This window comes from Chryseobacterium metallicongregator (assembly GCF_031324065.1).
GTDB classification, from domain to species: domain Bacteria; phylum Bacteroidota; class Bacteroidia; order Flavobacteriales; family Weeksellaceae; genus Chryseobacterium; species Chryseobacterium metallicongregator.
Genome location: NZ_JAVIXS010000009.1, coordinates 173,015 through 230,685, shown reverse-complemented (window position 1 = coordinate 230,685; position 57,671 = coordinate 173,015). Strand labels below are relative to the sequence as shown.

Below are 57,671 nucleotides of genomic sequence, written 5' to 3'. Positions count from 1 at the left end.
TTTTAACTGATGAATGATGTTATCAGACTGAATGATGAAACTGCCTGAAGTTGTCGTCAGGACAGGTGTTTTACTGTCGTTGATAAAGATATCAACTTTATTGAGTTCTTTACTGTTCTTTTCGTCAACTACCTTACCGCTCGCTTTGTTTTGAGCGCATACGGAACCGGTGAGAATCAGAAAGAAAAATAAAAGATAGTGTTTTTGGGAATTATTGTTTAACATCATTCGTTTCTTCAGGCAATTATCATAAACAAAAAGCATGCAGTTTATTTAAAAAATAGGTAAAAAAATAAAATATTTTTATTCTATCCTATAAAACGACAAAAGTAACGAAAATAATATATGTACAGGTTAAAAATTAATCGGAAAGCTTTAATGCTTAAAATATAATAATCAGGGAATTAAAAGAGAGCATAAGCCGCTATCTCTATAGCATATTCAGATGCTGTTTTAAGATTTATAAAATAAAAAAAGACTTACATTTCTGTAAGTCTTTTTTGCTCCTCCTGCTGGGCTCGAACCAGCGACCCTCTGATTAACAGTCAGATGCTCTAACCAACTGAGCTAAGGAGGAATTTCCTTTGTTTTAAGTGGTGCAAATATAATAGGAATATCCGTACCAAGCAAGTTTTATCCTTTATTCTTAATAGTTTTTAACTAAATGTATTGAAATTCAATAAGAAATATTTTCAGAAAATTTCAGGTAAAACTAGATGTCTTCAAATAAATGTTGAAAATAGCGTTCTGGTGATTCCAAAAAATTCTTTGTGAGCTGATAGTGCTCTGTTTCTTTATAGTGTGTTTTTTGAATTTTATTATCAAGCAGATAAATTTCTGCAGTCGGATAACTCATTAAGATCGGAGAATGGCTTGAAATTATAAACTGAGCCTTCCCTGTTTTTTCTAATTTGTGAATAATAGAGAGTAAGGAAAGTTGCCTTTGTGGTGATAAAGCGGCTTCCGGTTCATCAAGAAGATAAATTCCGTGTTGAAAATGGTTATGGAATAATGATAAAAATGCTTCACCATGGGACTGTTGGTGTAAAGATTTCCCTCCATAGGCTTCCAGAACTCTTTGGTCCTCTTCAGCAACTTCATCAATATAGGTCGCAAAGTTGAAAAAACTTTCAGCCCTCATGAAAAAACCTTGAGAAGTTTTATGATGCCAGGAAAGAGTAAGATATTCCGACAGCATCGATTCTGTTTTATGAAAGTTGTAATTATGATTGCGATTTCCTCCGGCAACATTGAAATTACACTTGTCTGCAATGGCTTCAAGCAGAGTGGATTTTCCAATTCCATTTTCGCCAACAAAAAAAGTAACATTGCTTTTTAGCCTTATATCTAGACCCTTGCGCAAAAAAGGCAGGGTGAAGGGGAAGTCTTGTGGACAATTATCTTTTAAATAAATTCTGGATAAATAAGGCATTTTGCTTGATAAAAATTATTACCCTTATCAAGCAAAATATGTGCAAAAAATAGGAACTAGTCTTTATTTCTTCAAATCCTTAAGTATTTCCTGAACAGCTCTTTCCAGTTGTGGATCATTGTTCTGAAGACGGTCCATAAAGGTGTTTTTGACATAAATGTCTGGTTTTACACCTGTTTTTTCAAGATTTTGTCCGTCTAATGTGTAAGTTCCCCATGAAGGAAGTCTATAAGAAGATCCGTCTACCAAGCCTTTTGCTGAAGTGAAAATAATCCATCGATAAGTATCCTGACCGATAATTTTACCCAGCTTTAGAGCTTTGAATCCGGCTGCTGTCATTTCAGCGTCACTTAATGAAGCTTCGTTGATCAGAAGAACAACAGGTTTTCCGGAAGGAGCGAAGTTCGGTTGTGTTGTTATTTTCCCTTCACGGTATTTCCATTGCAGATAAGGTCTCTGAGAAAGGAAATTCAATACTTTGTCATGAACATTTCCACCTGTGTTGTAGCGTAAATCGAGAATAACAGCGTCCTTTCTGTTCTCCTGTTCTACCATATCCAGAAGGAATCGGTCCAGCTCGTCAGTGGACATGTTTTTCATGCAAGAGTAGGCAATACGGTTGTTGCTAAGCTTGTCAACACGCTGATGATTGTTATAGATCCAATCATCGTAAAGCAATCCTTTTAATTCTCCATTAGAAATCGGATGTACTTTGGTTGTTACAATTTTACCATCACGATTAAAGGTAAGAACAAGTTCATCCTGTTTTTTAGGGCTTGTGAAATAGGTTTCGATATTTTCGTTTTGATCAATCTTCTTTCCGTTTACAGAAGTCAGTTGATCACCAGGTTTGATGTCAACTCCTGAACGGTAAGCGGGAGATTTTCTCACAATGCTTTCTACCGTGTAAGGCTGGTCTTTTTTGAAGATAATTCCGGTTTCGTTGGTGAAATAGTTCAGGAATACGGTTTCCTCTTTTCCAGTAGATGAAAATCCGGTATGTGAAGAATTAAGCTCGCCCAGAAGATCATTCAATAAAATTCGCAGATCATTTCTGTTATTTACATACGGAAGGTACTTTGCATACTGCTCCTTTTTGGCTTTCCAGTCGATACCATGGAATTTTTCATCGTAGAAGTTTTCTTCCACACCTGTCCATGCTTCAGCATACATCTGCGTAAATTCTGATGCCAGATCTTTATCAAAGCTATATTGGATATTGATTTTCTCAGGCTTTAATGCAGCTACAGTTGTTTTGTAGATATTACCTTCTATCAGAGCGAATAGGTTTTTCTCATTTTTGGTTAAATAATAAGCTGCTTTATCGAAAACTTTTTCAGATTTGGCGGGCTCAAAATCAGTGAACACCTTTTTATACAATTGTCTTTTTCCATTATCCTGATTAGAATTAAATAATAGAATCTCTTTTTTGTCATCAGCAAAAACGGTCGGATCATCCTGATATCCATATCGGTCGGTAACCAGCTCAATTCTGTCCAGAGTATCTTCAGGATTTACTTTCAGCTCTTTGATTACCGGTTCTTTTTCTTCTTTTTTCTCTTTGTTCTTGTCTTCCCCTTTTTTGTCCTTCTTATCTTTATCCTTTTCTTTATCCGAAGATTTTGTTTCCTTCTTTTCTTCAGTGAAAAGATTGTCGAATTTTTCAGATTTAAAAGGTTCATCAAACCAATCCAGGGCCATGCGGTAAATGTTAGATTTCTGCATGCCTAGAGGGTAAGACGGATTGGTTCTGTCACTCGTGAAATAAATATACTTGCCGTTTGGAGACCATACAGGATCTTCTTCTGAAACTCCAGTGTTGGTAAGGTTTAAAGTCTGTGCTTTTTTAATATTGTAGATGAAGATATCGAGTTCGAAGTTTCTTTTTGCAGAGAATAATACATATTCGTCATTAGGAGAAAAGGAAGGTCTTGAGTTTTGGAAAGCCCATATTTCATCCTTCACAATGGTTGTAGATTTTAAGTTTTTTAAATCCAACAATCTTACTTCATCTCTCCCGCTTAAGTAAACGGCTTTTGAAAGGTCGCTGTTCAGGGTGATGCTGCGGTTATTGCGTAAATCTTCCGTTAATTGTTTTGGCTGACCTTTTCCGTCTGCCTGAATTGTAAACCAGTTTTGATATCCGTTATAAGTCTGATTGTAAAGTAAAGTACGGTTGTCTTTCAGCCATTTTACTTCCATAGCACGTTCTTTACCGTCAGAAACTTGTTGGGCAAACTTTCCTTCAATATCAGAAACGAATATGATACCACGGCTTATGAACGCCATTTTTTTACCGTCCGGAGATACATCATAATAGGAAATATTATTTTCCACATTGAAATTCTGAGCTTTTTCCAGGGTTTTATTAGTATTCAGGCTGATGTTGAGTGGAGTTGTTTTTTTTGAGGTTACATCATAAGTATAAAGCTGATAATCTTTTTCAAAAATAACTTTGGATCCGTCGGCTGAAACAAAAGGTTTTTTAATAGAAGTATCGAATTGGGTTAAAGCAGTTTTTTTACCATTTTCGATTTTATAAAGATTGTATTCGCCATTATTTTCATCAGAAATGAAATAGATAATGCCGTTTTTATCTACACTTGGATTGAAGTCTTTTCCTTCATAATTGGTGTACTGTTTGAAAGAATTGCTTTTTGGATTGTATCCAAGAATATCAGGGTTATTTTCTCCCTTATAACGCTTTCTCTGTACCTGGTGGGCGCTTTCAGATGAGCTTGTGAAAAGATATTCTCCTGCAGGAGTTTCCACAAGTCCATTGGTATAGTTAAAGTAATTATTGAAAAGTTTTTCTGGAGTTTTTCCTTCAATAGTCGTTTTAAAACTTCCGAAATTATTATTTCTGGTGGAAGTAAAATAAATCGTTTTACTGTCCCATGCCCAGCTTTCCATTTCGTCTCTTCCGGTATGGAAAGTCAGCTGCTTGATGGTTCCGCCTCCCGCGGGCATTACATAAACATCATAATTTCCGTATTGGTTAGAACTGAATGCAAGCCATTTTCCATCCGGAGAAAGGCGGGGATTGATTTCTTCCCCATCCAGTGCGGTAATTCTTGAAGCATTTCCTCCATTGGAATCTGCTTTCCAGATATCACCGTCATAAGAGAAGTAAGCTGTTTTTCCATCAGGACTCAATGACGGGCTTGATAAAAAACAAGACTTTTCCTGCGCCGAAATCCCTATAATAGAAAATGCTGTGAATAACGAAATAATAGTTTTCTTCATGGTACAATTGGGTATTTATTCAATACTATATATTGGTTTTTATTATTCTTTGCCGTTTTAGAGCGTATTTGTGAGGATTTTCTTAATACCGATTACCCTAAAAAGAATAGTCGGATGATTGGGGAAATCGTTACATGAAAAATACTTGAAAGGGCAGATGATATTCAATACAATAGGTCAATATTTCATAAAAACTTAAGATAAGTTGCAAATATCTGTCTTTTTATGGTTATTACAGTGCCTGTTCAGATGAAAGCACAAAAAAAGACTTACATTTCTGTAAGTCTTTTTGCTCCTCCTGCTGGGCTCGAACCAGCGACCCTCTGATTAACAGTCAGATGCTCTAACCAACTGAGCTAAGGAGGAATGTCCTTTGTTTTAAGTGGTGCAAATATAGGACGAATATTTATACCCTACAAATATTTTTAAGAAAAATTTTAAAAAAATTATAATTTACCCATAAATACTTTGAAGATGTCGCTTCCAAAGATCAGTAACATCAATCCTAACAGGAAGATAACTCCAATCATCTGTGCGTTTTCCAAAACTTTCTGCGGAACAGGTTTCCCTACAATAATTTCATATAAAGTAAATAAAACGTGTCCACCATCAAGTCCCGGAATAGGAATAAGGTTCAGGAATGCCAACCATACAGAGAACATTGCTGTAAAGCTCCAGAAAGCAACCCAGTTGATCTTAACGCTTCCATCCGCATCTTTATCCACAGGCATATTCTTTACAATAGCAATAGGACCTCCAACGTTCTTATAACCCTGAACTTTAGAGTTGAACATAATTTTAAACTGCTTAACCTGAGTAGTTAATGCTTCAATAGTTCTTGTAAATCCTCTTGGAATAGCTTCTCCGAAAGAATATTTTTTATTCGTTACAATATCTTTTGCAATACTTTTTGTATCAATTGCAATCCCCAGTTTTCCGTTTTTATCTACAGAAACTGCCGGTAATGTCTGTAAAGCTCCATTTCTTTCAACGTCTACAGAAATTGTTTTTCCTTTATTTTCACTTAAAAGAGCACTTACTTCATCAAAGAATGCTGCTTTCTTACCGTTGATTCCTACAATTTTATCACCTTTCGCAAGACCAGATGCCTGAGAAGAAGGAGTTGCTAATGAATCAACAACCATAGAAACTCTTGGAGTGATATATAGTCTGGCTTCTTTCTGTTTAAGAACATCTGCTACACCATCTGCATTCACTGGGAAAGTAACTTCCTGCCCGTTTCTGTTTACGGTAACATGATCTCCTAATAGAATATTGATTGAAGTATTTTCAAGTCTTTCCGCAGGTTTTCCGTCTACGCTGATGATTTTGTCACCATTATGGAATCCCATTTTCTTTCCTGCTGAAGTAGCTTCAATACCGTTGTTGAATTTTGTGATATCCGTATAGGTTTCTCCGTTAAAGAAAGAAAGACAGCTGTAGATTAACCATGCAAGGAAAAAGTTAACTGTAACTCCTCCCAACATAATGATCAGTCTCTGCCAGGCCGGTTTTGATCTGAATTCCCATGGCTCTGCCGGTTTTTTCATTTGGGCAGTATCCATACTTTCGTCCACCATTCCTGCAATCTTCACATACCCTCCGAAAGGAAGCCATCCGATACCATATTTGGTTTGCTCAGGGTGTTTTCTCCAGTCGTTGTCCGGAAGTTTTGATATATCGATAGGAACTTCTTCCTTCTTTCCGTTCACTTCTATTACTTCAGAATCCGGTAAGTTTTTTGATAAAAATTTATACTGCCATTTTCCGTTGATTTTCTTCATGGAGAATATGGAGAAATAAGGATCAAAAAACAGGAAAAACTTCTCTGCTCTGGTTTTGAACCATATTGCCGGTAAAAAATGCCCAAGCTCATGAAGAAGCACAAGTATAGAGATGCTCAGAATGAACTGAAAAAGTTTAATTGCTATTTCCATTAATAATTTTTAGATTTTAATTTGCAAAGGTAACAATTATCAAAACTATGCCAAATAAAAAAGCTCCCCGAAACAAGAAGCTTTGTCATATTTAAAGACGATTTGATGATAAGATTATAAATTGAAAGAAACGCCAAGGCTGCCATTATTACCAACCTCTGCAAAGACTCCGATTTTCTCTGTGAAGAAATAACGGGCTCCAATGTGAGCTCCCACTCCAAAGTCTCTCCCTAGAACTCCAAGGTCTACTCCAGGATAGATGTCCCATTTGGAAGGAAGATTTAACGCTTCCTGCAAGTGAAAGTTCAGTCTTCCGAAAACAAAAACACGATTATCCTTATCGTTGTTTTTATAATTGTCGAAGTAGCCATTGATTCCGGCTCCTACTGAAATAAGTTTGTTGAGTCCATAGTCGTAAGTTCCCGTGATCCCGGTTCCATATCCCCACGCGCTCAGTCCCAGTTGTATTTTCTGATCTCCCTTTCCTGTCCAGGCCTGAGCATTAGCCATAGCGCCAAAAAAGAAGATCGCCACCATAAAAAACAATTTCTTCATAAATTTTTAATTTTAAGGGTAATAATAAAAAATATCTCTATCAAAAATGAAACCGAAAGAATGGCAGTAGTATAAAAATGATTGACTTTAATAAATTATTAAGAAATAGTACCCTGTTTTTGTTTGAAAAACCATCTTTTCAACCATTTAATTCTCCTTTTGTAAAGATAAAAGCTGTATTTTTATACTTCACATTTGAATAATTTAAAAAGAATAAAAGATGAAAGTTGTAGGGCTTAATTTAGATATCATCTGGAAAAATAAGACTGATAATTTTAAACTTATAGAAAACGAACTGCAAAATGTAGAGGCAGATCTGTTTCTTCTTCCTGAAATGTTTTCAACAGGCTTCTGTATGGATGCTTCAGAAGTTTCGGACAGAAATAATGAGTCACTGGAGTTTTTGAAAAAGATCTCGAAAGAGAAAAATGCAGCATTCTGCGGAAGTGCTCCGGTAGAACAGGACGGAAGTTTTTACAACAGGATGTTCTTTGTAAAGCCTTATGGTGAAATCTTTTTTTATGATAAAAGACACCTGTTCTCTTTTTCCGGAGAAGATAAAGTGTACACGCCAGGAAAAGAAAGAGTAATTGTTGAATATAAAGGAATACGTTTCCTGCTTCAGGTATGTTATGATCTGCGGTTTCCTGTATTTGCAAGGAATAATGATGATTATGATGCTATTTTATATGTTGCCAACTGGCCCGAGAAAAGGGTAGGAGCATGGGAACATTTGTTAAAAGCCAGAGCTATTGAAAACTTATCTTTTGTATTTGGTTTAAACAGAATCGGGACCGATGGAAATGATCTGTTTTATCAGGAAAGCTCTCACTGCTTCTTTGGGGATGGAAAAGAAATTTCTCATAAACAGGGAAATCTTGTATCTGCAGAACTATATATGGAAGAATTGAACGATTTTAGAAAGCATTTCCAGTTTTTGAATGATAGAGATTCTTTTTCTATTGAATTTTAGGATTTTACCACAGGTTTCGCAGATCTTCACAGATTTTTAATTTCTATATAAAGAAAAATAAGTATAATTATCTGTGGAAATCTGTGGGAATTATAAAAAGCAAAAACTGTGAAAAATCACAGTTTAAGCATATTCTTGTAAAAGTTGTGTGAGGGTATTCACATCATGAACACCACTTTCCTTCCATAGCATTTCTCCTTTTTTGAAAATGGCCAGTGTAGGGACTCCACGCACGCCATACTGAGCTGCCAGTGCAGGATATTGATCTACATCTACCTTTATAATTCTGGCTCCTTCGCCAATATTTTCCTTTACTGTATTTAATACCGAAGACTGTACTTTACAAGGCTGACACCATGTTGCAAAAAAATCGATAAGTACTGGTCTTTCTGAATCTATTATTTCTTGAAATTTTTGTGACATAATTTTGGTTTTATTAGTTTGCTTCTTTGATTGTTTCATCCTGGATCGCTTTTACATTCTTCCAGGTTGTACCATCATAAGCTTCAACTCCATTTTTCTTCAAAATTTCCATTGCCTGATCTGCCTGGATTCCTTTATTGCAAAACACAACAACTTTCTTACCTTTTAGAGTTTCTATATTGTTTTGAATATCTGCTAATGGAATATTGATAGCATTTTTTGCCGTTCCTGCAGTATATTGCTCTGGAATTCGGACATCTACCAATAGTACATCAGAACTGTTGACTACTTCTTTGATGTTGGCTGTAGGACCTGTAGCTGTAGGCTTTGTTTTACAGGCACTTAATGTAAATGCTAACGCTAAGAATAATCCAAAAAACTGAATTTTCATGATCTTATAGGGTCTTAGATTGACATACAAAATCTGTAGTTGGAAGTTTTTCCGTTTTTTTGATTCCGTTAAATCCTCCTTCTATTTCAGTAAAGTTTCTGATTCCGTGTGAGTTAAGAATGCTTGCTGCAATCATACTTCTATATCCGCCGGCACAGTGAAGGAAGAAGTGTTCAGAGTCATCAATGGTACGTGCCCAGTCGCTGATGGTATCTAATGGTTTGTTGTAAGCGTTGTCAATGTGTTCTGCAGAGTATTCAGTCAGTTTTCTTACATCAATTACAGTAGCGTCTGCTGTAAACTGCTCTGCAAATTCAGATGGAGTAATTCTTTTAACTTCGTCAATTTCCTTACCAGCATTTTTCCATGCTTCAAAACTTCCTTTCAGGTAACCAATCACATTATCAAAGCCTACTCGGCTCAGTCTTGTGATCACTTCCTCTTCAGTCCCTTCATCAGTAACTAATAATAAAGGATGCTTTACATCTACAATAAGGGTTCCTACCCATGGGGCAAAATCTCCTTTCAGTCCTATATTGATAGAGTTTGGAACAAATCCTTTATGGAAGTCCGCAGCTCCTCTTGTATCTAAAATTAAAGCTCCTGTTTCCTCTGCCAGCACTTCGAAATCTTCAGGTGCAACAGGCTGCAATCCTTTGTTCATTACAACGTCAAGACTTTCATAGCCGCCTTTATTTAAAGCTACATTCATTCCGAAATATTTCGGGGGAGCTGTTAAACCATCAAGAACTTCTCTGATGAAAGACTCTTTATCCGGTTGATTAAGTGCATAATTTGTCTTCTTTTGATTTCCTAAAATGTCTACTGTTTCCTTCTGCATATTCTTCCCACAGGCAGATCCTGCTCCATGAGCTGGATAAACTGTGATACTGTCATCCAACGGCATAATTTTGTTCTGAAGACTGTCGTAAAGAATTCCTGCAAGGTCTTCCTGAGTAAGGTTAGTCGCCTTCTGGGCAAGATCTGGTCTTCCCACATCTCCTAAAAACAGGGTGTCGCCTGTGAAAATTGCAGTTTCAACACCATTTTCATCGATTAAAAGGTAAGTACTGCTTTCCATCGTATGTCCAGGAGTGTGCATAACCTTTATTTTCACTTTCCCGATCTCAAAAATCTGATTGTCTTCAGCAATGATGGCATCAAATTCAGGAGCAGCAGTAGGTCCGTATACAATAGGGGCACCTGTTTTTTTGCTTAAATCCAAATGTCCTGATACAAAATCTGCATGGAAGTGAGTTTCAAAAATATATTTTAAAGTGACATTGTCTTTTTCCAGACGATCCAGATAAGGTTTTACTTCTCTTAGAGGATCAATAATGACAGCTTCATTCTCTGATACAATATAATAGGCACCCTGAGCCAGACAGCCCGTATATATTTGTTCAATTTTCATTGGGGTCTTTTTTTAATGAGTTAAAGATACGAAGTATTAGATAAATTCTAAATGAAATGTTAAATCCCATTGATAGTTTCTTTCAATACTTTGTTAAACGTGTGTTTAGTATGTGTTCTTTTTTTAGCAAAAAGAATGCCTTACATAATGTCAATTAGTGAATACTGTTTTATATCATGTTCTTCCCATCGAACAAAATTTTTGAATATCGTGTTTACTCTAGCTTATAATATATTTTGTAAAGGATTTCATTGGTGTTTTCCGTAATGTTTTTATCTGTTTTGAATTGGAGATATTCATCTTTTTTAGCTTCTCCTTCATCATAATGGATCAGCCTGTTGTACCTGTCATAGAGGTAATCTTTAATTTTTCCGTTGTCTGCTAATCTAATAATTTCATCAAAATATTTTTTAGTGTCTTCTTGCATCGGCCAGTCTTTTTCATGGGTTTTATAGAATTCTATCATTTTGTCTATAGCATATACTTCAGACTCGATATTCATATCATTGAAGCCTGTCAGAAGTTCTTTTTTGTCTGCATTTTCTCCCAGCCATTTTATTTTTGCATACGCCGAAGCAATCACAGCATTGGTCATCATAGAATCTCTTTTGAGAACTGGAGATAAGATGATATCCGGAGTATGGCTGGTAGGAAGAGGCTTTTTAGCAGCTATATCCAATACACCAAAATAAGTCTCCGCTTTGGTTTTGAGTTCAGACAGCTGATCATGGGTCATTTCATCACTTGAGCTTCTGATTTTAAAACCCCATCCTCCACATTCATAAATAGAAAGAAGTGATTTCTTATGAGTATATTTTACGCCTTTGAAAAAATCACGCTCACCCATTGCATGATCAAATATGGAATAAATATAATGTACTTTTACCTGATCATTGGATATATTTCCAAACATAGGTTTTAAATCTACACTTTTATTAGAGTTTTGATTAAGAACAGTTTCATATATAGCAAACTCATCTCTCAAAAGCTGGTTGTCTACATATTTTTTAGGATAGATATATAAGGTGAGTACCGTTTTACTTTTTTTACTGTGTTGTTGTATATAACTTACCACAATATGCTTATTTTGTACATCATAAGATGTTATTTCTTCTCTTTGAAAACCAGACCATAAGAGTGGGAAAGTTACTGAGGTGGGAAGGTGTGTGTAATCGCCTTTAATCTGTAAATTGACAGGTTCGTTTCTTTTCTGAGAAAGGAACAAGGTGGAGTAAAAAGCGAAGATAATGAGTAGAGTTTTTTTTAATGAAATCATGTATGGTATATATGTTGTTCTCAAGGCTAAATTAAATAATAAATTTAGAGAACTAAGAATATAATTTAATCAATAATATTATTTTATTTACTCAAATTTTTACAAAAAATTTTATATTTATAAGTTAAAAAAGCGATCAAATGGCAGACAAAACACAATTTATTGAAGAACTTAACACTAGATACACTCCCAAAGGAGAGCATATAATATTAGGAAAAGGAATGTTGGACGGAGAAGTAGTCACAGAAGTGAACGTAACCATTCCCCTGAAAACCATAAACCGTCACGGTCTTATTGCCGGAGCTACGGGAACAGGAAAGACAAAAACATTACAGGTATTTGCAGAACAGCTTTCTCATGCAGGAATTCCCTCTTTGGTTCTTGATATTAAAGGAGATTTCTCCGGGATTGCAGAAGCCGGCCAGATGAATGCTATCATAGAAGAAAGATATGCCAAAACACAGCTTCCCTATAATCCGCAAGGTTTTCCGGTAGAACTCATGAGCATTTCCGGAGGAAAAGGTGTAAAATTGAGAGCTACTGTTACAGAATTCGGACCTGTTTTATTAAGTAAAATCCTTGAATTGAATGATACGCAGCAAAGCATCATGTCTATTGTCTTCAAATATTGTGATGATAAAGGCCTTCCATTGATCGATCTTAACGATTTGAAGAAAGTATTGCAGTATGTGACAGATAACGCACAAGGAAAAGCCGAGCTTGCGGCCAATTACGGATCTATTGCCCCAGCGTCTCTCGGAGCTATTTTAAGATCTATTGTAGCCCTGGAGCAACAGGGAGCAGCAGGATTTTTCGGTGAATTAAGCTTTGATGTTCATGACTTACTGGAAACAAGAGACGGAAAAGGAGTAGTTAATATCTTAAGAGTGGCGGATATCCAGAACAAGCCACAGCTTTTCTCCACGTTTATGCTTTCTCTTTTTGCGGAAATTTATATGACATTTCCGGAAGAAGGAGATAGCGGAAAGCCGAAATTGGTATTATTCATTGATGAAGCCCACCTGATTTTTGATGAAGCTTCGAAAGCGCTTCTTTCACAGATCGAAACAATGGTGAAACTGATCCGTTCCAAAGGAGTTGGGATCTACTTTATTACACAGATTCCCGGTGATGTTCCTGAAAATGTTCTTTCCCAATTAGGATTGAAAATACAGCATGCACTGAGAGGATTTACCGCGAAAGATAAAAAAGAAATTACCAAAGCCGTTGAAAATTATCCTACCACAGAATACTATAATGCTTCCAGTCTGATCCAGAATTTAGGAATTGGAGAAGCATTTGTTACAGCTCTTGATGAAAAAGGAATTCCAACCCCATTAGTACATACTTATCTGATCTCTCCGGAATCAAGAATGGATGTTTTGAACGAGGCAGAAATTTCTGATCTGACTTCAAGATCAGCACTTGTTGCAAAATATGAGCAGGCAATTGACAGAGAATCTGCTTACGAAATGCTTACTAACAGGATGGAACAGGCTGCACAAAACCCGTCACCTACACAAAAGACAAGACCGGTAAAGGAAGAACCCGGAATGTTTGAACAGGTATTGCAGAGTAAAGCTGGCCGTACTTTTACCTCTACATTAATGAGAGAAGGAGCAAAAGCTATTCTCGGAATGTTCGGTTTGGGAGGCAGAAGAAGATAATTTTGAAAGGCAACCTGCTGTATTTTGATATATTTTTTGTTATTTTAGCAGGTTATCTTTACTTAACAAAGAAAAATAAGACCGTATTTTATTGGGGAATAAGAGACCGGTTTTAAATATTAAACTAGAAAAACAGTAGTTAACACACATTCATGTATTCAATTATAGATATAGAAAGTAATGGTGCAGGTTATAGAAATGAATGCATTATAGATATCGCCATTTACAGATATGACGGTCAGAAAATTATAGACCAGTTTATATCTCTGGTAAACCCAGAAGGTGATATTACTCCTTATGTACAAAAACTGACCAGTATTACCCCGAAAATGGTCAAAACTGCTCCAAAATTTCATGAAATTGCCAAAAGAGTGATAGAAATTACTCAAAATACAACTTTGGTAGGGCATAATATTGATTTTGATTACAGGATGCTTCGCCAGTCATTCAAAAGGCTTGGTTATGATTTTAAAATCAATACTTTAGATACAATTCCGTTAGCGAAAAAACTGATTCCAGATGAGGTAAGTTATTCGTTGGGAAAACTGGTGAAATCATTGGGTATTCCTTTGACCAATCATCACAGGGCGGAAGGTGATGCAAGAGCTACCTTAGAACTTTTCAAACTTCTGATTTCGAAAGATACCGAAAATGAAATCATTCAGAAGCAGCACGATGAGTCTAACGCCAAAACGTATATCAATAAGATCAAAGAACTGACCCAGGATCTTCCTAATGATAAGGGATTTGTATACTTTCAGGATGAAGCTGGGCGTATCATGTTCTCTGATTATGTTCAGGACATTAACAAGTTTTCGAAAAAAGTATTCAATTCCAAATCAAAAAAATGGGAACAGATTCAGAAAGATGTTGAGCAGATTAATTTTGAGCTTACCGGAACAGATATTATTGCCAAACTGATCCTGAATTCCAAGAATATTAAAAAGAAAGAAGTTTTACCTTTCGGCTTATATTTCAGGAATAATAAATATGTGGTTGAGAAAAATAAACTTAATAAAACTGAGAAACCGGTTTTGAAATTCAGATCATTTACTCAGGGGACAAAAGCTGTTCAGTTTATTGGTTCTCAGGAAGAATTTAAAGATTTTTCTGTTTTGAAACAAAAAATTGAATTCAGAAAAAGAAATGAACTTTGGCTTGGGCCTGGAAGAAAATTAGGAGAAAAGTTATTTTTAATCATAGAAAACGGGAAGGTGGTTTCCTTTGGATTCTATGAGCTGTTTACGCAGATTCAGACACTGAGTAAGCTGGCTAAGTTGAAAATTGATCTTCCGCTATCTTCCACAGATCTGAATAACGAATTGCAGTTGGCGCTTCTTCGCGGGGATTTTGAGACATTACCGTTACCGAAGTAAAAGAGTGTCTATACGTTACAAGTTGTCTTCTGAAGACAATACTTGTAAAATCAATTTTTAAAAAGTAAAAAATAAATAGTATTTTTGCAAAAAATAAATACAAGCAATGCAAAATTTTAAACAAAATAAAACTGGAAAAAAGGGAGCTGTAAAGTTCTCTAAGGTTTGGAATATTTAAAAGAGTTGTCTTGCATAAAAAATAATCAATGTGGCAGGCTCTTTTCTGAAGAATCTGCCTTTTTTTATGTTAAAATGAAATTATGAATTCAAAAGAATTATTAAAAATTGCCAATGAGTTTGGTACACCAGTGTATGTTTATGATGCGGAGTCCATCAAAGTTCAATACGAAAAACTTACCTCTTCATTTTTAAAACATACGAAGTTCTTCTACGCAGCGAAGGCTTTAACGAATATCAATATTCTTAAATATGTCAAGAACCTGGGTGCATCTTTGGATTGTGTATCTATTAACGAAGTTAAACTAGGATTGAAGGCAGGATTTTCGAAAGAAAAGATATTGTTTACTCCCAATTGTGTTGACCTGGCTGAAATAGAAGAAGCAATGACTTTTGGAGTTCATATTAACATTGATAACATTTCTATTCTTGAACAATTCGGGAATAAATACGGAAATACTTATCCGATTTTAGTAAGAATTAACCCACATATTTTTGCCGGCGGTAACTATAAGATTTCAACAGGGCATATCGACAGTAAATTCGGTATTTCCATTCACCAGGTTCGTCACATCGAAAGAGTGATGAAAAGTACCAACCTGAATGTTGAAGGACTTCACATGCATACAGGAAGCGAAATTAAGGATCCGGATGTATTTCTTCAGGCTTTGGAGATTATGCTGGAGCTTTCTGAGCATTTTCCGAACCTGAAATATCTGGATATGGGAAGTGGTTTCAAAATCCCTTACCAGGACAGTGAAGAAGAAACTGATGTAAGAACATTAGGTAAAAAAGTAGAAAAAGTAATTTCTGAATTTTCAAAATCTACAGGGAAGAAATTCGAATTATGGTTTGAACCCGGGAAATTCTTAGTTGGGAAAAGCGGATATTTATTGGTGAAAGCTAATGTAATCAAGCAGACGACGGCTACTGTTTTTGTTGGTGTGAATTCAGGATTTAATCACCTGATCCGACCAATGTTCTATGATTCTTACCATATGATTGAGAACCTATCTAATCCGAAAGGAGCAGAAAGAATTTACACGGTAGTAGGAAACATCTGTGAAACGGATACATTCGCATGGGACAGAAAACTGAATGAAGTGAGAGAAGGAGATATCCTTGCTTTCCACAATGCAGGAGCTTATGGTTTTGAAATGAGTTCAAACTTCAATTCAAGATTAAAACCTGCTGAAGTGTTGTTCTTAGACGGAAAAGCACACCTTATCCGTAAGAGAGACGAATTTGAAGATCTGTTGAGAAATCAGATAGAAATAGCGATGTAAAATCCGAAACATATGATATAAACAGCCGCCTTTTTTGGGTGGCTGTTTTGTTTTAAAGTAAACACTCAATCTGTAAGGTTTCATCATAAATTCACAAAGTTTTAACATGGTAATAACGGGAAAATTTAAATTTAATTAGCTAAATTTGATAGAGATAGGATGGGAATTATCTTTCTCAATTACTATTTTTCACCCAAAAACAACCACCAAAACAGAGTAATTATGGCAAAAAACATCGCAGAGCAGATTGTTGAAATGCTCGAAAATGCCAATGTGAAAAGAATTTATGCAGTAACCGGCGATAGTCTCAACCATTTGAATATTGCGGTCAAAAAAAGCAATATTCAGTGGATTCATGTAAGGCATGAAGAAGTAGGAGCTTATGCTGCTGCTGCAGAAGCTGAGCTTGATGGTTTGGCAGTGTGTGCCGGAAGTTGTGGTCCAGGACATGTTCATTTGATTAACGGAGTTTATGAAGCACATCGTTCCCATGTCCCCATGTTGGTGATTGCTTCCACGATTCCCAGTGATGAAATGGGAATGGATTACTTTCAGGAAACGAACACAATAAAACTTTTTGATGACTGTAGCTACTACAACCAGATGATTACCCGGCCGGAGCAGGTACAAAGAACGGTACAGACTGCTATTCAACATGCAATTTCCAAAAAAGGAGTTGCTGTGATAGGACTTCCGGGAGACGTTTCTGAACTGGATGCTGAAGAAGGTTCTACTTCCACCCAAATCTTTAAAACCAATCCTGTGATAAGACCATGTGATAATGAACTAAAAAGCTTATCGGGACTTATAAATAAAAGCAAAAAAGTAACATTATATTGTGGAATAGGTGCTGCTGAAGCCCGTGATGAAGTGATTGCTTTGTCTAATCTGTTAAAAGCGCCCGTAGGATATTCATTTAGAGGAAAAATGGCTATCCAGCCCAATAACCCTAATGAAGTGGGACTTACAGGATTGTTAGGATTTCCTTCAGCGTATCACGCCATGCACGAAGCTGATCTCGTTATTCTTCTTGGGACGGATTTTCCCTATCAGAAATTCATGCCTGTAAAAAATAAAATCGTTCAGATTGATGAAAGTCCTGAAAGATTAGGAAGAAGAGCAAAACTGGAGTTGGGACTTACAGGAGATGTCAAAGAAACCATTAAAGCCTTACTGCCTTTACTTGACGAAAAAACTGATGTTCATTTCCTGAACGAGCAGCTGGCATTTTATGATAAAGTGAAAGAAAACCAATTGGAGTATGTCAAAGATTCTGGAAAAGAGAATGCTATTCAGCCGGAATATGTGGCGCATACTTTAAACAAACTTGCTAAACATGATGCTATTTTTACGGTAGATACCGGAATGTGCTGTGTTTGGGGAGCAAGATTTATTACAGGAACCGGAGAAAGGAAAATGCTGGGTTCATTCAATCACGGATCAATGGCGAATGCAATGCCAATGGCTATCGGGGCTGCTTTAGCACATCCTGGAAAACAGGTGATTGCCATGTGTGGAGACGGAGGATTATCTATGCTTTTAGGTGATATGGCCACTATTTTTCAGTATAAACTCCCTATAAAATTAATTGTTTTCAATAACAGAACCCTGGGAATGGTAAAGCTGGAAATGGAAGTTGGTGGAATGCCGGACAATGAAACAGATATGATCAATCCTGATTTTGCTATGGTCGCACATGCGATGGGCTATCCGGGAAAAAATGTTCATCTTCCCGAAGAAGTAGAAAGTGCTATCAAAGAATGTCTGGATCACAATGGACCTTATCTTCTGAATATTTTCACCAATCCTAATGCACTGGCTCTTCCTCCCAAGATTGAATTTGACCAGATCATGGGAATGACCAAATCTATGGCTCAATTGATGCTTGGGGGTAAAATGGATGAGGTTTTTGAAACTGTAAAAAGCAATTATAAACATATTAAAGGTTTGCTGTAGGATGTAAAGAGCGACGATTTCAAAACCTGTCTCTCCTTCACAATATTTAAATTTTAAAACTTCATACTCAGTGTGAAGTTTTTCTTTTCTATAAAGAAGCTAATTATTTACCTTTGCTTATTATATAGGAAACAAAATTATGAGAACAATACTTTTATTTTTGACTTTGTGTGCAGTGAATTTTTCCTTTGCACAGGATCAGGAAGAACGTGATGATTCTTTTATCAGGGAGAGCAATAAAAATGTTCTGAAAATAGATATCAAAGAACCTTTTATGCAGGTGGCTGTAAAATGTAATGATTTTAAACCTGCAGCCTATGAAGGAGGTGTTGCGGCTTATAAAGAAATCCTACACAAATATATGTACGCATACCTGAATTCTGATTTCTATGCTCTTACAGGTGATTTTACATTTACCTTAGTGCTTGATGCTAAAGGAAAAGTAGTAGATGTGAAAGGAATGCCCAAAGTACAGAATAGTGAAGTTTTTTTTGATGATATGCAATATGTAGTAAGAAGAATAAAGAAAAACTGGACTCCGGCATCTTGTGGCGGGCAACCTGTAGCTTCCCAGATTAAAGTTAAAATGAACTTCTCTTCAATGTCTGTGGATATTGATTAGATGCAAAGGTTTTCTTTTCAAAATTTAAACGCAGGGAGGTATTTATTAAAGGGATAAAATAAGCTCTGGAAAGAATAAAAATCAAATGGAAACCATTATCAAAAAAAAAAGAGTTTCAGCTGATTCTACAACAATAAATAACAATCAGTTCTATTAATAATACCCTATAATCATGATTAAGAAATTTTTGTTGCTCATCACTTTCTTTATAACAAAATTAATTTTTGCTCAAAATGAAGTTTTGGATAAATATCCTTATGGCCAAGATTTTTATGCGGGTGGGTTGAATCAATTAAATAAGGAAATGATAAAGGTTGTTAAAGAACAAAAATTGCTGCCTTGTGAAAAAAGTGAAGAACGGTATAATGTACAGATTCTTGTGCATGAAAATTCAACCATCCATTATGTTAAAGATTTTGACACTGTAGATATTCAAAAAAATAAATGTGCATTTGATTTCAACCGTAAAATTATTCCCCATCTCAAAAAATGGATGCCGGCAAAAGTGAACGGGAAATTTGTGGGAGCAATTGCCAAAATTGAAATAAATCCTTTTTATTTAGTTAATTCCAAAGATGATCCAAGTAAAAACGAAAAGAAAGGCCCAACTTTTAAAAAAGGAATAAAAGCTTTTGGATTTGAGGTTAAGTCCATTTTTGAAAGATTCATAAAGAAAAATGAGGACAAAGGAGCTTTGTTGACATTTGTTGTCAATGAGAATGGCGAAATGGAGGATTTCAAGATTGAAGGTGATTTTTTTGACTATGAAAAGAAAGATATCATCAATAGTCTGTCTAGAATAAAAGGAAAATGGAATCCTGCTACATTTAATAATATTCCAATTAGAGCTAAAATTAGTCAACCAATTTTTCAACAATTTGACCTTCAGAAAGAGTTGGAAGATCAGGATAAAATAATGGATCAAAATTTCCATGATAACAGATACAGATAATCTCCTGACATTCTGTCACAATATTTTGTATCTTTGCAAACTTATTTGTTCGTAATTTAAAATTGCGGACCTTAAATCGATTATCGTGCAGGAAAAATATATAGACGAAACAAAACAGGGCGAAGCTTTTGCTATTGCAGAAAGACCGGAGAACTCTAAAAAACTGTTTTTAGAAAGCTATGGTTGTCAGATGAATTTCTCTGACTCTGAAATTGTTGCATCCATTCTTAATGAACAGGGCTATAATACAACGATGAAAGTTGAAGAAGCAGACCTGATTCTTTTAAATACATGTTCCATCCGTGAAAAAGCAGAACAGACCGTAAGAATGCGTCTTTCTCAGTTCAAAAATCTGAAAAAAGAAAGACCGAATATGACGGTAGGAGTTCTGGGATGTATGGCAGAAAGATTGAAAACCAAGTTCTTAGAAGAAGAACAACTGGTTGATCTTGTTGTAGGTCCAGATGCCTACAGAGACTTACCAAATCTTTTAAAAGAAACCGATGATGGACGAGATGCGATTAACGTAATTCTTTCCAAAGAAGAAACTTATGCAGATATCAATCCTGTTCGTTTAGGAGGAAACGGAGTTACCGCATTTGTTACCATTACCAGAGGTTGCGATAATATGTGTACATTCTGTGTAGTTCCTTTTACCAGAGGAAGAGAAAGAAGCCGTGATCCACACTCTATTATTGAAGAATGTAAAGATCTTGCCCATAACGGATATAAAGAAATTACCCTTTTAGGCCAAAACGTAGACTCTTACCTTTGGTATGGAGGAGGTCCTAAAAAAGACTTTGCCAAAGCTTCTGAAATGCAGAAAGCAACAGCCGTTAATTTTGCTCAGCTTCTTGATTTAGTGGCTAAAGCCGTTCCGGAACTGAGAATCAGATTTTCTACTTCAAATCCTCAGGATATGAGTCTGGATGTATTCAAAATGATGGCAAAGCATAATAACATCTGTAAATATGTTCACCTTCCTGTACAAAGTGGAAGCAATAATATGCTTGAAGCAATGAACAGACAGCACACCCGTGAAGAATACCTTGATCTGATCAGAAAAGCGAAGGAAATTGTTCCGGAAGTAGCATTCTCTCAGGATATGATCGTTGGATTCTGTAATGAATCTGAAGAAGATCACCAGGATACCTTAAGCCTGATGAAAGAAGTAGAATATGACTACGGTTATATGTTTGCCTACTCAGAAAGACCGGGAACACCGGCTCACAAAAAAATGGAAGATAATATTCCGGCTGATGTGAAACAAAGACGTCTTGCTGAGGTTATTGCTCTTCAGGGTGAGCTTTCAAACCAGAGAATGAAATCTTATGTCGGAAGAGTACACGAAGTTCTGATTGAAGGAATTTCCAAGAAGAATAAAAACCAATGGAAAGGAAGAAACTCTCAGAATGCCGTATGTGTCTTTGATAAACTGGAAGGACAGAACATAGGTGACATTGTGAACGTTTTTGTTCATGATAACACACAGGGCACACTTTTAGGGAGAACAGCAGAGTAAAATTAAGCAGTGATCAAAGCAGTTTATCTTTTTGCAATGTTTTCGTTTGCCCTGGTATCCTGTCAGACAGAAAAAAATATAAAAAAATATCCTGCAACCGTAGGAGATATCGAATTCGATGCGAAATTGGATAATGCTGATTTTAAGAAGTGTGGCTCAGAAAAATGGGGAAATTTCAGTTTTCAGTATTATCAGGGTTCAAAGGAATTTAGCTATAAGGGTGAAAAGATTGCGATCACTGAAAAACTTAAAAAAGAAAATATATATTCTGAAAAAAAGATCAGCGGTTATATTACCGTGAGATTTTTAGTAAATTGTGAAGGAAAGACAGGTCTCTTCAGATTACAGCATATGAGCCGGATCTGAAAGATTCTGTACTGGATGAAGAATTGGAAAATAAGCTGCTGCAGTTTACAAAATCACTCAATGGCTGGATGCCGAAAGAGATAAAAGGTTTAAAAGTAGATTATTATCAGTATTTAACCTATAAAATTGAAAATGGAAAAGTTTCAGAGGTATTACCTTAGCTTTTTGTTACTTATCGTTTACACCAATACTATTGCACAGGTCAACTGTAATGCAGTAGAGGGTGAGAACTGCAAAAAAGCGTGTGAGTTATACAACTGGGCTTCAGATTTACAGGGGTTTGCAGAATCTCAGGAAGGTTTCGATAAAGCCATTGAATTGTGTCCCGATTTCTCCCATGCTTATATGGAAAAAGCAGTTCCATATCTTAAAAACGGAGATTTTGTAACCTGGAAAATTTTAATGGATAAAGCAGTTGCTTTAGACCCCAAAATGCACCTTGGTTACAGAGGCTGGACGAAGTTTCAGTTCTTAAGAGACTATAAAGGAGCAATTCAGGATTTAGAAGGTTTAAAAAAATATGAGCCCGGAGACTTAGGAAGATCTCAAAACGGAGACTATAATCTGGACATAGTAAGAGCTATGTCCTACAGTGCTTTAGGACAGAAAGAAAAAGCGGCTGGAATTATAGAAAGGCTTCTGGCTACCAGAGGTTATGTGAAGGGAATGTTTGATCATTATCAGCTGGGAGTTACCTATTTCGAGCTGGGAAGATATGACAGAGCCCTGGAAAATTTTGAAAAACAAAGCAAAGAGTACGACTTTGCTGAGAATATATACTTTAAAAGTAAAGTTTCTAAGATCAGAAACAAAGATTATTTGGATTTAAAAATGTTAGCCTTACAAACGTATGATGAAGGAAGACCATGAAAGATGTCTACACTCATCACTTTAACAAAGTCTACAGAAAAGAAATTGAAGAGCTGTAGAAGATTAACATTCAGTCAATAATCAAAAATTTACTTATGAGCAACGAGCTACAAAACATAAAAAACCGTTTCGGAATTATCGGAAACTTTCCTGCACTCAATCGTGCCCTCGAAAAATCTATCCAGGTTGCACCTACAGATATCTCTGTACTTGTGATTGGAGAAAGTGGGGTAGGGAAAGAATTTATTCCGAAAATCATTCATTCAGAATCCAGAAGAAAACATCAGCCTTATATCGTCGTAAACTGTGGAGCAATTCCGGAAGGAACTATAGACTCCGAATTATTCGGACACGAAAAAGGAGCTTTTACAGGGGCTACAGCTACAAGAAAAGGATATTTTGAAGTAGCAGACGGAGGAACGATTTTTCTGGATGAGGTAGGAGAACTTCCTTTACAAACTCAGGTTCGCCTTTTAAGAGTGCTGGAAAGTGGTGAATTTATGAAAGTAGGTTCTTCACAGGTACAGAAAACCAATGTGAGAATTGTGGCTGCTACCAACGTTAATATGATGAAAGCCATCCATGACGGAAGATTCCGTGAGGATTTGTATTACCGTTTGAATACCGTTCAGATCGATATGCCGCCTTTAAGAGAAAGAAAAGGAGATATCCATTTGTTATTCAGAAAATTTGCGATAGACTTTGCAGAAAAATACAGAATGCCGGAACTGGAACTGGAGCAAAGTGCTGTTCATTACATAGAAAGTTATTCTTTCCCGGGGAACGTCCGACAGCTAAGAAACTTAGTAGAGCAGATGACCGTTGTGGAAAGAAACAGAAATATTACCGCTGAGAAACTTGCCGAGTATATTCCTATGGAAACACATCTTCCAATGGTTGTCAATACCCAAAGCACTCCAAAACAGAGCGATTTCGGAAGTGAAAGAGAAATCATGTATAAAATTCTATTCGATATGAGGAATGATATTAATGATTTAAAATCCTTAACTTCGGAACTGATCAAAAACAGAGGTACATCAGATCTGAGCAACCATGAGAAAAATCTGATTAACAGGATTTATACTCCTGAAAGTCAGCCGCAGGTGAACTCCGGATCTTTGTTATATTTTGATAATAATAATGATACTCCGTCAGTTCAGACTCCAACAATTATTTCTACTCCTGATGACAGCTATGAAGATATTGAAGATATCGAAATTGAGGAAAACAGACCAGAATCACTTTCTCTTCAGAATAATGAAAAAGACTTGATTATAAAGGCTTTAGAGAAACATAAAGGACGTAGGAACAGAGCTGCAGATGAGTTGGGGATCTCACAAAGAACTTTATACAGAAAAATAAAACAATATAACCTGGAAGATTAACACTGCATAAATAATGAAAGTCAATTTAACACCTAAGCCGATCAATTTTAAGCTCGGAGAATACATTAACAAAGGGGTCGAACTTTTAAAGAAAGATTTCGGGAATATTTTTATAGCATTTTTAGTTTGCTTTGTGATGTCTATTATTCCGTTCTGCGGACTGCTTGCAATGGGTAATTTATACAAATACCTTCAAAGGCTGAACAGAAATCAGCCGGCAAGTCCTGGAGATATTTTTGATTTCAAAGATTTCATGCCTTATTTTATCCTGCAGTTAATTGTTTTTGGAGGCGTTTTACTGCTTTACATTCCTTTAGTTGCGGTCCTGGGTATATCAGGTGCAATTTCCGGAAGGGATGAATCTAACCCAATGGTTGCACTATTTGTGTTCCCTTATGTATTTTTAATAATAGCAGCTATATATTACTTTGTACTAAAAGGCTTTTATATCATTCCGTTAATCAGCCTTAAAGGAATCAGAGAAGTAAAAGAAGCCTGGAATATTTCAAAAATCATGAGCAAAGGAAATCTATTGTCAATTTTTCTTTTCTCATTGGTAGTGGGTATTTTGTCCCAGATTGGTATTGTTGCCTGTGGGATAGGAATTTTTCTTACCTTACCATTCTTATACACCGCAAATTATTTTGCTTATGAAGATGCTATTCAACAAATTGAGTATGATGAAATTATTGAAATCGGATCTAAAAATGAATTTTAAAATTAACAATATAGGCTTGAAACAATCACTGTTAACGGGAATGCTTTTTGCATTGCTGGGAGTTTTAAATTCATGCTACAGCTTTACGGGATCATCTCTTACGGACGAGAAAACAGTTCAGATTAATGAATTTCCCAATAATGCACCTCTTGTAAACCCTGCGTTATCACAGCAGTTTTCTACGGCAATACAAAACAGATTCCTTCAGAGAACCACTTTGAAAGGAACAAAAGAAAATCCGGATATCCTGATAGAAGGAGAAATTACTGACTATTCCATTACACCTACCACAATCAGTTCCAATACCCAGACTAACCCTTCTGGAGGAGTGATTCAACAGGCACAGAATAAACTTACGATTACAGTAAAGGTACATTATGAAAATAAAATTCATCCGGATGCAAGTTTTGACAGAACGTATTCTGATGAAGCGGCTTTCAATAGTGATGTATCCTTAAGTCAGATCGAAGACCAGCAGGTAAAACTGGTAACAGATAGAATTATTAATAAGATATTTAACGACATTGTAGCGAATTGGTAAGATGAATCCAAGAGTTTTAGAATTAATAAAAAATCCGAAAAATATTCAGTTAGAAGACCTTGGTCTTTTGAAAGAAGAGATTCACACTTTTCCTTATATTCAGAATATCAGGGCACTTCATCTGTATGGAGTGCATCTGTATGAAAAAGAAAACTATCAGAAGGAGCTTTCTATAACGGCTGCATATACTACTGATAAAAAGATTTTATATCAGCTGATCAACGGAAAGATCAGACAGGAGGCTAAACCCGAAATTGTGGAAGAGAAGAAATCTTCTAAAACAATTGAAAAACTTACTCAAATGGTACCGAAGACTCAATCCTTCCCCATCAGGAGAGAAGAGGAAGTTTCCTTGGAAAAATCATCAGAGGAAAAAGAAAATACTTGTGTTTTACCAACTTCACATGAAGTGAGGCACATCTACGTAAACGGTGAACGAAACAGAATTTTATTTGAAGGAGAAGAAAACTTCCTGGATAAAGAAAATTCTGAAATAATAGATCTTGAATCTACTCTTGAATCCGGAACTCTGGTAACCCAGAAAACTGAGGCTATAGTTGAAGAACCGGTTCAGGAGAAAATAGAACCCGTACAAGTTGAAGCTGAGGAGAATGACGGAGAGGAGTTTACGCCGGAAACTATCATTCACGAAGATCAGATTTCTTCAGAAAAAGAGGAAGAAAAAATTGAAGAAGAGGAAAATATCAGCTTCCATGAAGTCGCTACTTTACCGTCTGAGGAAAATATTGAAGCAGCATTAGCGGGAAAACCTATAAATGCAGAAGTCACAGATAGCGAAACAATACCTGCTTCCGGAGAAGAACAGTCTGCAGAAGAGGATGTTGATGCTGAACTGAGCTTCCATGGAACAGATTCATTTATGCCGGACGTTAAGATTCAGGCCAACAATGAAGAAATAACGGAGACCGTTGAAATTTCCCAACCGAATGTCAATAAACATGAGGAGGAAATGAGACGCCTGATTGAAGAGGTTGAGAAAAAAATGAAGGAAACTAAACTTGTTCCGCAAGAAGAAGAAATAGAGCCTGAAACAGTTGAAGATCATGAAATTAGCTTCGCGGATACTCAGAACTTCCATTTCTGGTCAACAAGTGAAGAAAAACCTGAAGAAATAAAAGAAGAACCGGTACAGGAAGAAACTGTTGAGAATCAGTTGCCAGTGGTTGAGGAAACTAAACCTGAAGTTACTGAAGAAAAGATAGAAGAAGCTCCTGAAGTACAACCTGCATGGAAACCAATGAGTGTGGAATCCAATATGCCGGATTCTTTAATCAGTAAGCCTGAACAGGTATCGGCTCCGGCAATGGAAGTAACTCTTGTTACAGAACCTGAAGTAATCATTGAAGAGGAACGTCCTTCCGAAACTGTTGCGGAAACCACGCAGAAAGTTACTCCAGTATTAGAAACATCAGAAATTGAAGAGAATCATTCTGAACCCATTGAATCAGTTGAAGAAGAAAAAGCTAATACTGAGACTTTAAAAGAAAATGTGCCTGTAATGAATGTTTCCTTCTTTGGGACTGATATTTCTACTCTTAAGGTTGAAGAAAAACAGGAGGAAAAGAAAGAAGAACCTGTAGAAAAAGTACAGGAGGTTACTATGAAAAATACGACTCAATCATCCATAGACAGCAATGTTCCAGGTTTTATCAACACATGGCAGAGCTGGCTTAAGATTGACAGAACAGAAGAGATTGAAAAGGAAAAATCAGAAATCAAAGAAAAAGCTATTGAGAGCTTTATTGAGAACAATCCTAGAATCAGTCAGTTAAAAGAAGAAAGTACCTATGTTGTAAAAGAAAAGAATGACGATATCTCGCATTTGATGACAGAGACACTGGCTAATCTTTATTTTGAACAGAAATTATATACAAAGGCCATAAAAGCGTTTGAAATACTCATCAAAAAAAGTCCTGAGAAAAAAGAATATTTTGAATCCAAGATTAAAGATATAAAGGACTTCAGAAGTAAAAATTAAAAAGAAAAAGGTACTGATTAGAACAGTACCTTTTTATTTTATAACTTCTGAGAATTGCTTTTAGTGCTTCTTAATTTTTTCCAGGCCTTCCGCCTAAATACAATAACAACAATTAAGGTAATAAGGGCAAATATGGCAGCTATTACCGGAGCTGCCATTGCAAGAATAGACATGATACCCGCACCGGCTGTCTCTGTTGTTCCTACCATCGAGTTTCCTAAACCTCCGGTTGTCGCCGTAGAAGCAGCCCTTATTCCTGCAAATCCAGAGCTAATCGTAGCTGCTGTGCCCCCACCGGCAATTAATGCCAAAGCCCATTGTGGGAAAGTTCCAAGATCCGCAAACTGACTTGCAAATAATATTGAGCCAGCCACTGTTGCCATAGGAATAGAAACAGTATCCAGTAAATGGTCAACAAAAGGGATGTAATAAGCCAATATCTCAATAATAGTGGCTATTCCTGTCGTAATAAGTGTGGGAAGACCAGCAAGCCATTCAAAATGCTCATTCATTGGAATCCAGTTGAAATAAGAGGCAAGGCTTACAATAAACATAGGAAGAAATACCCGGAAGCCTGTAGCCGCTGCCAGTCCAATCCCAATAAATGCACTGATTATATAAGAAAAATAGGGAACGTTGTCTAACATATTAATTTTCAGATTTATTGTTTTCCTAAAAATACAAAAACTATATGATATTTGGAGCGTTGTTGATTTTAGAGTTCCAGATACGGGATGCGGGGTACGAGGTTTTGAGCTTTACTATTTGTGATTTGCCAGAAAGTAAAAAGAAGATTTTATCTGTGAAAATCTGTGCGATCTTTGGGAAATAAAAAAATCTGCAAGAAAATGTCTCACAGATTTTTTTATTTTAAGGAAAAATTATTTTTTCTGCGCTTCACAGAGTTTGATAAACTGTGCTTCCACATCCTGGAATTTCGGAGGCATCTCAGGAGAAACCCAAAAAAGCATCGCCATAGTTTTTTCTCCAAAGGCTTGCCTGAAAAGATCTTTATTCAGACGATAGCATTCTCTCAGTAACCTTTTGATACGATTCCTGTGTACTGCTCTTTTAAAATATCTCTTAGAAACAGAAACTCCAAATCTTGCAGCTTCTACAGAAAGGTTGGGTTTATCCTTTAGAATAATAATTCTCAGGTTTCCGCTCGTTCTCCATTTACCTTTCTCAAAAAGCAAACTGATCTCTGTGTTTTTTTTGAGCTTTTCCGCTCTGGGATATTTGGAATTTGTCATTTACGAAGTGTAAATATATTTTTTTATTTTTCTCCCACAGATTTCAGAGATTAAGACATGAAAATCGTTTTAAATATCTGTGAAATCTGTGAGAGAATATTTTAATCCTGATTTAATAAATGATTAATCACTTCTGAAGCAGTATACAAACCGAAAATGGCAGGCATATAACTTATTGTTCCGTAAAAAGATCTTTTATAGTTAGTTCCGTCCGTCATTTTCAAACTTTCTTCATCCTGAATATCATTAGCAAAAACACAACGGACACCTTTGTCTATTTTTACTTTTTTCAGCCTTTTTCTTACCTGTCTTGCCAGATGGCAGTGTTCAGTTTTGCTGATGTCTCTTACCATTACCTTGCTTGGATCGGTTTTTCCACCGGCACCCATGGAACTTACAATTTTTATCCTTCTTCTTTTGGCAGCAATAATCAGACAGAGTTTTGGAGTAACGCTGTCTATGCAATCCAATACATAATCAAATTTTGCAGAATCCAGTACTTCATCCATTCTTTCAGGATTTAGAAACTCATTGATTTTGGTTAAATTAAGAGCGGGATTAATATCTAAAAGTCTTTCGGCAACCACTTCTACTTTATGTTTTCCTACGGTAGAACGTAAGGCAGGTAACTGTCTGTTGATATTAGTAATATCTACCGTATCACCATCCACAATCGTCATATTGCCAACTCCGGCTCTTGCAAGAAATTCAGCTGCAAAAGAACCTACGCCGCCTAAACCAACAACCAAAACAGTGGCTTTGTTCAATTTTTCCAAGCCTTCTTCTTTTACCAGAAGTTCCGTTCTTTCCAACCAGTACTTATCCATTTTTTATTGAGTGTAAATTTTCTAAAATTTGTTCATTGAGCTGTTCCAAAGAAATACCTTTTATTTCCGAAACTTTATCATACAATTCCTCGATGCTAAAATCTTCATTGTCAGTTTCTAAAAAGAATTTGTCTAATGGAGTGTTTTTTAAAATATCCTGCAAAGATAAATTATACAAAACAGCTTTTCCAAAACTCAGATAAAAATTATTGGCAAGAAGGTCTTCAGCAATTTGACGTTTTTTATTAAAACCATGAATGATCATAGGTTGTTCGGCTTTCTTTTTAAAAGAAATGACCTCATAAAATTTTCTGACACAATGAATAATCATTGGTTTTTTGACTTCATTGGCGATCCTGATCTGTCTTAAAAAAACATCTTCCTGAATTTTCTGATCTATAGAAACTAAAGAATCTAAACCACATTCACCAATGGCAAAACAATTTTGAAACATCATACTTTTCATCCATGAAAACTGTTGTTCGAGATTATTAGCATCAATATCTTGGGGATGAATTCCAATAGAATAAGGGAAATCAGGCGGAATTTGCTCAATGTTCATATTGTAAATTCCGTTTCTGACATATTTCTTATGATGATGAAAATCAAAAAAATCCATATTCAAAAGTAAGTATTTTCAGAATTAATTTAAAATTATTAAACGATCGTTTATAAATGTGTTAAAAATTTCTTAACTTTACTCAAAGTGCACTTCATGAAAAAAAAATTTACAGAAAAACAGATTCACATATTGGATATTGCAGAAGAGCTCATCGCCAAGAAAGGATATGAGGGAACTTCTGTAAGAGATATTTGTTCTAAAGCAAATATCAACGTCGCCATGATCTCTTACTACTTCGGTTCTAAAGAGAAAATGATGTCCTATCTTTATCAGTACAGAGTACTGAAAACAAGAGAAAATTTTTCAGAATTTGCAGATACCATTAAAGAAGGTAAACCTGAAATGCAATTGCGGGAAATGATTAAATATATCGTTTCTCAGCTTTTCAAGTATAATTATTTTCATGGTTTCGTGACCCAGGAACTTCGTCATACAGAGAACCTGAAAGATGAACTGCTGGATTTCTATCAGTTATTTGTGAAAAAACTGGATGAAGTCATTAAGAAAGGAGTTGCATCAGGCGTTTTTACTTTTACTCCCAAACCTGAAGACATTCTTACCATGATCATCGGATCCACTTTATTTGTCATCAGGAATAAAAATTTCTATGAGCTCTATGTTCCGAGCAAAAATGAGGAAACCTATGCAAAAGAAGCGGAGAAAAAGGTGAGAATGAATCTTTTATTAAGTGTTTTTGCAATTTTGGGATACGCTGCAGACTAAAATTACGTTAAATATTCATAAAAAAAAATCTATTGGCAAAAAAGTTATATTTTTGCAAATTAGTAAATCGGCTGTATAATCCGAAAACTGTTGAATTTTATATATGAAAAAATATATTTTAGGTCTTTTTGCTGTAGCGGTGGTTACATCTTGCGTAAGCCAGCAGGAAAGAGCAATGAGAAGTGCTGATAAAGAATTTATCTTGAAAGCAGCTAATGATAATTTTGCTAAGAAAAAGTGGAAAAATGCATTGGCTCTTTATGACAGGCTTGCCAATCTTGTGGCAGGAACAGATGATTTTCCTAACGTAGGTTTCAACACAGCTTATGCCAACTATTATGACAAAAGTTATAAGCTGGCGGGTCACCAGTTTAAAAATTTCGCAGTAAGTTTTCCTAAAGATCCTAGAGCAGAAGAAGCAGCCTATATGTCTGCATTATGTTACTATGAAGGGTCTATGGATTATAACCTGGATCAGTCAAGTACAGAATTGGCTATCAATGAGCTTCAGGAGTTCCTGAACAATTATCCTAACTCTGAAAGATCTAAAAATATCAGCCAGTTAATTGATGAATTGTCTTATAAGCTAGAATTTAAAGCTTATGAAAACGGAAGACAATACTACAAAATGGGTGAGTATAAAGCAGCCAATGTTGCATTTGAAAATGTTTTGGAAGACTTTCCAAGTACAAAACTTCGTTCAAAAATCTATGACTATATCATGAAATCACGTTATGAACTGGCGATGAAATCTATATATGGTCTGAAAGATGAACGTATTGAAAGTGCACTTACTTATACAAAACTCGTAGAAAAAGAGCTTCCTAACACAGAATACTCTAAAACGGCAACTGATCTTAGAGAAAAGCTGGAAAAAGAAAAACAGAATTTCGTAGGAGTTAAAAAACTAACTGAGGCCAGAATTGCGGCTTTAACTGCGAAACAGAAAAAAGAAGCTGAAAAACTGGCAGATAAAGATAAAACAGAACAGCAAATCAAAGATCAAATCAGTAATGAAAAGAAAGCAATGCAGTTACAGAGGGACAGTGCAGCACTTAAGACACCTCCTCCTGCGGCGACTTTCAAAATTCAAAGATAATTCGTAAATTTGCCATCTTAAAATAAAAATAATTTTCTCAAAATGAGTGTAAAAGATACAAAAGCAGAAGTAAATACAATTACTTACGACAAAGATAAGATTGAAGATAAAGTAGGTTCAATCTATGAAGCTATTGTTATCATGGGAAAGAGAGCAGAGCAGATCAATGCGGAGATCCGTACGGAACTTCACAACAAATTGGATGAATTTGCCGTTCACAATTCTACATTAGAAGAGGTTTTCGAAAACAGAGAACAAATTGAGATCTCTAAACATTACGAAAAGCTTCCAAAGCCAACTTCAATTGCTATTGAAGAATGGTTAAACGAAGATGTTTATTTCAGAAAAACAGAAGAAAGAAAGTAATCTTCTGTATTTTAATAAATCAAGGTCATAAAGGAATTCACTTCTTTTATGACCTTTGTTGTTTTAAAGCCTCATTGTGTGGGAAAAAATAAGTACTTTAGTATTTCAAAAAATTAGAACTAAATGAGTGTTTCCGGTAAAAAGATACTTATCGCTGTCTCTGGAGGAATCGCGGCTTACAAAATCCACTTTCTGATCAGAGATTTTGTGAAGAAAGGTGCCGAAGTACAGGTTATTATGACTCCTGATGCAGAAAACTTTGTAACGAAACTAAGTCTGTCTACATTATCCAAAAAACCAGTGTATTCGGATTTTTATAGTGATAACGGAACATGGAACAGTCATGTAGAAATGGCTCTGTGGGCGGATGTTATGATCGTAGCCCCATGTACAGTCAATACACTGTCTAAAATGGTTCACGGGATGTGTGATAACCTTGTTATTGCCACCTATATGTCTGCAAAATGTCCCGTATTCATAGCTCCTGCAATGGATCTTGATATGTATGCACACCCTTCTACAAAAAAGAATCTGGAGCTGTCAGAAAGCTTTGGACACATTATTATTCCTGCGGAAAATGGAGAGTTGGCCAGCGGACTGATCGGGCAGGGAAGAATGGCAGAACCGGCAACTATCTTTAATACGATAGAACATTATTTGAATTCAAATATCCATTCACGAAGCCTTGAAGGGAAAACGGTTTTAATTACCGCAGGGCCTACCTATGAAGCTATAGATCCGGTAAGGTTCATCGGAAATCATTCATCTGGAAAAATGGGATTCTCTCTTGCAGAAGAAGCTTCAAAAAGAGGAGCCAAAGTAATTCTGATTTCAGGACCGAGTTTTCAAACTATCAATGATCCGAATGTTGAACTTCATAAAGTGACTTCAGCCAAAGAAATGCTGGCCAAAGTATTTGAATTTTACGACAGCATAGACATAGGAATTGCCAGTGCAGCAGTAGCAGATTATGCTCCAAAAGACGTTGCCAAGGAAAAAATCAAAAAAAACGATGAAAACCTAACGATTGAATTGGTTAAAAATCCGGATATCCTTAAAACAATGGGTGAAAAGAAGACCCACCAGTTTTTGGTAGGATTTGCGCTGGAAACTCAAAATGAAGAGGAAAATGCAAAAGGAAAGCTGGAAAAGAAAAATCTGGATATGATTGTTCTCAATTCTCTTCGTGATGAAGGAGCCGGTTTTAAAAATGATACCAATAAAATCAAGATATTTACCAAAACAGAGAAGAAGGAATTCAATCTGAAATCCAAGGATGATGTAGCAAAAGATATTCTCAATTTTGTTGAGTCTCAACTTTTAAAATAATTTTAATAAATTACCGTTCTCAATTTTTAATAGACAATGAAAAAAATTATAAGTTTATTTTTTCTGTTTTTTCTATATACCCAAAGTTTTTCTCAGGAACTGTTGGCAACAGTACAAGTAAACTCACAACAGTTGGGTGGAAGTAACCAGCAGGCGTACAAAGCGTTAGAGAAAAGTCTTCGGGACTTTATCAATAATACCAGCTGGACAGGCAAAAGACTTCAGAATTTTGAAAAAATAAAATGTGCTTTTTCTATTGTTATTGCAGAAAGAGATGTTAACAAATTCAAAGGATCTATTGTTATTCAGGCGGTAAGACCTGTGTATAATACGACCTACGAATCTCCTTTAATTAATCTTCAGGATCAGAGATTTGCTTTTGAATATATTGAAAATGAGAGCCTTATTTTTAATGAAAGACAATTCTCCGGGAAGAATCTTACCGATGTAATCAGTTTCTACATTTATGTTATTTTAGGTCTGGATGCAGATAGTTTCCAGTCTATGGGAGGATCACAATGGTATGCAAAAGCGCAGCAGATTGCACAGAATTCCCAAAACAGAAACTATGAGGGCTGGAACACCATCAACGAGCCGAGAAGCCGTTCTATTTTGATTAACGAAATTATGAACCCTAACTGGAGCCAGTTACGTTCTACCATTTATACTTATCATAGAGCAGGATTAGACAACCTTTTCAACCAGGATCAGACCGCCGGGAAAAAAGTTATTTTTGATGCACTGATGCAATTAAAAATGTATGAAAATAATTTCCAGCAGGCGTTTTTCTTTAACCAGTTCATGGATACTAAAAGCGATGAAATTTTCAATATTTTCAATTCCGGAAATAATGGAGGATTGATTCTTAATGATCTTAAACAGACAATGATCATCCTCTCACCGAAGAATATAGAAAATAAGTGGAATAAATGGAAAGTCTAAAAATTGGTGGATAAGTTGAGAGATCGCTGGCTGATTATTAAAGGGTCATCAAAAAACATTTTTTTTGCTTCAATAAGAAAGGTTTCTGTCCGATAAAAAGGATTCATACATTTGAAAATATCAATGTTTGCAACATGAATTAACAGTTAGCTCCCACAGGAACTGGATTTGATCCCATCGGGATCTGCTGTTAGAAGAGAAAAATGAAATCCCCGTAAAAAATAAAGCTCCGTAGGAGCGATCCGTTAATTATGCTTTAATTTAATCGGACAAGAATGAAAAAAAACTTATTTTTACAGTTCAAACTCAAATTGGATTATAACCCGGATTATCAATGCTTTCGAGAATTTACATTAAAAACTTTGCCCTGATTGATACCCTTGAGGTATCATTGAAAAATGGTTTACAGGTTATTACCGGAGAAACCGGGGCAGGGAAATCTATTATCCTAGGTGCTCTTCGGCTTATTTTAGGCGAAAGAGCAGATGTAAAATCAATCGCCAAAGCTGAAGAGAAAAGTGTGGTGGAAACCGAGTTTTCTCTCAACAATCAGTTTAAGAAATTCTTTATAGAGAATGATCTGGACTACGAACTTCAGACTATTATCCGAAGAGAAATACTTCCCTCAGGGAAATCCCGAGCGTTTATCAATGATGTACCGGTAACGTTGGATATTCTTAGAGAGCTTTCCTCACAACTGATTGATATCCATTCTCAATTTGAAACGTCCAATCTTTTTACCTCAGAATATCAGTTTAAAATTATAGATGGGCTTTCTGAGAATAAAAAAATCATTGAAGATTATCAACAGGAGTTTTCTGAGTTTCAAACGCTGAAATTGCTATTGAAAAAATTGAAAACCCAACTTTCAGAATCCAATAAAGAAAGCGATTATAAAGAGTTTCTACTCAACGAATTGGAAGAGCTGAAGCTTGACGATGTTGATTATGAAGATATTCAAAACCAGCTTTCTATCCAGGAAAATGCGGGAATGATCTCCGAAAATGTAGGCCAGATTCTATCTAGGTTTCATCAGGAAGAAATAGGAATTCTGTCATTCTTTAATGAAGCAACTAACAAGCTTTCAAAAATTTCCGAAATTTCCACCAGTTTTGCTGAACTTGATTCAAGACTGGAAACTTCTTTTGTAGAGCTTAAAGACATCATCTCCGAACTGGAACATGAAGCGGAAAGAGTAGAAATCAATCCTGAAAATCTGATATATCTTACCGATCTTAACAATAAAATCAACGCTTTATTCCTTAAACATAATGTTGCAGATCTTAATGAACTTATTGAGATCAGAAATCAGTTGGCCGGAGATCAGAAAGGAGCCTCAGATCTGGAGTTACAGATTGAAGAAACAGAAGAAAATATCTCTCAAAAAGAAAAAATACTTCTGAGTCTTGCTTCAAAACTTTCAAAGAACAGACATAAGAATGTTTCTGTTTTCATCAAAAAAGCAGAAGGACTTCTGAAAAAATTAGGGCTCGAAAAAGCAAAAGTGGATATAGAATTGCAGGATGCTGACGAATTTAACCAATTTGGAAAAGAAAATATCCAACTGTTGTTTCAGGCCAACTCAGGGTTTCCATTAAAACCGATTCAGACTGCTATTTCCGGCGGTGAAAGATCAAGAGTAATGCTTGCTGTAAAGAAGATTATTGCAGAAAGTGATGAGTTGCCAACCCTTATTCTGGACGAAATTGACACTGGTGTTTCAGGAAAAGTAGCTGAAGAAATCGGTAACCTGATGAGAGAAATGTCTGAAGACATGCAATTGATTGTTATTTCCCACCTTGCACAGGTTGCTGCTAAAGGAAATGATAATTATAAAGTAGTAAAACAAGATATTTCCGGCAGAACACAATCTACCATTATTCCTTTAAGCAGTGAGGAAAAACTGAACGAAATTGCTCAGTTACTTTCCGGAAGTAAAATCACAGAAGCAGCTTTAGCACAGGCAAAAGAGCTTATAGGATAATTAAATAAATCCACTTTTTTCTTAAGAAGTTGTAACATATTTTACATTATATTTACTAATGTATAAAAACTAAAATATGTTTCTAAAGTTCCTTAAGCTTGAAATCAAAAGCTTTTTTCGTGGTACATCTTTAGGGATCAATCTGACCATGAAAATTCTCCGTTTTATAGGAATTCTTTATTTCGTGGGCTGTCTTGTAGGTGGAGCTTTTATTGCTTTCTTCTACGTGCAGGAGGAGATGCATCAGAATCCTGTAAAGGTGGTTTCAAAATTCATGATTGTTGCCTGGATTATTGATCTTGTTCTCAAATACCTCTGGCAGGAAATTCCTACACAGAATATCAAGCCCTTTCTTACGATGAATATCCGGAAGAATACATTAGTCAATTATATGCTGGCTAAAACTTTTCTTTCGGCATTCAGTTGGCTGAGTTCCTTATTTTTTATTACATTTTCACTGATTGCGTTATTCAATGGATACAGCATTCCAGGAGTATTGTTATGGCTGATAGGGGTGATTTCATTACTGTACCTGAATAATTTCCTCAATATTTTTTTCAACGGTAAAGAAACTGTGGCGGTGATCATAGGAATATGCCTTTTAGGTATAGGAATGTTGGGGTATTATAAAGTAATTCCGGTTCTGTCTTATTCTGAATCTGTTTTCTTTAGTTTCTATGAAAAACCATACTTTGCACTGATTCCTGTTGCTTTGTTCGTAATATTATGGTGGATCTGTTTCCGATACCTGCGCAATGAATTTTACCTTGATCAGGGTCTTGAAGCCAAAAAAGCAGTTGGAAAAACAGAGAATATTGCATTCCTGAATAAATATGGAGTTATTGGAACATTTATCAATAATGATATTAAAATGCTGAGACGTAATAAAGTACCCAAGGGAATTTTGCTGGGCAGCTTTATGTTTCTGTTCTACGGATTGCTGATGTTTACTTCTTCAATGTACAAAACACCGGCAATGATGATGGTTATGGGACTTTTTGTAACAGGAGGCTTTCAGTTTCTTTTTGGGCAGAGAGTTCCCGCTTTTGACAGTTCATACTATCCATTGATGATGACCCTGAATGTTCCTTACAAAGAATATCTGAAAGCGAAATGGTGGCTGATGAATATTGTGACGGGAATTTCTATCATTATAGCACTTTGTTATGCCTATTTCGGCTGGGAAGTGTACGTTACATTTTTTGCAGCAGGATTATATAATATTGGCGTGAATTCTCAATTTACTTTGTGGTCCGGAGCTTTCAATAAAACTCAGATTGATCTTAATACAAAGGAAAAAAGATTGGGACAGAAAGTAAGCTTCAATATGATTGCTATGCTTTTGCTGATTCCTAAAATGCTTCTCCCAATGGGAGTATTTGCCCTAACAAAATATCTATGGGGAATTACTGGCGGAGTGATAAGCATTGCAATTATAGGAATTATAGGCTTTTTTCTGAGAGAGAAAATCTTCGATATTATTGTAAAGCAATATAAAAGAGAGAAATACAGCACATTAGATGCATTTAAAAATATAAGTTAAGCCATGATTAATATACATAATTTATCAAAAACATACGGGAAAGCAACCGTTCTTAATATCGAAAATCTTGAAATTTCTAAAGGGGAAACATTTGGCCTTGTAGGAAATAACGGAGCAGGAAAAACAACTCTTTTCAGCCTGATGCTGGATTTGATTCAGGCAACAACAGGATTTGTAAGCATTGATGGTATTAAAGTCAATGAATCTGAAGCCTGGAAAAATAAAGTATCAGCATTTGTAGATGATACCTTTCTCATTGGTTATCTTACTCCGGAGGAATATTTTTATTTTCTTGGGGAATTGAGAGGCCAAAACAAAGCATCTGTAGACGAATTCCTGAAACCTTTTCATGATTTTTTCAATGGTGAGATCCTGAAATCCGGGAAATATGTCCGAGATCTTTCAAAAGGAAATCAGAAAAAAGTAGGAATTGTAGGAGCTATCATCGGGAATCCTGAAATTATTATTCTTGATGAGCCTTTTGCCAACCTCGATCCGTCTACTCAGATCAAGCTTAAAAATCTGATCAAGGAACTATCAAAACAGGATGGCGTTACTTTTCTTATTTCCAGCCACGATCTTTCCCATACCACAGAAGTCTGCAACAGAATTGTGGTGGTAAACAAAGGTCTTTTGGTAAAAGATATTCAGACTAATCCGGAAACATTGAAAGATTTGGAACAATATTTTGCAGATCAGGTTTCAGTTTCGGATATTTAATACCACAAAAATAGAGGTATGAATACAATAGAATCACAGAATGTAACAGATTATCCCAACAGCAATACTATTTTCATGGTCTGGAAACTTAATGACAGCCCACAGTTGAAAGATGTTTTTCAGGAATTATGTGCTTTGGTTTTAAATCTTAATAATTCGGTGTTTAACCGTTTTCCGGACAGCAGAGCAAGTTGTGTCATGGGAATTGGTGCAGATGCATGGAGTAAACTGGAACTACCAAAGCCTCTGCCAAAAGAATTAGCAAGCTTTGAAGAAATAAAGGGAATAAAACATACCGCTGTTTCTACTCCCGGAGATCTTCATTTTCATCTGAGAGCAGACAATAAGAGCCTTATTTTCGATATGGCAGTTGAAATTTCCGGATTATTAAGTTCTGCAGCTGAAAGTATTCTGGAGATTCATGGATTCAAATATTGGGATGCACGTTCTATTCTTGGTTTTGTAGATGGAACGGAAAATCCTCATGGGGACGACCGTGATTATTTTGGAAAAATAGGCGACGAAGATCCTCAGTATAAAGGGGGAAGTTACCTTTTTGTTCAGAAATACCTTCACAATATGGATGCCTGGAAGGGTTTGTCAACGGAAGATCAGGAAAAAGTGATTGGAAGGTCAAAGGAAAATGATATTGAAATGTCTGATGCTGTAAAACCTTCGAATTCACATATTGCTCTAGCTAATATCGAAGGAGAGAATGGAGAAGAATTGAAAATCGTCAGAGATAACATGCCTTTTGGGAATCCTTCTACCAATGAGTTTGGAACTTACTTTATTGCCTATTCAAGTACATTTGCTACCACAAAGAAAATGTTGACAAATATGTTTATGGGTGATCCTCCGGGAAATTATGACAGAATTTTAGATTTCAGCACAGCAGTTACCGGAACACTTTTCTTTGTTCCTACCAGAAATATGCTTGATAAATTCTCAGGATAAAATGAAAGGCAGCCTCAGTCAAGGCAGCCTTTTTATCACTTATTGTTTAGAGAAATTATGTCGGATTCCCAGGATTGTATGCATCACACATTCCGCTTTCAACCAGACACTCTCTTTTTTTCAGTTCACAGGGATTGGTAGCAGGCACGCTGCAGCATGCATAATATCCGTTATAATGCACCAGATACATATCGCATAGTGGTGTGTTTCCTCCCTTAATTGTTTTCAGGTTCTCTCTTTTTAACTTTTTTAGTTGTTTCATGGTACTGTTTTTATTAGCATAGATTGAGCTAAGCTGGAATACCTGTATCACACATACCAACAGGAGTCAGACAAAATGCAGAAGAACTGCAGGGATCTACATCGGGTTTTGTACAGCATGCATAATAACCGTTTGCTTCTATTAAGTAAAGGTTACCAAGGCATGTAAAGCCTCCTCCTAGTAATGCTTTTAAATTTTCTCTGTCTAATTTTTTTAGATTTTTCATAGGATTAGTTTTAAGATAATTATATCCCTAATATAGGAAAAAAATGGGCTGTTCTTAATTAAAATATTGTTTTTCAGTTTTTTATTTGATGCTTTTTCTTTTCTCTCTCGAAATAAAAAAGGTGTGGAAATTTGTAACTCTGGACAAAAAAAATCAACTTATTGTAGTAAATAATAAAATATTTTTTTTCAAGTTGTAACCTTTTTTTGTTTTGATTGTCTTTAGTATAGAAACAGCATAAGCATGAAACTTTTGTTCGGAAATAAAAAGAATGATTTGTTAAGCCTCCTGAAGAAACAGGATCCGGCTGCACAGAAGATTTTCTATGAACAGAATGTAAAGAGATTCCTGAGTGTAAGCAAAAGCTATGTGAGCGATTTGTATCAGGCTGAAGATTGTCTCATTAAAGCATTCTGTAAAATTTTTAAACACATAGAAAGCTTCAGAGGAGAGTCGAACCTGGAAAGCTGGGCAAGAAGAATCGTCGTGAATGAATGCCTGAATTTTATCAAAAGTAATAAAACAGTTTTCTATCTGGACGAGATTAATCAATCTTTTCATGAAGATATCCATGAAGCAGAGATTGATTGTGATTTTAATGCACAAGAGCTTTTGGACCAGCTTCCCGATGCCTACAGGATGGTTTTTAACCTGTATGTGCTGGAAGAATATTCTCATCAGGAAATTGCGGATACTTTGCAGATTTCAGTGGCTGTCAGCAAAACACAGCTGTTCAGAGCAAAAGAAAAATTAAGAAAGATCTACTTTCAACAACAAAAAAAAGTGAAAAATGAAAACGTCTAAAGATAATATTGAATTTCAGATCAAAAAGCAGATTGATGAAAGAGAAATTACTCCATCACGGGATCTGTGGTCCGAAATTGAGCTTCAGAATAACAATAATCACCGTGCCAAATCAAAAATGAACTGGTTTTTAGTAGCAGCATGTTTGATTTTGACATTCAGCTTGGGAAGCGTTCTTCTTTTTCTTAATCAGCCTTCTGAAACTCAGCCGGAAATTGTAAAGCAAACCGGAAAAAATACTACAGAAGAAATTGTAAAAGATCCGGTTCAGAATCATGTTCCGCTGGCAGTTGAGGATAATGATAAAAAGGAAGTGAGAAAAATTCTTTCTCATGATAAGCAAGAAGCGATTTCTCCTATGGCAATGGACCAGAATAGACTTATCCCTAAAGAAACTCTTCCTTTGAAGAAACTGGATATCACTCAGATTTCTAATCCTAAACTGATGGCAAAAGCCGATTCTATAAAAACTCCGGTTAAAAAGAAAAAATATGTAGACCCATCCACACTTCTTTTCTCAGTAGAGCATAAAGATGTTATCGAAAAAACAAAGGATGGAAGTAACGTGGCTACTATTGATTTGAATGCCAGATAATTTATCCGTAAAAATTTAAAAATTAATAATATGATCAAGAAATTAATCGTAATGGGATTGCTGTGCTCTTTTTCAGCATCATTCTATGCACAAAAGACATTCAATATTAACCTGTCTTCTAAAAAAGATACAGAGGTAAGCCCTATTGTAAAAGAAAAAGTAGAAGAATATGCCGCAAAGATCAATACCATCATTCAGGAAGAAAAAAAGCTGATGGAAGATGAACTGGTCGTTTTGCAGGCCAGAAATCTTGATAAAGCAGATTTCGACAGAGAAAAAGCTCAGATTGCAGACCGTTATTCTGAGAAAATGGATAAAAGAATTGAGGAACTTGGATTTGATCTGGATGACGTTATTCAAAAGCAGGTAAGATATTCCCTTTTGAATACCGATGTTACCTCTAAAGAAGAGCTTAAAGAAAAATTATTGAAAAAATTCCGCCCCAGCAGAAGCTTTACTGGATATTTCTCTTATGGAATTATGACGTTGACAAACAGTGCTCAAGATAATGTCCTTGATAAAAATATAGGATATGCCAATAACCTGGAGTTTGGTCTTAAACTGAACTATCAGCTTAGCAGAACAAGTCCGTGGGCAGTAATTTCCGGATTAGGATTTTCCTGGAGAACAGTAAGAGCAGATAATAATATGCTGTTTACAAGAAGTGCAGATCAGGGAGTCGCTTTGGCGCAGTACAACGGAAACCTTGATAAAAGCAAACTGAGAACCGGATATATTATGGTTCCCCTTGGGATGCAGTATAACTTCTCAAAACTTAAAAATGCCGGAATGGATATCCAGTACAGAAGTTATTATACAGGCTTTAAAATTGGAGCCAATGTGTATGGAGGGGTAAAAATGTCTACCAACAATATTGTAAAAGGAAATGATGGTGAAAACAGAGACCGCGGAAACTATCAGGTGAATCCTTTTGTCTATGGAGCGCAGATCACGTTCTCATACAACAGTTTCAGCGTGTTTGTTAAAAAAGATTTCAGCAATTTCTTTAAAGACAGTTATTTCAAAAATGATAAAGCACTGATATTTGGCTTGGCTATTGGATTAGATTAAATATATTTTGACAGTAAAATGAAAAACTCCGGGAACTATTCCCGGAGTTTTTGCGTTGTATCAGTTATAGAATCATTATTTTAAACTTCCTACCATATCTTCGGGTTTTACCCATTCGTCAAACTGTTCAGCAGTTAACAAACCAAGATTAATGGCCTCTTCTTTTAATGTTGTCCCGTTTTTATGGGCTGTTTTTGCAATCTTAGCTGCATTTTCATATCCGATATGAGTATTTAAAGCCGTTACCAACATTAAAGATTTGTCTACAAGCTCTTTAATTCTCTCATGATTCGGTTCAATGCCTACCGCACAATGATCGTTGAAGGAAATACATGCATCAGCAATCAGTTGGGCAGACTGTAAAAAATTGTAAGCCATTACCGGTTTGAAAACATTCAGCTCGTAATTCCCCTGAGTTCCGGCAAATGATATGGTCGTATCGTTTCCTAAAACCTGTGCACAAACCATGGTCATCGCTTCATTCTGAGTAGGATTTACTTTCCCCGGCATAATAGAAGATCCCGGCTCATTTTCAGGAATATGAATTTCCCCGATTCCGGAACGTGGACCAGAGGCCAGTAATCTTACATCCTGAGCAATTTTATATAAAGAAACGGCAAGTTGCTTTAAAGCTCCGTGAGATTCTACAATCGCATCATGCGCAGCAAGGGCTTCAAATTTATTTTCTGCAGTAATGAAAGGATGATTGGTAAATTGAGCGATATATTCCGCTACCTTTACATCATAACCGTTAGGTGTATTTAATCCTGTACCTACAGCAGTTCCTCCTAATGCAAGCTCAGAAAGGTGAGGTAATGTGTTTTTTAAAGCTCTCAATCCGAATTCCAATTGAGCCACATATCCTGAAAATTCCTGTCCGAGAGTAAGCGGAGTGGCATCCATCAAATGGGTTCTCCCGATTTTTACAACATCTTTGAAAGCTTTTGACTTTTCAGCCAATGTATTTTTTAGTTTTTCTACAGCCGGAATGGTTACTTCTACTACTTTCGTATAGGCAGCAATGTGCATCGCAGTAGGATAGGTATCATTGGAAGATTGGGATTTATTCACATCATCATTCGGGTGAATTTCAGATTTTTCGCCTAATGTTCCTCCGTTATTAACATGAGCTCTGTTGGAAACAACTTCATTGACATTCATGTTCGACTGAGTTCCGGAACCTGTCTGCCAGATTACCAGAGGAAACTGATCGTTAAGTTTTCCTTCCAGTATTTCATCACATACCTTAGCAATCATATCTCTTTTTTCTGCGGAAAGCACTCCCAGATCAGTGTTGGTATAAGCTGCAGCCTTTTTCAGATAAGCAAAAGCTTCGATAATTTCATGTGGCATTGAGCCTTCAGGTCCTATTTTAAAATTGTTTCTGGAACGTTCCGTCTGTGCGCCCCAAAGTTTATCTGCAGGGACCTGCACTTCTCCCATGGTGTCTTTTTCAATTCTGTAATTCATAGTGGTTGAAATTTGTATGATCTTTTTATTTTAAGCCATAAAAATTGTAAACATTATTTATGTTTAATGAAAAAAATAATATTTTGGCTTTGTTTATTTAGCTTCTATAAAGGTACTTATAAACTCAGAAACCTCCAATTTATAATCATTATAAATATCAATATAAATGACTGATTTTACTCATATTTTTTTAAAGGAGGCGTACTTTTGTACAAACAAAAATTGAATGGATTTTAGATATCAGGATCCGTATCCTATTCAGAAAGATGATACGGTGTACAAGAAGCTTACATCAGACTATGTAAAGGTTGAAAAACTAGGAGAGAGAGAAATTTTAACAGTTGACCCGAAAGGATTGGAACTGTTAGCTGAAGAAGCGATGGCAGATGTTTCTTTCATGCTTCGTTCTTCGCACTTAGAAAGCCTTAGAAGAATTATTGATGATCCTGAAGCTACAGATAACGATAGATTTGTTGCTTACAACCTTTTACAAAATGCTGCAGTAGCTGTAGAGGGAGCTCTTCCTTCGTGCCAGGATACTGGAACAGCTATCGTAATGGGAAAGAAAGGAGAAAATGTGTACACGGGAGTGGATGATGGAGAATACCTGAGCAAGGGGATCTTCAATACATATCAGAAAAGAAACCTAAGATATTCTCAGGTGGTTCCTTTGACGATGTTTGATGAGAAGAATTCCGGGTCTAACCTTCCTGCACAGATAGATATCTATGCTAAAAAAGGAGATTATTACGAATTCTTATTCTTGACAAAAGGAGGAGGTTCTGCGAATAAAACATTCTTATATCAGAAAACAAAATCTTTATTGAACGAAAAATCTCTTGAAGAATTTGTTAAAGAAAGAATTTCAGATCTTGGAACAGCGGCTTGTCCTCCTTACCACTTAGCATTGGTAATCGGAGGTACTTCAGCAGAAGCCAACCTTGCAGCAGTGAAAAAAGCATCTGCAAAATATTACGATAATCTTCCGACAGAAGGAAATGAGGCCGGACAGGCATTCAGAGACCTTGAATGGGAAGCTAAAGTTCAGAAAATCTGTCAGGAAAGTGCAATTGGAGCGCAATTTGGAGGGAAATACCTTACCCACGACGTAAGAGTAATCAGACTTCCAAGACACGCTGCATCTTGTCCGGTAGGAATGGGAGTTTCTTGTTCTGCAGACAGAAATATCAAAGGAAAAATTACGAAAGAAGGAATCTTCCTTGAGCAATTAGAGCAGGATCCGAAAAGGTTCTTACCAGATACTCCTCCACATTTAGAAGAAGCTGTTGAGGTTAACTTGAACAAGCCAATGCCGGAAATTCTTGCCGAGCTTTCCAAATATCCGATCAAAACCAGATTAAAACTGAACGGAACATTAATCGTAGCAAGAGATATTGCTCACGCAAAAATCAAAGAAATTATCGACAGCGGGAAACCAATGCCGGAATATTTCAAAAACCATCCAATCTATTACGCAGGGCCAGCAAAAACTCCGGAAGGAATGGCTTCAGGAAGTTTCGGACCTACTACTGCCGGAAGAATGGATGTTTACGTAGACGAGTTCCAGAGCCATGGTGGAAGTATGATCATGCTTGCAAAAGGAAACAGAAGTAAAGATGTTACCAATGCATGTCATAAATACGGAGGTTTCTATCTTGGATCAATCGGTGGGCCGGCTGCTATTCTTGCGAAAGACAATATTGTGTCTGTAGATGTAGTAGACTTCCCGGAATTAGGAATGGAAGCGGTAAGAAAAATTGAAGTAAAAGACTTCCCTGCATTCATCATTTCCGATGATAAAGGCAATGATTTCTTCGCAAATCTGGCCCACTAATTAGTTTAAAATTAAAATAAATAAGAAAATAGAACGCTGATCTTTTGTGTAAAAAGGAAAAAAGTTCTATTTTTGCCTAAAATCTTTAAGAGAATGATAACGATATTATCAGCATTTTGGCCGTTCTACCAGTTCCTTTGGACTATATTCTTCATTACTATGTTCTTAGTAGGATTCTGGTGTATTTTTATGTTCTTCGGATTAGTAATCCCAATGTGGCTAACTGAAGGTTTGAAAGAGTATTTCGGAAAAGTAAAGCCTTTCGATCCTGAAGATATCAGAAGAAAGCTTGTTTCTGAGCAGGAAGGTGTAGAAGTTATCTATAGCGAGCCTAAAGGAAACGGACCTTTCCTTCACGATCACGGACATCATCATTAATTGATTGTCATTGCTTTTTCACCTGAATTCTGAAAAAGTAATATCAAAGCAAAACAACATATATAAACCGCTTAAGCAATTAAGCGGTTTTTCTATTTATTATTCCTCAGACTTTCAGGAGCTACCCCAAATTTCTTTTTGAAAGCGCGTGTAAAGTTCTGGAGGTACTCATACCCACATTCAATAGCAATCTCTTTGATCATAATTTCTTTATTAGTGATCAGTTTCTTTGCTTTCAGCATTCTGAGCTCCGAGATATAATGAGCAATCGTTGTATGGTACTGGGTTTTAAATTCCTTTCTGATGATATTCTGGTTCAGACCAAAATATTTTCCTATTTCTTCCGCTTTTATATTCCTGTGATAATTTTCATCAATGAATTTCCTGATCATTTCAGGAGTCTTTGGAGTATCCTCGAGAATGTTTTTCTCATTAAATTGCTCAAAGATCAGGATAAGAAGTTTGATAATCTTTGCTTCTATAAATAACTTCTGCATGATTCCTTTCTTATTATAATCCAGAATCTCTTTTACGATCATATGCATTTCAACCGTCATATCCGGAGGCGTTTCTTTATGAAGGAATATAAAATTATTATGGATCATATTTTCCAGAATCTCAGCATTCTCACGATTAAGTTCCGGATTGATGAGGTTAAAAATATATTGGTAATTAATCTGAATCTGGAGATACCTCAGAATTTCCTGATTTTCTGTCCATAGTTCAGCAACACTTTCTTTAGGAGAATAATGAAGTATATATTGATTTTTTTTAAATAAAAATTGAGTTCCACAATCATGACCTTCTAAATTGACTCCATCACTTAACAAAAAAAGGAGATTAAAACTCGACTTTCCTTCCAACATATGAGACTTGAAGGATTGATCAGGACACAGGTCTTCCTGCATGATGATTTTGATGTCCTCGGATATGAACAAATGTCCACTTTTTGATTGACTCCTCATACAACACATTTTTACAGCCATGGTACAACTACTTAAGGTAAAAGACCTTCACAGGATAACCAAAAGTTCGAAAATGATAACTCGGGGTTAATTATGTGAGGTACTTTTGCGCAAAATTAAATTAAATTTAGAATAATTAAAAATAATATTTCATATGTTTAAAGATTTACATTTTGCAATTCAGGAAATCAGAACGGGATTAGTACTGCTAACCGTTGCTGGAAGCTATATGTATGCCCAGCAATGGGAAAATGTTGGAGGCATTCAGGATGTATCTGCAGGAGGAAGCAGTTTTAATAATCTTGTTATTGATAACTCAGGAAACTATTATCTGTCATATTATGATGTTTCAGTAGCTAAAGGTTCTGTTCAGAAATTTAACGGAAACTCGTGGTCTTACTTAGGGGGAGCACCCGGAGTTACTACAGGAACTGCCACTTACAACTCATTGTCTATAAGTCCAAACGGAAACAGTATTTATTATACCAATCAGCTTGGTTATCCAGGTTCCGGGATGGAAGTCCGTTTATTTACAGGCTCTTTATGGTCTCAGCTTCCTAATGCTACAGACAGCTCGGTCAATTATCAGGCTTCTGCAGTATCCTCAGATAATATTATATTCACTTATGGATCTTACGGTTCCGGAACTGTAAAAAAATATTCCGGAGGTGCATGGGAACAGGTAGGAAATGCAGGCTTTTCAGGAGGTGCTGAATTTGCTGAAATGGTCATAGGAACCAATAATATGGTGTATACCTGTAATGTTTCCGGAGGGATAAAAGTATATCAGAACAGTACGGATGCAAGTTCAGCACAAAACTGGAGTTTGGTAGGAGGAGCAGCAGCTGATGCTTCTTCGTCAGGGGAACAGTACAATGCTGATATTGCTTTAGATGGAGCGAATAGAATCTATGTAGCGTATGTATCCAACTCTGGCGGAGGAAAAAAAGTGAATGTCAAGAAATTTGACGGAAACTCCTGGGTGCAGGTTGGAAATGCCAATTTCTCAGAGGGAAGGGTACAACATGTTGCGTTAGCCGTAACAGAATCCGGAAAACCTTATGTAGTAGCCAGCCGTTTTGAAAATGATAATTTCCTGAGAAATACGGTTTATAAATTAGATGATTCGCAAAACTGGGTTCCATTTGGAGGAGATTTTGTTTCAGATGGAGAAGCAAAATACAATGATTTAGCGATAGATAAGGCACAGAATTATTTGGTGCTGGCTTATTCCGACAATACAACAAAGGTGAAAAGAATTTCTCTGAACCTTAATCCGCAAACATGCAGCAATACAGATCCTGGAGCAAATGTAGGTGATATTGGTTGTGTAAGTTTTATGTATCGCGGGCAGCAGGTTGCTTATACTACGGTAAGAGGAGCAGACGGAAAAATCTGGCTTCAGCAAAACCTTGGAAGTACGCAGGTGGCTTCATCAGTGGCAGATGCCAATTCATATGGAGATCTTTTCCAATGGGGAAGATGGGATGACGGACATCAGCTTAGAAATTCTCAGATCGTACAGGCACCATCCCCTAACACTCCGGAGGGAACAAGTACCACCGTGGGAGGTTATGTTGCAGGATCTCCGGCATGGTGGGCAAATTTTGCAAGTGGAGATACATGGAATGGGACATCACTTGCAGATGTAAATGCTTCTGTAGGTATAGATCCTTGTAAAGCAATAGGTGCAGACTGGAAAATGCCTTCTCAGGCAGACTGGACAACTTTAATAGGAGCAGAAAGTATTTCTAACCCTACAGCTGCTTATAACAGTCATCTTAAATTACCTGCAGGAGGTTATAGAAGCTCCAGTGATGGGAACTTTACTTTTGTAGGGCAAAGAGGGTATTTCTGGAGCTCTGATACATCAAGTTTAGGAGGCAAATATCTGTATATCGGATCCACAATTGCCAATCCATCTGCTGGTGCTATGAGAGGGCAGGGAGCTTCAGTAAGATGCATCAAGCCTACCTCTTCTTTGAGTACTTCAGAAACCAAACTGAATCAAACTGTAATTGGAGTGTATCCTAACCCTACAAAAGGAATTCTTATGGTTAAAGCTGATTCAGGAATTGAAAAAGTAAATGTTGTGAACGCAGTAGGACAAAGAATGAATGTACAGTTCTCGGATAATCAGATCAACATGACTGAACTTCCTTCAGGATTGTATATTGTAGAATTAAAATTAAAGAATGGACAATCCATTTCTAAAAAGATTATAAAAAATTAAGCGAAATTCAATACCAAAGATTTTTTGCCAAAAGGAATTAGTTCATTACAATTACTTTTATTGGAAGGCTCATGAAATTTCATGAGTCTTTTTTTTGTTTTTCCCGAAAAATGGAAATATTTAGCAAAAACTGGCTCAAAATAAAGGTTATGAATAAAAAATAACACTATATTCGATAAAAAATAAGACATGAGAAAATTTTATTCCGTTGTTTTTCTGCTGATTACAATGCACGTTTTTGGGCAGATTAATTATACGATTTCTCCCAATCCATTCAATGAAACAGATGCTATTACGCTTACGGTTCCCGGCGATCAGATAGACGAATCTGCATGGGGAGTTTCCAATAATGCCATTTATATGTGGACCTGGTCGTTTGACACTAATTATCAGAACAGTCAGGATTGTCCTACCAATGGCAGCTGGAATAATTCCAATGATTTGAATAAGTTGGTTTATAATGCTGCAACAGACAGCTATTCAATTACTTTTACTCCAACAACATTCTTCGGAAGAACAGGAATCGGAAGGTTCGGGTTTTTATTAAAAGATAAAACAGGTTCCCATCAGACTTCTCCCGATATTTTTGTAAATGTAGGCGCATTAAGTTTAAGTCTTACCAATCCGTTAGCGAACAGCCTCACTTCGGTTCCGGTAGGGAATTCCATTACTATTATGGCTACAACCAATTCCAATGCAACATTTCAGTTAAAAGCAAACGGAATTGTTGTCAATTCAACAACCACTCCTTCACAGTCTTATTCCTACAGTTATACAGTTACTCAAGATACCAGCATGGAGCTTGTAGCGACTCAGGGAACCAATTCTAAAACAGCAACATTTATCTTACAGGTTCCGAGAAATGTAGTTTCTGAAGCAATACCAAACTGGATCAGACAGGGAATCAATTATCACCCGACAGATCCCACCAAGGTAGGCCTTGCTTTATACGCTCCGGGAAAAAGTTTTGTACATGTCATCGGAAGTTTCAATAACTGGGTGGTGAATGATACCTATTTAATGAAAAAAGATACCACAAATCCTGATCTCTACTGGATTGAACTCAACGGAATTACTCCTCAGCAGCTGAATACTTTCCAATACAGAACCAATGATTTGAGAAAAGTAGCAGATCCATATTCTCCACAAATTTTATCTTCTTATGATGACCTGTGGATTTCAGCTTCCACTTATCCGAATTTACCAGCATTTCCAGCAGGACAAGAGTTTGAAGTTTCAACATTCAAAACAGGTCAAACGGCTTATAACTGGCAGGTTGCCAATTTTCAAAGACCCGCAAAACAAGATCTGGTGGTCTATGAATTACTATTGAGAGATTTTACACAGGAAAAAAACTGGCAGTCACTGATCGACAAAATTTCTTATTTGAAAAACTTAAAAATCAATGCTATAGAATTGCTTCCCATCATGGAGTTTGATGGAAATCTTTCATGGGGATATAATACTTCTTTCCATTATGCATTAGACAAAGCTTATGGAACTCCGGAAAAATTCAAAGAATTTGTAGATCTATGCCACCAGAACGGAATTGCAGTCATTCTGGATGTAGCGTTTAATCATGCTACAGGACGTTCTCCTTTGGTAAGGCTGTGGAATATAGATCCGGATGGTGACGGCTATGGAAATGTTGCTCCAGACAACCCTTACTTCAACCAGGTTCCGAAACATTCATACAATGTATTCAACGATTTTAACCATACAAGTCCTTCAACGCAATATTACGTTGAAAGATGCCTTCAACAATGGTTGACAGAATATCGCATAGACGGTTTCCGTTGGGATTTAACCAAAGGATTTACTCAAAACTGTTCTGAAAATGACGAAGCCTGCACCAATTCCTATCAGCAAGACAGAGTAGATATCATGAAACACTATGCCGACAGACAATGGGCTATTGATCCGAATTCTTACATGATCTTCGAACATCTTGGAACCGATGCCGAAGAACAGCAATGGGCCAACTACAGAATTGCAGAAGGTAAAGGGGTTATGCTTTGGAATAAACAGACAGACCCTTACAATCAGAATACAATGGGGTATCAGGAAAACAGCAACTACGACCGTATGAATCACAGTCTTCACGGCTTCACCAATATGAGTGCTGTAGGCTATGGAGAAAGCCATGACGAAGAAAGACTGATGTTTAAAAACCTTGCATATGGAGCAATCAACGGAAGTTATAATGTGAAAGATCTGAATACCGCTCTTGAAAGAATGAAAACTTTCGGGGCAACCTTCTTTACCATTCCTGGTCCGAAAATGATCTGGCAATTTGGAGAACTAGGATATGAATTCAGTATCAACAGATGTGCGAATGGTACTATAGACAATGGATGCAGAACTGATGAGAAACCTGTTGCATTCACTTTAGGATATGATACCAATGCGAACAGAAAAGCAGTATATGATACTTGGGCTAAAATCATCAACATCAGAAATACCCATCAGGTTTTTAAATCTAAAACCTACAGTATAGAATCCAATAACCTTACGAACGATCCTACCGGCCTGATCACAAGAATTTATGTATATGATGCAGCTATTACAACAGGAATAAAGAATGTGGTTGTATTAGCCAATTACACGACTTCAGCACAGAATGTCGTCCCTTATTTCCCTTACACAGGTCAATGGCAGAATCTGATGGACAACAGTATTTCGAATATAGCTTCCACAACAACTCCAATCACTTTACAACCGGGAGAATTCAGGATCTTTGGAAATTATGCTGGTGCTTTATCAACCGAAGATACCAATGCAGCCAACAAATTATCCCTTCAGATTGCAGATAATCCGGTTCGAAACGGAATCGCTCAACTCGTTTTCAGTAAAGCAAAAAACGGAGAGATCCTGATTTTTGATATGACGGGTAAAAAATTGGATTCATTCAAACTGGATAAAGAGAATGGAAATTATAATATGAAGGTTAATTATCCGGCGGGAACTTATCTGTTACAGTTGAAATCAGATACAGGAATAGCCATTCAAAAGATGATGATTAAATAAAATAACTTATGAAGTTGTTGATTTTTAATATATTGAGCCATTAAGAGCTATTTAAGAAATAAAGTATTGTTAAGATGAATCATTCTGATTTTTAAGCTCAAAGCGGAGCTGATCTTAATACTCTTATCACCTTAATATCATCTTAATGTTTCAAAAATAAAACTTTAAACAATTTCTATAAAATAATGAAAGGCAGATTTGCAGTACAGCAGATCTGCTTTTTTGTACATTTAAAAAAATAGTCTACTTTTGCAGTAGATTTATCAAGAAAGGTGGAGGGATTTGGCCCGGTGAAACCTTAGCAACCTACACGTTTCCAGAAGTGTAAAGGTGCTAATTCCAACCCTTTGGGGGAGATAAGTGAAGTCAATACTCTATATGAATTCCATTTCTTGAAGTCTTGTGTATCTGCGGAAAGATCCGTCAGATTCGTATTATTAATTGGCAAGAACAAAATGAAAAAATTAAGCACAGCTGTATTATTGCTTGGAGCAATTCTGGTCGCTGCTCAGGAAAGTGAGGAAAAAGGAAAACAGATCGAAGATATTATCATCGTTGGAAACCGTAACGTCAAAAGAACAAAACTGGAGACGCCGGTTCCTGTAGATGTAATTAATATCGATAAAATCCAGAGAAGCACTCCGCAAATGACGGCTCAGGATCTCCTGAACTACGTGATTCCATCGTTCAATGCAGTGAGGCAGTCTGCTTCTGATGGGACAGAACATATTGACCCTGTTACTTTTAGAGGTATGGGACCCGATCAGGTTCTGGTTTTGCTTAACGGAAAAAGAAGACATTCCACATCATTAGTCAATTATCAGAATACGGTAGGAAATGGCTCTGTAGGAACAGATTTGAGTACCATTCCCGTAATTGCAATTGATAGAATAGAAGTATTAAGAGATGGAGCTGCTGCACAATATGGTTCTGATGCCATTGCAGGAGTTATCAATATAATTCTTAAGAAAAATACCGGAGCTTCAGCAAGTCTTACCTATGGGTTAACCGGAAGAAATGATGGTGATACTTACCAGGCAGGAGTTAATTATGGAGCCTCATTAGGAAAGAAAGAAGGCTATATTAATCTTTCATTACAGCTAAGTCACAGAGGAAAAACCACAAGAACGCAAAATCATGACCTGGATATTTTCGGAGATAATTTTGCCTATGAATTTGCTGGGGACGCAGAAGCCATAAAAGCTGCCAGAGCCGCAGATGATGCAGAAATTGCAAAAAGAGGATTAACACGTGACGATTTTAATTTTCAGATCGGAGATGCCCAGATCAGACAGGGACAGCTGTTTTTCAATTCAGAATATCCTTTTAACGATAACTTTAAACTGTATTCTTTTGGCGGTTTCAGCATCAAAGAAGGAAATGGCTTTGGTTTCAGAAGACTTCCGAGCGAAAAATCTAATGTAGTTTCGTCCATTTACCCGAACGGATTTCAGGCAACTCTGGCCTCCCAGGTATACGATGTTTCTTATGCTGTAGGAGCAAAATATAATGTCAATGACTGGTTTTTTGATCTTAGTAATACCTTTGGAAGCAATACCTTCAATTATAATGTAAACAATACGAATAACGCTTCTTTGGGAGCAAAATCTCCAACCCGTTTTTATGCCGGAGCGCATAGCTTTCTTCAAAATACCATTAATCTTGATATTTCCAAAAATATAAACCGTTTCAATATCGCATTTGGAGGAGAATTCAGATTTGAACAATACCAGATCAAGGCAGGTGATGAAGCTTCCTATACCCAATATGACATCAATGGAAACGTAGCCACTGAAGGATCAACAGTGCTTGGTGCGGGAGGATCTCAATCCTTTATCGGGTTTTCTCCAAATAATGCATTGAAGAAAGACAGACATTCCACCGCAGTGTATGCAGATGTTTCCTATGATTTAGATAAAAAATTGAATATTGATGCAGCAGCAAGATTTGAAAATTATTCAGACTTCGGAAATACACTGAATGGAAAACTTGCTGTACGATATGAATTTGTAAAGAATTATGCGGTAAGAGCAGCAGTGGGAACAGGATTCAGAGCACCATCATTGCAACAGCAGTATTTTAATAACTCTTATGCTGATATTTCTACTTCAGGCGAGAAGATTGTTACAAAGGGAATCTTTAGCAATGATAGCAAAGCCGCTGAAATTCTTGGATTTGATAAACTAAAACAGGAAACCTCTGTTAATGCAAGTGCAGGATTTACTTTAAGGCCTTTAAACAATTTGACAATCACCATAGATGGATACTGGATTAAAGTAAAAGACAGAATTGTGATCACCAGCAATATTACTGATGAAAGATTAGATCAGTTTAAGGTAGAAAGCGGAAGATTTTTTGCGAATGCTATTGATACCGAAACAAAAGGAGTTGATGTTGTAGTAACCTATGACTGGATTCTTGGCAATGGAAAATTAAATATCAATCTTGCCGGAAACTATACGGAAACCAAAATTACAGATTTCCACTTTCCGGAAAATTTAGGAACTCCGCAGAACCAGTTTTTTGGTCCGGATCAGATCAACATCATTGAAACTCTTTCTCCCAAAACAAAAGCTTCATTAGGATTAAATTATGGAATCGGGAAGTTCAATTTTCTCGTAAGAAATACCTATTTTGGTAAAGTAATAAGAGATGGCTATCCGTTTGGAGACGTGCAGGAGTTCTCACCAAAGGTCGTTACCGACATCAGTGTTGGATATGATATTACAAAAAGTATCAACTTTACAATAGGAGCCAACAATGTATTTGATGTCTTCCCGGATCGCCAGATTTATAGAAATTCATATTATGGAGTATTCAAATATGCACCGGTTCAGATGGGAACACTGGGGAATTATTTCTTCGGAAGGCTTAATTTTAATTTTTAATCAGTAAATGAGTACTACCTCACATCAGATTGGCTGGAAAACAGCAGCAGCCATCGTAGTTTCCAATATGATCGGAACAGGGATTTTTACAACCCTGGGATTTCAGTTATCCGATATTACCAATACCTACAGTATTTTCCTGCTATGGAGTATAGGAGGGGTTCTCGCTTTGTTCGGGGCTTTCTGTTATGCAGAATTGGGGTCACATTTTAAAGGAAACGGAGGAGATTTTATTTATCTCACAGAAACCTATCATCCGATATTTGGATACTTGATAAGCTGGATTTCACTCATTATTGGATTTTCTTCTCCGGTTGCGCTGGCTGCATTGGCCATGTCAAAATACCTTTCTGTATTTGATTATTCTTTTGGAAATGGCTTTGCGATTGCAGCTATTTTCCTGGTGGCGATTGCATTATCGTTCAGCCTGAAAACATCCAGCAGATTTCATAACTTTTTTACATTCATTAAGATAGCCTTTATTATTGTACTGGTTATTCTTGGGGTAGGAATTTCAGATTCACCAAAGATAGGCAACAGTCTCAATTTCAGTGACAGCTGGCAGAATGAGATCATACTTCCTGCATTTGCTACCTCTCTGGTATTTGTAACTTATTCCTACACAGGCTGGAATTCAGCTTCCTATATCGCAGGAGAAATAAAAGATGTTCAGAAAAACCTTCCCAAATCACTCATCATCGGAACCGTTTTCGTGACGGTAAGCTATATTCTGGTAAATTATATTATGCTGAAACACGCTCCTGTAAGTCAGTTGGCAGGAAAAGAAGATGTAATGGGAGAAGCTGCAGTAAATATGCTGGGACCGGCTTTTGGAAAAATCGTTAATGTTTTTATCGCCCTGCAGCTTATTGCAACAATTAGTGGTTATCTGTGGGTAGGATCAAGATTAACGCAGGCTTTTGCAAAACATACACATATTTGGAAGCCATTATCTGTGGGTAATGAAAAAGGAATTCCGGTAAGAGCTATTTTCGCTCATGCTGTCATTGCAGCTGTTATTATTTTGACAGGAAGTTTTAAAGAAATTTTTGTCTATACAGCCTTTATTTTGCAGCTTTTTGCAAGTCTGGCTATTTCTACCGTATTCTTCCTTAAGAAAAAAGACAGGAAAATCTTTAAGTCGAATGCGTTCCACATTTTTCCGGCAGTTTTTTTACTGTTCAGCTTTTATATTCTCTATTTTACATTCATTCATAATCCTAAAGAAAGCTTGATAGGATTGGGAATTATCGCCGTAGGAATTATTTTATATGTGATAGACAGAAGGCTTTCTAAAGGAGCTCAGACTAAATCTTAATGATGCAGAAAGGGGAATATACAGAATGGTAAATCTGTCTTTTTGTGGTTTTGCATCCTTTATCCCTAATGCTCAAAAATTTATGATGATTCGGAATTTTAATTTTGAATTAATAATCCTTATCTTTGCACCCACAAAATTTCTACAATGTCTAAATCATTAATTCCAAAATTAGAAGCTATAAAACAAAGATATAATGAGGTTGCAGACCTTATTATACAGCCTGATGTCATTTCAGACCAAAAAAGATATTCTTCTTTGAACAAAGAATATAGTGATTTGGGAAAAATTGTAAGAGTTTACGATCAGTACAAAGGCGCTTTGGATAGTATTGCAGAATCTGAAGAAATCATTGCAGATGGTTCAGACAGAGACCTGGTAGATCTGGCTAAAGAAGAAAAACTGGAAGCTCAGGCTAAAATTCCTGGTCTTGAAGAAGAACTGAAAGTATTACTGATCCCTAAAGATCCTGCAGATGACAAAAACGTTATCGTGGAATTACGTGCAGGTACAGGTGGTGATGAGGCTGCTATCTTTGTGGAAGATGTGTACAGAATGTATACCATGTATTTCAAAACAAAAGGATGGAGACATGAAGTGACAGATTCTAACGAAGCTGCAAAAGGATACAAAGAATTGATCATGAAAGTGGAAGGAGAAGGTGTTTACGGAATCATGAAGTTCGAATCCGGAGTTCACCGTGTACAACGTGTACCTGAAACAGAATCTCAGGGAAGAGTACACACATCTGCCATTACAATTGCTGTTCTTCCGGAAGCTGAAGAAGTTGATTTCGAACTGAATCCTGCAGATATTGAAATGCAGACTTCCCGTTCAGGAGGTGCAGGTGGTCAGAACGTAAACAAGGTTGAAACTAAAGTTCAGCTTACCCACAAACCTTCAGGACTTGTTGTAGTTTGTCAACAGGCTCGTTCTCAGCTTGCTAACCGTGAGCTGGCAATGGAAATGCTAAGAACAAAACTATACGATATTGAATTACAGAAAGTACAGGGAGATATCGCTGCACAACGTAAATCTATGGTATCTACAGGAGACCGTTCTGCAAAAATTAAAACATACAACTATCCACAAGGTAGAGTTACAGACCACAGAATCAATAAGTCTATGTACAACCTTGATGCTTATATGAA

Annotated in this window: 50 protein-coding genes, 2 tRNA genes and 1 riboswitch (2 of these 53 running past the window's edge); of the genes, 33 read left to right on the top strand and 19 right to left on the bottom strand. The window is 36.4% G+C overall.

Annotation, left to right across the window (positions count from 1 at the left end):
- The 7 genes from REB14_RS13405 to REB14_RS13375 all read right to left on the bottom strand — a co-directional run.
- A protein-coding gene (locus tag REB14_RS13405; protein ID WP_309522419.1) for a DUF5686 family protein crosses the window boundary here: on the bottom strand, positions 1-228 show its 5' portion. The gene continues 2,304 nt to the left of window position 1, outside the view; 228 of the gene's 2,532 nt are visible here — the first part of the coding sequence; it begins with the start codon at positions 226-228; its stop codon lies off the left edge, out of view.
- 275 nt (positions 229-503) lie between these two features.
- A tRNA-Asn gene (locus tag REB14_RS13400) sits at positions 504-577 on the bottom strand.
- A gap of 135 nt (positions 578-712) precedes the next feature.
- Positions 713-1,432, bottom strand: a complete 720-nt coding sequence (locus tag REB14_RS13395) for an AAA family ATPase (RefSeq protein ID WP_079243557.1) — start codon at positions 1,430-1,432, stop codon at positions 713-715.
- A gap of 63 nt (positions 1,433-1,495) precedes the next feature.
- Positions 1,496-4,678, bottom strand: a complete 3,183-nt coding sequence (locus REB14_RS13390) for a S41 family peptidase (protein WP_309522418.1) — start codon at positions 4,676-4,678, stop codon at positions 1,496-1,498.
- 292 nt (positions 4,679-4,970) lie between these two features.
- Positions 4,971-5,044 (bottom strand) — tRNA-Asn (locus tag REB14_RS13385).
- Positions 5,045-5,124: 80 nt separating this feature from the next.
- Entirely contained in the window at positions 5,125-6,615 is a 1,491-nt protein-coding gene (gene rseP, locus REB14_RS13380) for an RIP metalloprotease RseP (protein WP_309522417.1), read from the bottom strand.
- A 114-nt stretch (positions 6,616-6,729) separates the two neighbouring features.
- Complete coding sequence (locus REB14_RS13375) at positions 6,730-7,170, bottom strand: DUF6646 family protein (RefSeq protein WP_047428734.1); 441 nt, start codon at positions 7,168-7,170, stop codon at positions 6,730-6,732.
- Between the two features lie 220 nt (positions 7,171-7,390).
- Between REB14_RS13375 and REB14_RS13370 the strand changes: the two genes are divergently transcribed.
- Positions 7,391-8,143 (top strand): nitrilase-related carbon-nitrogen hydrolase, encoded by a 753-nt coding sequence (locus REB14_RS13370; RefSeq protein ID WP_309522416.1) that lies wholly within the window; start codon positions 7,391-7,393, stop codon positions 8,141-8,143.
- A 123-nt stretch (positions 8,144-8,266) separates the two neighbouring features.
- Here REB14_RS13370 and REB14_RS13365 read toward each other — a convergent pair whose 3' ends face one another.
- The 4 genes from REB14_RS13365 to REB14_RS13350 all read right to left on the bottom strand — a co-directional run bounded on the left by REB14_RS13365 (position 8,267) and on the right by REB14_RS13350 (position 11,647).
- Entirely contained in the window at positions 8,267-8,566 is a 300-nt protein-coding gene (locus tag REB14_RS13365) for a thioredoxin family protein (protein ID WP_034692844.1), read from the bottom strand.
- Positions 8,567-8,579: 13 nt separating this feature from the next.
- Complete coding sequence (locus REB14_RS13360) at positions 8,580-8,957, bottom strand: rhodanese-like domain-containing protein (RefSeq protein WP_079243553.1); 378 nt, start codon at positions 8,955-8,957, stop codon at positions 8,580-8,582.
- 4 nt (positions 8,958-8,961) lie between these two features.
- Positions 8,962-10,371, bottom strand: a complete 1,410-nt coding sequence (locus REB14_RS13355; RefSeq protein WP_079243552.1) for an MBL fold metallo-hydrolase — start codon at positions 10,369-10,371, stop codon at positions 8,962-8,964.
- A gap of 214 nt (positions 10,372-10,585) precedes the next feature.
- On the bottom strand, positions 10,586-11,647 hold the full coding sequence (locus tag REB14_RS13350) for a hypothetical protein (protein WP_309522415.1): 1,062 nt from the start codon (positions 11,645-11,647) through the stop codon (positions 10,586-10,588).
- A 140-nt stretch (positions 11,648-11,787) separates the two neighbouring features.
- Here REB14_RS13350 and REB14_RS13345 point away from each other — a divergent pair, with 140 nt between their 5' ends.
- From REB14_RS13345 to REB14_RS13285, 13 genes are all read left to right on the top strand, one after another.
- Positions 11,788-13,314: a helicase HerA-like domain-containing protein gene (locus REB14_RS13345; protein WP_079243550.1), complete on the top strand. Its 1,527-nt coding sequence runs from the start codon at positions 11,788-11,790 to the stop codon at positions 13,312-13,314.
- A 152-nt stretch (positions 13,315-13,466) separates the two neighbouring features.
- Complete coding sequence (locus tag REB14_RS13340; protein WP_309522414.1) at positions 13,467-14,690, top strand: 3'-5' exonuclease; 1,224 nt, start codon at positions 13,467-13,469, stop codon at positions 14,688-14,690.
- Positions 14,691-14,950: 260 nt separating this feature from the next.
- Entirely contained in the window at positions 14,951-16,153 is a 1,203-nt protein-coding gene (gene lysA, locus REB14_RS13335) for a diaminopimelate decarboxylase (protein WP_309522413.1), read from the top strand.
- A 222-nt stretch (positions 16,154-16,375) separates the two neighbouring features.
- Positions 16,376-18,109 (top strand): thiamine pyrophosphate-dependent enzyme, encoded by a 1,734-nt coding sequence (locus tag REB14_RS13330; RefSeq protein ID WP_309522412.1) that lies wholly within the window; start codon positions 16,376-16,378, stop codon positions 18,107-18,109.
- Between the two features lie 139 nt (positions 18,110-18,248).
- A complete protein-coding gene (locus REB14_RS13325) occupies positions 18,249-18,731 on the top strand; it encodes a hypothetical protein (RefSeq protein ID WP_309522411.1) in 483 nt (160 codons plus the stop codon).
- A gap of 172 nt (positions 18,732-18,903) precedes the next feature.
- Positions 18,904-19,683, top strand: a complete 780-nt coding sequence (locus REB14_RS13320; protein ID WP_309522410.1) for a hypothetical protein — start codon at positions 18,904-18,906, stop codon at positions 19,681-19,683.
- An 85-nt stretch (positions 19,684-19,768) separates the two neighbouring features.
- Complete coding sequence (miaB, locus tag REB14_RS13315; RefSeq protein ID WP_079243545.1) at positions 19,769-21,205, top strand: tRNA (N6-isopentenyl adenosine(37)-C2)-methylthiotransferase MiaB; 1,437 nt, start codon at positions 19,769-19,771, stop codon at positions 21,203-21,205.
- Between the two features lie 9 nt (positions 21,206-21,214).
- A complete protein-coding gene (locus REB14_RS13310) occupies positions 21,215-21,571 on the top strand; it encodes a hypothetical protein (protein WP_309522409.1) in 357 nt (118 codons plus the stop codon).
- A gap of 132 nt (positions 21,572-21,703) precedes the next feature.
- On the top strand, positions 21,704-22,441 hold the full coding sequence (locus REB14_RS13305) for a tetratricopeptide repeat protein (RefSeq protein WP_309522408.1): 738 nt from the start codon (positions 21,704-21,706) through the stop codon (positions 22,439-22,441).
- A 95-nt stretch (positions 22,442-22,536) separates the two neighbouring features.
- Entirely contained in the window at positions 22,537-23,826 is a 1,290-nt protein-coding gene (locus tag REB14_RS13300) for a sigma-54 interaction domain-containing protein (protein ID WP_079243542.1), read from the top strand.
- Between the two features lie 13 nt (positions 23,827-23,839).
- The gene (locus tag REB14_RS13295) at positions 23,840-24,544 is read left to right on the top strand and encodes a hypothetical protein (protein ID WP_079243541.1); all 705 of its coding nucleotides are present in this window, start codon (positions 23,840-23,842) and stop codon (positions 24,542-24,544) included.
- Entirely contained in the window at positions 24,534-25,085 is a 552-nt protein-coding gene (locus REB14_RS13290) for an LptE family protein (protein WP_079244013.1), read from the top strand. Before REB14_RS13295 ends, REB14_RS13290 begins: the two co-directional genes overlap by 11 nt.
- A 1-nt stretch (position 25,086) precedes the next feature.
- On the top strand, positions 25,087-27,084 hold the full coding sequence (locus REB14_RS13285) for a hypothetical protein (RefSeq protein WP_309522407.1): 1,998 nt from the start codon (positions 25,087-25,089) through the stop codon (positions 27,082-27,084).
- A gap of 38 nt (positions 27,085-27,122) precedes the next feature.
- Here the strand turns inward: REB14_RS13285 and REB14_RS13280 are convergent, their stop codons facing one another.
- The 4 genes from REB14_RS13280 to REB14_RS13265 form a co-directional block, all read right to left on the bottom strand.
- Complete coding sequence (locus tag REB14_RS13280) at positions 27,123-27,731, bottom strand: DUF4126 domain-containing protein (RefSeq protein ID WP_309522406.1); 609 nt, start codon at positions 27,729-27,731, stop codon at positions 27,123-27,125.
- A 234-nt stretch (positions 27,732-27,965) separates the two neighbouring features.
- Complete coding sequence (gene rnpA / locus REB14_RS13275) at positions 27,966-28,337, bottom strand: ribonuclease P protein component (protein ID WP_034692725.1); 372 nt, start codon at positions 28,335-28,337, stop codon at positions 27,966-27,968.
- A 101-nt stretch (positions 28,338-28,438) separates the two neighbouring features.
- Positions 28,439-29,164, bottom strand: coding sequence for a tRNA threonylcarbamoyladenosine dehydratase (locus REB14_RS13270; protein ID WP_079243538.1), 726 nt, complete (start codon positions 29,162-29,164; stop codon positions 28,439-28,441).
- Positions 29,157-29,783, bottom strand: a complete 627-nt coding sequence (locus REB14_RS13265) for a TatD family hydrolase (RefSeq protein WP_034692723.1) — start codon at positions 29,781-29,783, stop codon at positions 29,157-29,159. Before REB14_RS13265 ends, REB14_RS13270 begins: the two co-directional genes overlap by 8 nt.
- 96 nt (positions 29,784-29,879) lie before the next feature.
- Between REB14_RS13265 and REB14_RS13260 the strand changes: the two genes are divergently transcribed.
- The 9 genes from REB14_RS13260 (at position 29,880) to REB14_RS13220 (ending at position 39,449) form a co-directional block, all read left to right on the top strand.
- Positions 29,880-30,509 (top strand): TetR/AcrR family transcriptional regulator, encoded by a 630-nt coding sequence (locus REB14_RS13260; RefSeq protein ID WP_034692722.1) that lies wholly within the window; start codon positions 29,880-29,882, stop codon positions 30,507-30,509.
- Positions 30,510-30,612: 103 nt separating this feature from the next.
- Complete coding sequence (locus REB14_RS13255) at positions 30,613-31,608, top strand: outer membrane protein assembly factor BamD (protein ID WP_079243537.1); 996 nt, start codon at positions 30,613-30,615, stop codon at positions 31,606-31,608.
- Between the two features lie 42 nt (positions 31,609-31,650).
- A complete protein-coding gene (locus REB14_RS13250; RefSeq protein ID WP_034681463.1) occupies positions 31,651-31,974 on the top strand; it encodes a DNA-directed RNA polymerase subunit omega in 324 nt (107 codons plus the stop codon).
- Positions 31,975-32,097: 123 nt separating this feature from the next.
- Positions 32,098-33,303 (top strand): bifunctional phosphopantothenoylcysteine decarboxylase/phosphopantothenate--cysteine ligase CoaBC, encoded by a 1,206-nt coding sequence (gene coaBC / locus REB14_RS13245; RefSeq protein WP_309522405.1) that lies wholly within the window; start codon positions 32,098-32,100, stop codon positions 33,301-33,303.
- Positions 33,304-33,339: 36 nt separating this feature from the next.
- A complete protein-coding gene (gene porD / locus REB14_RS13240; protein ID WP_079243535.1) occupies positions 33,340-34,245 on the top strand; it encodes a type IX secretion system protein PorD in 906 nt (301 codons plus the stop codon).
- A 334-nt stretch (positions 34,246-34,579) separates the two neighbouring features.
- Positions 34,580-36,229: a DNA repair protein RecN gene (locus tag REB14_RS13235; protein WP_309522404.1), complete on the top strand. Its 1,650-nt coding sequence runs from the start codon at positions 34,580-34,582 to the stop codon at positions 36,227-36,229.
- A 76-nt stretch (positions 36,230-36,305) separates the two neighbouring features.
- The gene (locus tag REB14_RS13230; RefSeq protein ID WP_309522403.1) at positions 36,306-37,772 is read left to right on the top strand and encodes a DUF5687 family protein; all 1,467 of its coding nucleotides are present in this window, start codon (positions 36,306-36,308) and stop codon (positions 37,770-37,772) included.
- Positions 37,773-37,775: 3 nt separating this feature from the next.
- A complete protein-coding gene (locus REB14_RS13225) occupies positions 37,776-38,492 on the top strand; it encodes an ABC transporter ATP-binding protein (protein ID WP_079243532.1) in 717 nt (238 codons plus the stop codon).
- Positions 38,493-38,510: 18 nt separating this feature from the next.
- Positions 38,511-39,449 carry a Dyp-type peroxidase gene (locus tag REB14_RS13220; RefSeq protein WP_309522402.1) on the top strand — a complete coding sequence of 313 codons (939 nt, stop codon included), beginning with the start codon at positions 38,511-38,513 and terminating at the stop codon, positions 39,447-39,449.
- A gap of 55 nt (positions 39,450-39,504) precedes the next feature.
- Here the strand turns inward: REB14_RS13220 and REB14_RS13215 are convergent, their stop codons facing one another.
- Both REB14_RS13215 and REB14_RS13210 read right to left on the bottom strand, forming a co-directional pair.
- On the bottom strand, positions 39,505-39,711 hold the full coding sequence (locus REB14_RS13215) for a hypothetical protein (protein WP_079244012.1): 207 nt from the start codon (positions 39,709-39,711) through the stop codon (positions 39,505-39,507).
- Between the two features lie 28 nt (positions 39,712-39,739).
- Positions 39,740-39,937: a bacteriocin-like protein gene (locus REB14_RS13210; RefSeq protein ID WP_079243530.1), complete on the bottom strand. Its 198-nt coding sequence runs from the start codon at positions 39,935-39,937 to the stop codon at positions 39,740-39,742.
- 243 nt (positions 39,938-40,180) lie between these two features.
- Between REB14_RS13210 and REB14_RS13205 the strand changes: the two genes are divergently transcribed.
- The 3 genes from REB14_RS13205 to REB14_RS13195 are packed head-to-tail and all read left to right on the top strand — an operon-like array spanning position 40,181 to position 42,407.
- Complete coding sequence (locus REB14_RS13205; protein WP_079243529.1) at positions 40,181-40,741, top strand: RNA polymerase sigma factor; 561 nt, start codon at positions 40,181-40,183, stop codon at positions 40,739-40,741.
- On the top strand, positions 40,728-41,336 hold the full coding sequence (locus tag REB14_RS13200) for a hypothetical protein (RefSeq protein WP_309522401.1): 609 nt from the start codon (positions 40,728-40,730) through the stop codon (positions 41,334-41,336). Before REB14_RS13205 ends, REB14_RS13200 begins: the two co-directional genes overlap by 14 nt.
- Before the next feature lie 30 nt (positions 41,337-41,366).
- Positions 41,367-42,407 carry a porin family protein gene (locus tag REB14_RS13195; protein WP_079243527.1) on the top strand — a complete coding sequence of 347 codons (1,041 nt, stop codon included), beginning with the start codon at positions 41,367-41,369 and terminating at the stop codon, positions 42,405-42,407.
- Positions 42,408-42,482: 75 nt separating this feature from the next.
- Here the strand turns inward: REB14_RS13195 and fumC are convergent, their stop codons facing one another.
- Positions 42,483-43,877 (bottom strand): class II fumarate hydratase, encoded by a 1,395-nt coding sequence (gene fumC, locus REB14_RS13190; RefSeq protein WP_079243526.1) that lies wholly within the window; start codon positions 43,875-43,877, stop codon positions 42,483-42,485.
- A 226-nt stretch (positions 43,878-44,103) separates the two neighbouring features.
- Here fumC and REB14_RS13185 point away from each other — a divergent pair, with 226 nt between their 5' ends.
- A complete protein-coding gene (locus REB14_RS13185) occupies positions 44,104-45,711 on the top strand; it encodes a fumarate hydratase (RefSeq protein WP_079243525.1) in 1,608 nt (535 codons plus the stop codon).
- 93 nt (positions 45,712-45,804) lie between these two features.
- Positions 45,805-46,089: a hypothetical protein gene (locus REB14_RS13180; RefSeq protein WP_172625768.1), complete on the top strand. Its 285-nt coding sequence runs from the start codon at positions 45,805-45,807 to the stop codon at positions 46,087-46,089.
- A gap of 92 nt (positions 46,090-46,181) precedes the next feature.
- Here the strand turns inward: REB14_RS13180 and REB14_RS13175 are convergent, their stop codons facing one another.
- Positions 46,182-47,054 carry a helix-turn-helix domain-containing protein gene (locus REB14_RS13175; protein WP_158521391.1) on the bottom strand — a complete coding sequence of 291 codons (873 nt, stop codon included), beginning with the start codon at positions 47,052-47,054 and terminating at the stop codon, positions 46,182-46,184.
- 154 nt (positions 47,055-47,208) lie between these two features.
- Here REB14_RS13175 and REB14_RS13170 point away from each other — a divergent pair, with 154 nt between their 5' ends.
- The 5 genes from REB14_RS13170 to prfA form a co-directional block, all read left to right on the top strand.
- Positions 47,209-49,287: a T9SS type A sorting domain-containing protein gene (locus REB14_RS13170; RefSeq protein ID WP_309522400.1), complete on the top strand. Its 2,079-nt coding sequence runs from the start codon at positions 47,209-47,211 to the stop codon at positions 49,285-49,287.
- Between the two features lie 189 nt (positions 49,288-49,476).
- Complete coding sequence (locus REB14_RS13165; protein ID WP_309522399.1) at positions 49,477-52,314, top strand: alpha-amylase family glycosyl hydrolase; 2,838 nt, start codon at positions 49,477-49,479, stop codon at positions 52,312-52,314.
- A gap of 257 nt (positions 52,315-52,571) precedes the next feature.
- Positions 52,572-52,677, top strand: a riboswitch (SAM riboswitch).
- Positions 52,678-52,769: 92 nt separating this feature from the next.
- Positions 52,770-55,202 carry a TonB-dependent receptor plug domain-containing protein gene (locus REB14_RS13160; protein ID WP_309522398.1) on the top strand — a complete coding sequence of 811 codons (2,433 nt, stop codon included), beginning with the start codon at positions 52,770-52,772 and terminating at the stop codon, positions 55,200-55,202.
- A 7-nt stretch (positions 55,203-55,209) separates the two neighbouring features.
- On the top strand, positions 55,210-56,520 hold the full coding sequence (locus REB14_RS13155; RefSeq protein ID WP_309522397.1) for an APC family permease: 1,311 nt from the start codon (positions 55,210-55,212) through the stop codon (positions 56,518-56,520).
- A gap of 147 nt (positions 56,521-56,667) precedes the next feature.
- On the top strand, positions 56,668-57,671 hold the 5' portion of the coding sequence (prfA, locus tag REB14_RS13150; protein ID WP_034692695.1) for a peptide chain release factor 1. It continues 82 nt past the right edge of the window; only the first 1,004 of its 1,086 coding nucleotides appear in the window; it begins with the start codon at positions 56,668-56,670; its stop codon lies off the right edge, out of view.

Excerpts from the sequence above, each read along its gene's own strand:
- REB14_RS13395 (WP_079243557.1), bottom strand. The coding sequence starts at position 1,432 with ATGCCTTATTTATCCAGAATTTATTTAAAAGATAATTGTCCACAAGAC.
- REB14_RS13390 (WP_309522418.1), bottom strand. The coding sequence starts at position 4,678 with ATGAAGAAAACTATTATTTCGTTATTCACAGCATTTTCTATTATAGGG.
- rseP (WP_309522417.1), bottom strand. The coding sequence starts at position 6,615 with ATGGAAATAGCAATTAAACTTTTTCAGTTCATTCTGAGCATCTCTATA.
- REB14_RS13375 (WP_047428734.1), bottom strand. The coding sequence starts at position 7,170 with ATGAAGAAATTGTTTTTTATGGTGGCGATCTTCTTTTTTGGCGCTATG.
- REB14_RS13370 (WP_309522416.1), top strand. The coding sequence starts at position 7,391 with ATGAAAGTTGTAGGGCTTAATTTAGATATCATCTGGAAAAATAAGACT.
- REB14_RS13365 (WP_034692844.1), bottom strand. The coding sequence starts at position 8,566 with ATGTCACAAAAATTTCAAGAAATAATAGATTCAGAAAGACCAGTACTT.
- REB14_RS13360 (WP_079243553.1), bottom strand. The coding sequence starts at position 8,957 with ATGAAAATTCAGTTTTTTGGATTATTCTTAGCGTTAGCATTTACATTA.
- REB14_RS13355 (WP_079243552.1), bottom strand. The coding sequence starts at position 10,371 with ATGAAAATTGAACAAATATATACGGGCTGTCTGGCTCAGGGTGCCTAT.
- REB14_RS13350 (WP_309522415.1), bottom strand. The coding sequence starts at position 11,647 with ATGATTTCATTAAAAAAAACTCTACTCATTATCTTCGCTTTTTACTCC.
- REB14_RS13345 (WP_079243550.1), top strand. The coding sequence starts at position 11,788 with ATGGCAGACAAAACACAATTTATTGAAGAACTTAACACTAGATACACT.
- REB14_RS13340 (WP_309522414.1), top strand. The coding sequence starts at position 13,467 with ATGTATTCAATTATAGATATAGAAAGTAATGGTGCAGGTTATAGAAAT.
- lysA (WP_309522413.1), top strand. The coding sequence starts at position 14,951 with ATGAATTCAAAAGAATTATTAAAAATTGCCAATGAGTTTGGTACACCA.
- REB14_RS13330 (WP_309522412.1), top strand. The coding sequence starts at position 16,376 with ATGGCAAAAAACATCGCAGAGCAGATTGTTGAAATGCTCGAAAATGCC.
- REB14_RS13325 (WP_309522411.1), top strand. The coding sequence starts at position 18,249 with ATGAGAACAATACTTTTATTTTTGACTTTGTGTGCAGTGAATTTTTCC.
- REB14_RS13320 (WP_309522410.1), top strand. The coding sequence starts at position 18,904 with ATGATTAAGAAATTTTTGTTGCTCATCACTTTCTTTATAACAAAATTA.
- REB14_RS13305 (WP_309522408.1), top strand. The coding sequence starts at position 21,704 with ATGGAAAAGTTTCAGAGGTATTACCTTAGCTTTTTGTTACTTATCGTT.
- REB14_RS13300 (WP_079243542.1), top strand. The coding sequence starts at position 22,537 with ATGAGCAACGAGCTACAAAACATAAAAAACCGTTTCGGAATTATCGGA.
- REB14_RS13295 (WP_079243541.1), top strand. The coding sequence starts at position 23,840 with ATGAAAGTCAATTTAACACCTAAGCCGATCAATTTTAAGCTCGGAGAA.
- REB14_RS13290 (WP_079244013.1), top strand. The coding sequence starts at position 24,534 with ATGAATTTTAAAATTAACAATATAGGCTTGAAACAATCACTGTTAACG.
- REB14_RS13285 (WP_309522407.1), top strand. The coding sequence starts at position 25,087 with ATGAATCCAAGAGTTTTAGAATTAATAAAAAATCCGAAAAATATTCAG.
- REB14_RS13280 (WP_309522406.1), bottom strand. The coding sequence starts at position 27,731 with ATGTTAGACAACGTTCCCTATTTTTCTTATATAATCAGTGCATTTATT.
- rnpA (WP_034692725.1), bottom strand. The coding sequence starts at position 28,337 with ATGACAAATTCCAAATATCCCAGAGCGGAAAAGCTCAAAAAAAACACA.
- REB14_RS13270 (WP_079243538.1), bottom strand. The coding sequence starts at position 29,164 with ATGGATAAGTACTGGTTGGAAAGAACGGAACTTCTGGTAAAAGAAGAA.
- REB14_RS13265 (WP_034692723.1), bottom strand. The coding sequence starts at position 29,783 with ATGGATTTTTTTGATTTTCATCATCATAAGAAATATGTCAGAAACGGA.
- REB14_RS13260 (WP_034692722.1), top strand. The coding sequence starts at position 29,880 with ATGAAAAAAAAATTTACAGAAAAACAGATTCACATATTGGATATTGCA.
- REB14_RS13255 (WP_079243537.1), top strand. The coding sequence starts at position 30,613 with ATGAAAAAATATATTTTAGGTCTTTTTGCTGTAGCGGTGGTTACATCT.
- REB14_RS13250 (WP_034681463.1), top strand. The coding sequence starts at position 31,651 with ATGAGTGTAAAAGATACAAAAGCAGAAGTAAATACAATTACTTACGAC.
- coaBC (WP_309522405.1), top strand. The coding sequence starts at position 32,098 with ATGAGTGTTTCCGGTAAAAAGATACTTATCGCTGTCTCTGGAGGAATC.
- porD (WP_079243535.1), top strand. The coding sequence starts at position 33,340 with ATGAAAAAAATTATAAGTTTATTTTTTCTGTTTTTTCTATATACCCAA.
- REB14_RS13235 (WP_309522404.1), top strand. The coding sequence starts at position 34,580 with ATGCTTTCGAGAATTTACATTAAAAACTTTGCCCTGATTGATACCCTT.
- REB14_RS13230 (WP_309522403.1), top strand. The coding sequence starts at position 36,306 with ATGTTTCTAAAGTTCCTTAAGCTTGAAATCAAAAGCTTTTTTCGTGGT.
- REB14_RS13225 (WP_079243532.1), top strand. The coding sequence starts at position 37,776 with ATGATTAATATACATAATTTATCAAAAACATACGGGAAAGCAACCGTT.
- REB14_RS13220 (WP_309522402.1), top strand. The coding sequence starts at position 38,511 with ATGAATACAATAGAATCACAGAATGTAACAGATTATCCCAACAGCAAT.
- REB14_RS13215 (WP_079244012.1), bottom strand. The coding sequence starts at position 39,711 with ATGAAACAACTAAAAAAGTTAAAAAGAGAGAACCTGAAAACAATTAAG.
- REB14_RS13210 (WP_079243530.1), bottom strand. The coding sequence starts at position 39,937 with ATGAAAAATCTAAAAAAATTAGACAGAGAAAATTTAAAAGCATTACTA.
- REB14_RS13205 (WP_079243529.1), top strand. The coding sequence starts at position 40,181 with ATGAAACTTTTGTTCGGAAATAAAAAGAATGATTTGTTAAGCCTCCTG.
- REB14_RS13200 (WP_309522401.1), top strand. The coding sequence starts at position 40,728 with ATGAAAACGTCTAAAGATAATATTGAATTTCAGATCAAAAAGCAGATT.
- REB14_RS13195 (WP_079243527.1), top strand. The coding sequence starts at position 41,367 with ATGATCAAGAAATTAATCGTAATGGGATTGCTGTGCTCTTTTTCAGCA.
- fumC (WP_079243526.1), bottom strand. The coding sequence starts at position 43,877 with ATGAATTACAGAATTGAAAAAGACACCATGGGAGAAGTGCAGGTCCCT.
- REB14_RS13185 (WP_079243525.1), top strand. The coding sequence starts at position 44,104 with ATGGATTTTAGATATCAGGATCCGTATCCTATTCAGAAAGATGATACG.
- REB14_RS13180 (WP_172625768.1), top strand. The coding sequence starts at position 45,805 with ATGATAACGATATTATCAGCATTTTGGCCGTTCTACCAGTTCCTTTGG.
- REB14_RS13175 (WP_158521391.1), bottom strand. The coding sequence starts at position 47,054 with ATGAGGAGTCAATCAAAAAGTGGACATTTGTTCATATCCGAGGACATC.
- REB14_RS13170 (WP_309522400.1), top strand. The coding sequence starts at position 47,209 with ATGTTTAAAGATTTACATTTTGCAATTCAGGAAATCAGAACGGGATTA.
- REB14_RS13165 (WP_309522399.1), top strand. The coding sequence starts at position 49,477 with ATGAGAAAATTTTATTCCGTTGTTTTTCTGCTGATTACAATGCACGTT.
- REB14_RS13160 (WP_309522398.1), top strand. The coding sequence starts at position 52,770 with ATGAAAAAATTAAGCACAGCTGTATTATTGCTTGGAGCAATTCTGGTC.
- REB14_RS13155 (WP_309522397.1), top strand. The coding sequence starts at position 55,210 with ATGAGTACTACCTCACATCAGATTGGCTGGAAAACAGCAGCAGCCATC.